50 protein-coding genes (1 of these 50 running past the window's edge) are annotated in these 57,671 nt (G+C 66.6%); 18 read left to right on the forward strand and 32 right to left on the reverse strand.

Features of this window, described 5'->3' with window-relative positions:
- The first annotated feature begins 218 nt into the window (after positions 1–218).
- The 3 genes from arfB to NGR01S_RS21350 all read left to right on the forward strand — a co-directional run bounded on the left by arfB (position 219) and on the right by NGR01S_RS21350 (position 2,370).
- A complete protein-coding gene (gene arfB / locus NGR01S_RS21340) occupies positions 219–647 on the forward strand; it encodes an alternative ribosome rescue aminoacyl-tRNA hydrolase ArfB (protein ID WP_063039563.1) in 429 nt (142 codons plus the stop codon).
- Positions 648–1,088: 441 nt separating this feature from the next.
- Positions 1,089–1,595 (forward strand): hypothetical protein, encoded by a 507-nt coding sequence (locus NGR01S_RS21345; protein ID WP_157107371.1) that lies wholly within the window; start codon positions 1,089–1,091, stop codon positions 1,593–1,595.
- A gap of 409 nt (positions 1,596–2,004) precedes the next feature.
- The gene (locus NGR01S_RS21350; RefSeq protein WP_063039567.1) at positions 2,005–2,370 is read left to right on the forward strand and encodes a hypothetical protein; all 366 of its coding nucleotides are present in this window, start codon (positions 2,005–2,007) and stop codon (positions 2,368–2,370) included.
- A 200-nt stretch (positions 2,371–2,570) separates the two neighbouring features.
- On the opposite strand, the gene NGR01S_RS21355 is transcribed toward NGR01S_RS21350, so the two are convergent.
- The 7 genes from NGR01S_RS21355 to NGR01S_RS21385 all read right to left on the reverse strand — a co-directional run bounded on the left by NGR01S_RS21355 (position 2,571) and on the right by NGR01S_RS21385 (position 10,029).
- Positions 2,571–2,891, reverse strand: a complete 321-nt coding sequence (locus NGR01S_RS21355) for a hypothetical protein (RefSeq protein WP_157107372.1) — start codon at positions 2,889–2,891, stop codon at positions 2,571–2,573.
- Positions 2,881–4,035, reverse strand: a complete 1,155-nt coding sequence (locus tag NGR01S_RS32010) for a DUF6973 domain-containing protein (protein WP_218020808.1) — start codon at positions 4,033–4,035, stop codon at positions 2,881–2,883. Before NGR01S_RS32010 ends, NGR01S_RS21355 begins: the two co-directional genes overlap by 11 nt.
- A gap of 155 nt (positions 4,036–4,190) precedes the next feature.
- Positions 4,191–6,518: an N-6 DNA methylase gene (locus tag NGR01S_RS21365; protein WP_063039572.1), complete on the reverse strand. Its 2,328-nt coding sequence runs from the start codon at positions 6,516–6,518 to the stop codon at positions 4,191–4,193.
- Positions 6,519–7,340: 822 nt separating this feature from the next.
- On the reverse strand, positions 7,341–8,462 hold the full coding sequence (locus tag NGR01S_RS21375; RefSeq protein WP_063039576.1) for an XRE family transcriptional regulator: 1,122 nt from the start codon (positions 8,460–8,462) through the stop codon (positions 7,341–7,343).
- A complete protein-coding gene (locus NGR01S_RS21380) occupies positions 8,455–9,144 on the reverse strand; it encodes a hypothetical protein (protein ID WP_063039578.1) in 690 nt (229 codons plus the stop codon). The genes NGR01S_RS21375 and NGR01S_RS21380 overlap by 8 nt, the downstream gene beginning before the upstream one ends.
- A gap of 286 nt (positions 9,145–9,430) precedes the next feature.
- Positions 9,431–9,637 carry a hypothetical protein gene (locus NGR01S_RS31125; protein WP_157107373.1) on the reverse strand — a complete coding sequence of 69 codons (207 nt, stop codon included), beginning with the start codon at positions 9,635–9,637 and terminating at the stop codon, positions 9,431–9,433.
- Positions 9,634–10,029, reverse strand: coding sequence for a DNA-directed RNA polymerase subunit beta (locus tag NGR01S_RS21385; protein ID WP_174551730.1), 396 nt, complete (start codon positions 10,027–10,029; stop codon positions 9,634–9,636). Before NGR01S_RS21385 ends, NGR01S_RS31125 begins: the two co-directional genes overlap by 4 nt.
- A 127-nt stretch (positions 10,030–10,156) precedes the next feature.
- On the opposite strand from NGR01S_RS21385, the gene NGR01S_RS21390 reads away from it, so the two are divergent.
- Positions 10,157–10,615 carry a helix-turn-helix domain-containing protein gene (locus tag NGR01S_RS21390; protein WP_218020809.1) on the forward strand — a complete coding sequence of 153 codons (459 nt, stop codon included), beginning with the start codon at positions 10,157–10,159 and terminating at the stop codon, positions 10,613–10,615.
- Between the two features lie 63 nt (positions 10,616–10,678).
- A complete protein-coding gene (locus NGR01S_RS32015; protein ID WP_063039582.1) occupies positions 10,679–11,692 on the forward strand; it encodes a DUF3039 domain-containing protein in 1,014 nt (337 codons plus the stop codon).
- Positions 11,693–11,791: 99 nt separating this feature from the next.
- Here the strand turns inward: NGR01S_RS32015 and NGR01S_RS31130 are convergent, their stop codons facing one another.
- The 4 genes from NGR01S_RS31130 to pglZ form a co-directional block, all read right to left on the reverse strand.
- The gene (locus NGR01S_RS31130; protein WP_157107374.1) at positions 11,792–12,385 is read right to left on the reverse strand and encodes a hypothetical protein; all 594 of its coding nucleotides are present in this window, start codon (positions 12,383–12,385) and stop codon (positions 11,792–11,794) included.
- A gap of 539 nt (positions 12,386–12,924) precedes the next feature.
- Positions 12,925–15,024: a DEAD/DEAH box helicase gene (locus tag NGR01S_RS21400; RefSeq protein ID WP_063039584.1), complete on the reverse strand. Its 2,100-nt coding sequence runs from the start codon at positions 15,022–15,024 to the stop codon at positions 12,925–12,927.
- Positions 15,025–16,320, reverse strand: coding sequence for a BREX system ATP-binding protein BrxD (brxD, locus tag NGR01S_RS21405; RefSeq protein WP_063039586.1), 1,296 nt, complete (start codon positions 16,318–16,320; stop codon positions 15,025–15,027). It lies immediately after the preceding gene.
- The gene (gene pglZ / locus NGR01S_RS21410) at positions 16,317–19,106 is read right to left on the reverse strand and encodes a BREX-2 system phosphatase PglZ (protein WP_063039588.1); all 2,790 of its coding nucleotides are present in this window, start codon (positions 19,104–19,106) and stop codon (positions 16,317–16,319) included. The genes brxD and pglZ overlap by 4 nt, the downstream gene beginning before the upstream one ends.
- Between pglZ and NGR01S_RS21415 the strand changes: the two genes are divergently transcribed.
- A complete protein-coding gene (locus NGR01S_RS21415) occupies positions 19,054–19,857 on the forward strand; it encodes an aminoglycoside phosphotransferase family protein (RefSeq protein ID WP_169811944.1) in 804 nt (267 codons plus the stop codon). The genes pglZ and NGR01S_RS21415 overlap by 53 nt on opposite strands.
- 378 nt (positions 19,858–20,235) lie before the next feature.
- On the forward strand, positions 20,236–21,708 hold the full coding sequence (locus NGR01S_RS21420; RefSeq protein WP_063039592.1) for an AAA family ATPase: 1,473 nt from the start codon (positions 20,236–20,238) through the stop codon (positions 21,706–21,708).
- Between the two features lie 10 nt (positions 21,709–21,718).
- Here the strand turns inward: NGR01S_RS21420 and NGR01S_RS21425 are convergent, their stop codons facing one another.
- From NGR01S_RS21425 to NGR01S_RS21460, 8 genes are all read right to left on the reverse strand, one after another.
- The gene (locus NGR01S_RS21425; RefSeq protein ID WP_157107375.1) at positions 21,719–23,221 is read right to left on the reverse strand and encodes a plasmid pRiA4b ORF-3 family protein; all 1,503 of its coding nucleotides are present in this window, start codon (positions 23,219–23,221) and stop codon (positions 21,719–21,721) included.
- A 146-nt stretch (positions 23,222–23,367) separates the two neighbouring features.
- Positions 23,368–23,904, reverse strand: coding sequence for a Fic/DOC family protein (locus NGR01S_RS21430; protein WP_218020810.1), 537 nt, complete (start codon positions 23,902–23,904; stop codon positions 23,368–23,370).
- Positions 23,905–23,939: 35 nt separating this feature from the next.
- Entirely contained in the window at positions 23,940–24,257 is a 318-nt protein-coding gene (locus NGR01S_RS21435; RefSeq protein WP_084481550.1) for an antitoxin VbhA family protein, read from the reverse strand.
- A 102-nt stretch (positions 24,258–24,359) separates the two neighbouring features.
- Complete coding sequence (locus NGR01S_RS21440; protein WP_063039600.1) at positions 24,360–26,042, reverse strand: class I adenylate-forming enzyme family protein; 1,683 nt, start codon at positions 26,040–26,042, stop codon at positions 24,360–24,362.
- Positions 26,039–27,334, reverse strand: coding sequence for an MFS transporter (locus NGR01S_RS21445; RefSeq protein WP_063039902.1), 1,296 nt, complete (start codon positions 27,332–27,334; stop codon positions 26,039–26,041). The genes NGR01S_RS21440 and NGR01S_RS21445 overlap by 4 nt, the downstream gene beginning before the upstream one ends.
- A gap of 50 nt (positions 27,335–27,384) precedes the next feature.
- The gene (locus NGR01S_RS21450) at positions 27,385–27,918 is read right to left on the reverse strand and encodes a 3-isopropylmalate dehydratase small subunit (protein ID WP_063039602.1); all 534 of its coding nucleotides are present in this window, start codon (positions 27,916–27,918) and stop codon (positions 27,385–27,387) included.
- Complete coding sequence (locus NGR01S_RS21455) at positions 27,915–29,159, reverse strand: 3-isopropylmalate dehydratase large subunit (RefSeq protein ID WP_063039604.1); 1,245 nt, start codon at positions 29,157–29,159, stop codon at positions 27,915–27,917. Before NGR01S_RS21455 ends, NGR01S_RS21450 begins: the two co-directional genes overlap by 4 nt.
- 17 nt (positions 29,160–29,176) lie before the next feature.
- Complete coding sequence (locus NGR01S_RS21460) at positions 29,177–30,043, reverse strand: isocitrate lyase/PEP mutase family protein (protein ID WP_063039606.1); 867 nt, start codon at positions 30,041–30,043, stop codon at positions 29,177–29,179.
- A 148-nt stretch (positions 30,044–30,191) separates the two neighbouring features.
- Here NGR01S_RS21460 and NGR01S_RS21465 point away from each other — a divergent pair, with 148 nt between their 5' ends.
- The 8 genes from NGR01S_RS21465 to NGR01S_RS21500 all read left to right on the forward strand — a co-directional run bounded on the left by NGR01S_RS21465 (position 30,192) and on the right by NGR01S_RS21500 (position 38,870).
- Positions 30,192–30,992 carry an IclR family transcriptional regulator gene (locus NGR01S_RS21465; RefSeq protein WP_245664703.1) on the forward strand — a complete coding sequence of 267 codons (801 nt, stop codon included), beginning with the start codon at positions 30,192–30,194 and terminating at the stop codon, positions 30,990–30,992.
- A gap of 190 nt (positions 30,993–31,182) precedes the next feature.
- The gene (gene kdgD, locus NGR01S_RS21470) at positions 31,183–32,112 is read left to right on the forward strand and encodes a 5-dehydro-4-deoxyglucarate dehydratase (protein WP_063039904.1); all 930 of its coding nucleotides are present in this window, start codon (positions 31,183–31,185) and stop codon (positions 32,110–32,112) included.
- 256 nt (positions 32,113–32,368) lie between these two features.
- Entirely contained in the window at positions 32,369–33,217 is an 849-nt protein-coding gene (locus NGR01S_RS21475) for an ABC transporter permease (protein ID WP_063039610.1), read from the forward strand.
- 20 nt (positions 33,218–33,237) lie between these two features.
- Positions 33,238–34,263 carry an ABC transporter substrate-binding protein gene (locus NGR01S_RS21480; RefSeq protein ID WP_063039612.1) on the forward strand — a complete coding sequence of 342 codons (1,026 nt, stop codon included), beginning with the start codon at positions 33,238–33,240 and terminating at the stop codon, positions 34,261–34,263.
- 19 nt (positions 34,264–34,282) lie between these two features.
- The gene (locus NGR01S_RS21485) at positions 34,283–35,062 is read left to right on the forward strand and encodes an ABC transporter ATP-binding protein (protein WP_063039614.1); all 780 of its coding nucleotides are present in this window, start codon (positions 34,283–34,285) and stop codon (positions 35,060–35,062) included.
- 48 nt (positions 35,063–35,110) lie between these two features.
- Positions 35,111–36,760 (forward strand): aminopeptidase P family N-terminal domain-containing protein, encoded by a 1,650-nt coding sequence (locus NGR01S_RS21490; protein WP_063039616.1) that lies wholly within the window; start codon positions 35,111–35,113, stop codon positions 36,758–36,760.
- A gap of 108 nt (positions 36,761–36,868) precedes the next feature.
- Positions 36,869–37,345: a RidA family protein gene (locus NGR01S_RS21495; RefSeq protein ID WP_063039618.1), complete on the forward strand. Its 477-nt coding sequence runs from the start codon at positions 36,869–36,871 to the stop codon at positions 37,343–37,345.
- A 547-nt stretch (positions 37,346–37,892) separates the two neighbouring features.
- Positions 37,893–38,870, forward strand: coding sequence for an alpha/beta hydrolase (locus tag NGR01S_RS21500; protein WP_063039619.1), 978 nt, complete (start codon positions 37,893–37,895; stop codon positions 38,868–38,870).
- 152 nt (positions 38,871–39,022) lie between these two features.
- Here NGR01S_RS21500 and NGR01S_RS21505 read toward each other — a convergent pair whose 3' ends face one another.
- The 8 genes from NGR01S_RS21505 to argS form a co-directional block, all read right to left on the reverse strand.
- A complete protein-coding gene (locus tag NGR01S_RS21505; protein ID WP_063039621.1) occupies positions 39,023–40,390 on the reverse strand; it encodes an FAD-dependent oxidoreductase in 1,368 nt (455 codons plus the stop codon).
- Positions 40,387–41,103, reverse strand: coding sequence for an isochorismatase family protein (locus NGR01S_RS21510; RefSeq protein WP_063039623.1), 717 nt, complete (start codon positions 41,101–41,103; stop codon positions 40,387–40,389). Before NGR01S_RS21510 ends, NGR01S_RS21505 begins: the two co-directional genes overlap by 4 nt.
- Positions 41,100–42,539: a dihydroorotase gene (locus tag NGR01S_RS21515; protein ID WP_063039625.1), complete on the reverse strand. Its 1,440-nt coding sequence runs from the start codon at positions 42,537–42,539 to the stop codon at positions 41,100–41,102. The genes NGR01S_RS21510 and NGR01S_RS21515 overlap by 4 nt, the downstream gene beginning before the upstream one ends.
- The gene (locus tag NGR01S_RS21520; protein ID WP_063039627.1) at positions 42,539–43,420 is read right to left on the reverse strand and encodes an isocitrate lyase/PEP mutase family protein; all 882 of its coding nucleotides are present in this window, start codon (positions 43,418–43,420) and stop codon (positions 42,539–42,541) included. The genes NGR01S_RS21515 and NGR01S_RS21520 overlap by 1 nt, the downstream gene beginning before the upstream one ends.
- Positions 43,417–44,121 (reverse strand): GntR family transcriptional regulator, encoded by a 705-nt coding sequence (locus NGR01S_RS21525; RefSeq protein WP_063039629.1) that lies wholly within the window; start codon positions 44,119–44,121, stop codon positions 43,417–43,419. The genes NGR01S_RS21520 and NGR01S_RS21525 overlap by 4 nt, the downstream gene beginning before the upstream one ends.
- Positions 44,122–44,124: 3 nt before the next feature.
- Entirely contained in the window at positions 44,125–45,441 is a 1,317-nt protein-coding gene (locus NGR01S_RS21530) for an MFS transporter (RefSeq protein ID WP_084481552.1), read from the reverse strand.
- A gap of 450 nt (positions 45,442–45,891) precedes the next feature.
- A complete protein-coding gene (locus NGR01S_RS21535; protein ID WP_063039631.1) occupies positions 45,892–47,838 on the reverse strand; it encodes an acyl-CoA dehydrogenase family protein in 1,947 nt (648 codons plus the stop codon).
- 139 nt (positions 47,839–47,977) lie between these two features.
- Positions 47,978–49,702, reverse strand: a complete 1,725-nt coding sequence (argS, locus tag NGR01S_RS21540) for an arginine--tRNA ligase (RefSeq protein ID WP_063039633.1) — start codon at positions 49,700–49,702, stop codon at positions 47,978–47,980.
- 38 nt (positions 49,703–49,740) lie between these two features.
- On the opposite strand from argS, the gene NGR01S_RS21545 reads away from it, so the two are divergent.
- Positions 49,741–50,175 carry a hypothetical protein gene (locus NGR01S_RS21545; RefSeq protein ID WP_063039635.1) on the forward strand — a complete coding sequence of 145 codons (435 nt, stop codon included), beginning with the start codon at positions 49,741–49,743 and terminating at the stop codon, positions 50,173–50,175.
- A gap of 74 nt (positions 50,176–50,249) precedes the next feature.
- Here NGR01S_RS21545 and NGR01S_RS21550 read toward each other — a convergent pair whose 3' ends face one another.
- On the reverse strand, positions 50,250–50,933 hold the full coding sequence (locus NGR01S_RS21550; RefSeq protein ID WP_063039637.1) for a TetR/AcrR family transcriptional regulator: 684 nt from the start codon (positions 50,931–50,933) through the stop codon (positions 50,250–50,252).
- A gap of 131 nt (positions 50,934–51,064) precedes the next feature.
- Here NGR01S_RS21550 and NGR01S_RS21555 point away from each other — a divergent pair, with 131 nt between their 5' ends.
- A complete protein-coding gene (locus NGR01S_RS21555) occupies positions 51,065–52,561 on the forward strand; it encodes an MFS transporter (RefSeq protein ID WP_063039639.1) in 1,497 nt (498 codons plus the stop codon).
- A 71-nt stretch (positions 52,562–52,632) separates the two neighbouring features.
- On the opposite strand, the gene NGR01S_RS21560 is transcribed toward NGR01S_RS21555, so the two are convergent.
- The 4 genes from NGR01S_RS21560 to NGR01S_RS21575 form a co-directional block, all read right to left on the reverse strand.
- Entirely contained in the window at positions 52,633–53,682 is a 1,050-nt protein-coding gene (locus NGR01S_RS21560; RefSeq protein WP_063039908.1) for a glycerophosphodiester phosphodiesterase, read from the reverse strand.
- Positions 53,683–53,964: 282 nt separating this feature from the next.
- On the reverse strand, positions 53,965–55,617 hold the full coding sequence (locus tag NGR01S_RS21565) for a DEAD/DEAH box helicase (RefSeq protein WP_063039641.1): 1,653 nt from the start codon (positions 55,615–55,617) through the stop codon (positions 53,965–53,967).
- 166 nt (positions 55,618–55,783) lie between these two features.
- The gene (locus NGR01S_RS21570) at positions 55,784–56,437 is read right to left on the reverse strand and encodes a TetR/AcrR family transcriptional regulator (protein ID WP_084481553.1); all 654 of its coding nucleotides are present in this window, start codon (positions 56,435–56,437) and stop codon (positions 55,784–55,786) included.
- Positions 56,437–56,778: a VOC family protein gene (locus NGR01S_RS21575; protein ID WP_245664704.1), complete on the reverse strand. Its 342-nt coding sequence runs from the start codon at positions 56,776–56,778 to the stop codon at positions 56,437–56,439. The genes NGR01S_RS21570 and NGR01S_RS21575 overlap by 1 nt, the downstream gene beginning before the upstream one ends.
- A gap of 365 nt (positions 56,779–57,143) precedes the next feature.
- Here NGR01S_RS21575 and NGR01S_RS21580 point away from each other — a divergent pair, with 365 nt between their 5' ends.
- On the forward strand, positions 57,144–57,671 hold the 5' portion of the coding sequence (locus tag NGR01S_RS21580; RefSeq protein ID WP_063039645.1) for an NPCBM/NEW2 domain-containing protein. The gene runs 144 nt beyond the window's last position; the window shows 528 of its 672 coding nt (coding positions 1–528); its start codon is at positions 57,144–57,146; the stop codon falls past the right edge of the window.

Here is a 57,671-nt window from a genome sequence, read left to right on the forward strand (position 1 = left end):
TCGAGGGGGACACCGTACTGTCCGCTCGCCCTTCGGTCAGGCCCGCGAGGCGAGGCTTCGCGAGGCGTGCGAGTCCGGCGTCGGCGACATCGGTGAGAACGCGACGACCGCGTGCTGCCTGTTACCCGTACCCAAGGTCGTCACTATCGTGAACGAGAGAGTCACCATTCAGCCACTCGGGATAGTGGCCTCGCGAATCGGAAAGACGGCATCGGATCATGGCAGAAGACCTGACCGTGACTCGGACGCTGGTGATACCCGCCGCCGAGTTACGCGAGCGGTTCTCACGCTCGTCCGGCCCGGGCGGGCAGCACGTCAACACCACCGACAGCCGGGTCGAGCTGTTATTCGACCTCGCCAACTCGCCCTCCGTGCCGGAGTCGCTGCGTACCCGGATGCTCGATCGCCTGGCGACCCGCCTGGTCGACGGGGTGCTCACGATCGCCGCTTCGGAGCACCGCGCACAACTGCAGAACCGCGCAGCCGCCCGCGAACGCCTGGCCGCGTTACTGCGCGACGCCGCTGCCCCTCCGCCGCCCGTTCGCCGCGCCACCAAGCCCTCGCGCGGCGCGAAGGAACGTCGCATCGCCGCGAAGAAACGACGCGGCATCACCAAGCGAAAGCGCCGTGCCTTTCCCGACGACTAGCCAGATCGGTGTGAGTGCCCAGTACACATTGACAATGGAAGCCGCGCAGATGGTCTCTCCGCGGGCGATCATGTCTACCGCCTCGTCGAGTGGCAACCATCGGGCCCTCGACGACCGTTTCGGCAGCACCCACCATACTGGGATGGGCAGACATGGACGGCGGATCGGCGAGGGTTTCCTGGACGCAGGCTCGGTGATAATTTGCGCGAGTACGCCTTTGCGCGTGTCCATTCCTTCCTCGGCTTACGCTGTGCTACCCATGCTTGCCGAACCTGCCCCGCGCGTGGATGACTCCTCCCCGGGGGGATCTCTGCCGGTGTAGAACCGCTGACCGAACCGGAGGGGGCAGGGGGTAGGAGCGCGCCCGCCGGAAATCCGGCGGTAGGCACCTCGTCGCGGACCAGGCGTCGCGGTGACACCAGCCGTGCGAAGCTGGGCGGCGTGACTTCCGACATGCTGCCGGTCGGCGATCGCCTTGACCGCATCCGCGCTTTGCTGTCCGGCTTGAACGGACCGCTCGGCAATGGGGAGATGCACGCGTGGGCGAATCTCGGCGAGCCGGCGCGGATGCCCCGTGAGGTGTTCGACCTGATCGAAGGCCTCGGTGTTCTCGAGCGCTGGTACCCCAAGGTGCCGGTAGACGTTCCGGAATCCTCTGCGGAACTGGCTGACCGCCTCACCGAGATCGATGTGGACGGTGCTGTGCACCGGCTGATCGGCCTTGCCTCGACCACGCTCGCCTACGGCTCGCGCGGACGCTATGACCAGGCCAAGGCAGCTGAGGTGTTCGGTTCGCTGGTCCGCCTCCTCGGGCATGGAAGCCGCTGGTGGAGTAACACCGACGGCGCCGGCGGGTGGAACCCCGTGACACGGCACGTGTTCGACGCGGTGGTGATCGGTGTAGGCAGCGGGATCGTCGTCACGATTCTCGTTTTCGACGAAGACTGATCCGATCGCGGAACCGTCATCACGCCAGGGCGAGTCACAGTCTCCGGCAGATAGTGGGTCACTATCTGCCATAAATCGCTACCGCCGGATTTCTGGCGGATGAGCCTCTACCCCGGTCAGGTCAAGGGCATTCTGGCAGACTCGACCCGACGCTACGCGGTGGCGGCGGTCGATTCGAGAGTCGGACGGCAACTCCTTCGAGCCGACGATATGGGGGAGGACGGAAAGCGGGTCTACCTGCGCAGGAGGGGCAGGCGAGGAAGGCCGGATCATCGGCGAGCGCGGTTTGTGGCTTGCTCCGACCGATACCCGAAAGCGAGCATTACACCGGCCGATACGACATTATGGTCGCGGATCTGACTACTCAGGTCACACACTCGTCGTCGACTGATCAGGAATCTGCGCGCATATGTTGAAGAAATCGACCCGCACCGTGCTCGGCAGCGTCATTGCCGCGCAACTCATTGTCGGTTCAGTGGGCGTCGCGGCGGCCGAGCCCGCCCCGGCGCCCGCGCCGGTCGCGCCGGTGCAAGCACCCGATGCCGCGGGGTCCGGGGCGGTGACGCCCATCGCGGCGTGCATGGCGCCCGGCGACTCCATCGAACTCCGGGCCGGCCTGGGCGCCCTGCTCGGGACCGGGAGCGGCGCGATCGCAGGGCTGCCCCTCGCCATTGTTGGGGCCATCCCGCTCGGGATCATCGGCGGCGTGATCGGCGCCATGGTCGGCTCGACCACCTACGCCCAGGACGCCTGGCGGGCTCCGAAGGGCTGCTGATCGGACGGGGCCGCGGGGTCAGCCCTTGACGGGGCAGGTGGCGTCGAGCCAATCGGTGAACGAAGGTCCGCCGATTCGGGCGTGCGCCCGGCCACCGACCCGCGGTCCTCCGGCAGCGCCCGATACACACCAGCTACGGTCGCGGCGCCGACGATCTCGCCGCGGTCGATCATCCGCTTCGTCGAGCGGAACCCACCGGATCATTTCGGCCTCGTTGATATTCGGCCGTGGAAGACGAGGATATTTCCCTGTTGCATGAACGTCTCGTCCATGTCGATCTTGCCCCCGACCTGGCGCTCGACGTAGTCGCGGGAGACCGGCTGATGCGACACATAAACGGAGTCCCAATCGCCGCCGGTCAGCTCGTGGAGGCTGACCGACCCACCATTCTGGCGGAGGTCGGCCAGTTGGGTCGACAGTGTCCGATCTTCTTCCAAGGCAACCCCTTCATCATCGGAACACGCAGTCAGCGTCAGCGCAGCGCATACGAACAACGTGAGCAGTACCGTCTTAGCTGTCATACGTGCCGTAACTTTCGCCGTCGCTTCCCGGGTTGTACCCGCCCGAGGTGAACTCCGTGTCGGTGGGCGGAGGTTTGGTGCCGCCTGTCGCCGGTGGCCCTTCGACACGGCCCGTCTCACCGAGGGCGACCTGGTCGCTCGGCGTCAGCATACCGTCCGGTCCGACGACTACCATGTCCCCACGGAGAACAGCTTCTTTGACGTATGTGGCCAATTCTTCGGGGCTTGCGTCGGGATGTTCGGCGGCGATTCTGCGCCCCACCGCATTGTTGTGAAGGTCCATCGCTTCGGCGGACGCCGCATTGGTGTTCACTCCCTCGTGGGCGTTGGTGTACTCCTGTGCGAACTCTGGTCCGAACCGGTTGACCAGCATCGCGTTCCAGTAGGCGTGCCGGAACGCGTCCGAGTGTCCATCGGTGATTCCCGCGCTGTCGAACACGTTCTCCGACTCGTGAATCGCGGTCTTGTAGATGCCGTAGGCATCGCGAGCACCCATGAGCCCGAGATCGTCCAGTAGACGCGCTTCCTCGGCTGTCATCTTCTGGCTACCGAATGGCCAGCTGAGTGGTGGTTTCGGCCAGGTCGTCATGCCATCAGGGTCGACGGGGACGTTGAACCGAGCGAGGAGGTCGTCGTGGAACAGCTTGGCGAGTGTTTGTCGCCGATTGTTGGTCGATTGCTCGTCGATGAAGTTTCCTGATCCGAGCGGGTCACCTGCCGCGCGTATCAGACCCGCCTGGTGCAGGATGTCGATCTGAAGCCGGGAGACCTCTTGGACCAGCGCATCGTATGCGACCCGGATCGCATCCTGATGGGTCTTGACCTGTGTCTCGTCAATTCCGTGCACGGTCCAGTCGTCGTCGATGCGGAGACCCGCTTCTACTGCGTCGTCGACCTTGCCGCGGAGTACGCCGCGAAGAGAAGTCGGGTCGGTTGCCGCGTTCTTGATGATCCCAGGCACGTCGGAGATTTCGTAGTAGACGCGACGGGATTGGTCGTGGTCTTCGGATATGCGCTCGTACGCTGCGTTGTAGGCGGCTCCCTGCCAATGGGTTCCGGCGTCGGTGAAGTAGTTGCGGGTGCTGTCGATGGCCTGCATCGCCTGCTCGTTGATGGTGTTCAGAGCGTCGGCCCAGTCGTTCATGGCTGCGAGGTCCTAGCGCTCCAGCTGGGATTTCGAAATCTTCATCAGCTCTGCGCAGGCTTGAAGTCGAGTTCGTTCATTCTGGTCGCGAACCCTTCATCGGTCATACTCATGTCGTTCGCGCATGCTCGCGTCGCTCCGGCGACAGCCCGCATCTATTCGAACAGGTATAACTGTTCGAATGTACTCCGGCGGTCGACTTTGGCTGCGCCGGAGAGAAGCCCAGCGGCCACCGCGGTTCGGTAGGCCGCGCATTGTGTCGCTGCATCTTGGTACGCCTGTGCTCGATGGTCGCATTCTTGCAACACTGTGGCGATGGCTCGCTGCTGTTCGGTTGGCGGATATTCGATCTCGAAGCGGCCGAGGTCGCCGGTGCTGATCGACGGAACGGAGTTGACCGCGGCCCGGGACCGGATGCGCAGCCGAATATCGTCGGATAGGAGCCATTCCAAGAGGTACTCCGGGGCCAGTGCATCGTGATTCTTGATCCGCAGTCGGATTACGTTGGTGGCGAAGTAAGACCGGTGGTGCATGTCTGTCACGAGCGCCGCAGCGCCGACCTGACCCACGCGGACGAAGAGGATGTCGTTCTCGTGTACCTCGAAATCGGCGAGCCGATTCGCCATCTCCGGGGATATCCGACTGTCGTCGTTCTCGGGGACTTCTAGTCGGCGGGAATGGATATGCTTGGCTTTCAACACCTGAAATACTGAATCCGGTTCGTATTTGATGCCATAGGTATTGGAGGGGCCGGCCTTGATTTCGCAGAGGTCGGAAAGCCGCGCTCGGAACCATTTGTCCGCGACCGGTGACACATCCAGCGCTCGTGGATTGGACAGAGTACGAGAAATAGGCGGGTGAAAGGGTGCGCTGGTCGAGGAGTCGATCGCCTCGATCGCCCGCGCCATCGCGTTGGTGTACCGGCCGATCGTCTGCCAGCGGGCGTCAGCATCTGTGGGTGCCGACTGCAGGTAGTCATCGGGAACCAGTGAGTGCTTGGCTTCACGGATCGTCTCGATGGGAACCGAGATCGCACGTCCGCCGTGTTCGACGACAGCCGCAACGCCTTCCTTCAACCTTTCTGGGGTATTGACGAGTTCGGCGATCTGTGCCGTGTCGACCAGCCGCGGCAGAGAGCCGGGAGTGGCCTGCAGCATCGAACGAACGTCGGCGAAGACAACTGGGCGTGGCGTTTTCGACGGGGGACGCAGCACCCAGATAGCGGCGTCTACCGAGGAGGCCGGGAAGATCTGCGCCGGAAGCCGGATGACGGCGTGAACGGCGCCTTGTTCGAGCATCTCCTTCCTGTTCTCGCGCTCGTACCGATTGTTGGTGCCGCCTGCCGCCGCAGGCAGCAGGACTGCCGCTCTTCCTTTCGCGGCGAGGACCTTGACCGCCGTGTGAACCCAAGCGAGATTTCCGCTGTGTGGAGGAGTTGCGAACGGCCAAGTGGTGCCTGAGCTGTCCAGAAAGGTCTCGTTGAACGGCGGGTTGACCACGACGGCGTCGTAAGGTCCGCGGAGGCGATACTGCCAGGGCAGTTTGTCCTCGACTTGTATATCGGAAACACAGCCGTGCACGGCGAGGTTCAGGCCGGCACGGCGTGCGGCATCGGTTCGGCGGCCGATCGCCCGCAACTGTACCGGCGTTGCCCCTTTTCGCCCCAGAACTGCCAACGGTAGTTCGCCCAGGCGTGTGTAGGGGTCGAGGACGGTGTTCACCGAGTTCCCGGGCGGCGTAACGCACCTTGCCATGAGTCTCGCGACTTCCGCAGGCGTGCGATAGTCGTGGCTGGTGGCGGTTTGAGCCTTCGGGAGTTGATCGAGCAGCCTGTCGAATCCGGGCTTCCCGGCTCGGCTTGCGTTGTCGATCAGGGCGATAACGTCGGATGTCCGGGCTTTCCGCAATCTGCCGAAGACTTCCACGGCCCCGACCGGCAGTCCGTGCAAACGCAGTGCGGCATCAACGGCTTCCGCGACGACGCCCAGCAGCACGGTCGGACGATCCGCGCTCGCGTGTGGCTGGATTTCGTCGGTGAGGCGCTGCCAATGCTGTTCGGAGCAGATCCAGGTGAACACGAGCAGTAGACCGGCATCGAGGTAGTCGATATCGCTTATACCGGCATCCCGGAAACGCCTGGGCAGCCCGGTGCGAAGAAACTGGCGCGCGGCTTGACTCGCTTGCCCGTCCCCGGCATCGCGGCAGGTTCGCGTGGGAACGCCTTCGCCGAGCGCACGTTGCAACCGGTCACCGTAGGTTGCGCCGTCGAGTTCCGCGGGAGTGCGGTAGGCCGCGGGTATCAGCCGTTTGCCGAGCCAGTCAATGACGGCGCCGGACGCGTAACTGCCGGATTCATCAGGGGTGGGAAAGTCCGGATGGCGCCTGCGCCAGTTACTGCAGGTCGCGGTACTTACGCCGATCTTCTCGGCAATCTCGGAAAGTCGCAGGTGGATTGTGGTGAAGTTCCAGGTCGGCGTTGTCATGAGTCCTCGTGCTCGGCGGTTGTTCGGGGAAGCCGGTGGGCATCGACTCCGGTGCGGTTATCGGAAGGGCCAGGACAGGAAATTGTGCGCGATCACCGCCATCCAGAGCAGACCGCTGATGAGGGCCAACAGCTGTAGGGTTTTCTTCCATCCCCAGTGCTCGCTGCTGAACCTCGTGAAGAAGCGGTCTACGACGTCGATCCAGGTATCGGGTTTATCGGTGATCCGGACATGCGCGAGACATGTGGCGGTCCGGCATCGGGGACAGGGCTCGGTATCGCTGTGCGACGCCTCAGACCCTCCGGTCGGCGCCGACGTTGCCGGGAGGTTGGTCGCCGGATCTGGTTCTACGGACATAACGCCTCACTGGGTGGGGTCTCGGATTCGATGCCGCCGACTCTATAGCAACGCATCAACTCAGTCTTAATGTCAGTTGTCAATATTCGCACTAGACCTGTTTGTGAAATCTGGACCAAATCACCCCGAAAGCTGACTATAACTGCAGGTAATGAGCCCTTTTGGTAGCTTGTGTGGAAGGTCTTCGTACCCGCGTCGGTGGCATGCGCAGTGATACTGCTCGACTAGCCCGATTGGCGGTCGACGCTACCCGAGACTGCAGGAAATCGGCCGGTTGGTCGTCGCGCGGGAGTACGGTAAGCCATTCGTACGCTGACCCGAAGCGGACTCCGAAGCTCAGGGTTCCCCGGCCTGTGCCCGGCGCTCGAGTGCGGGCTGGACTCGGCTGTGGTCAGGGATTCCCAGTCCGGACGGGCACTTCGATATCTTCGGTTTCCCGCTATCCGAAGGCATCCGGGCCGACCGCTATTCGCTACCGACGAGGCGCAGGACTGGCCGCTGATCGGCCTCGCCGAGTAGGTCGCGGACTTGGCCCGGGCTGATTCTGAGGGCTTCGGCGAGGGCGGGGATACCAGCGCCGTGGTCTCCTGCGAGCTCCGCGGCCTTCTTCAGAAGCGTCGGTACCTCTCCCGGGTACGCGCTCGATGGGTCGGCATGCGGGTCGTTGACCATTGTGAGGCGCTGGTAGGCCCGCCGGGCCGACGACTCGGTGGTGCGCCCGCGCTCGACCATCCTGCGAACCAGTGAATGCGGCGAGACACCCCACGTCCTGCCCAGCCGATCGAGGGCAGCCAAGTCGAGGCGCTGTGGGAGGGCAGCATCCATCGAGGCCGCCGGGGTGAGGAAAGCAGCGGCGAACTCGTCGGCCTCCTTCTCGATGGTCGCGCCGTGCTCACCGGGGCCGGGGTGCAGCAGGAGATGGCCGATTTCATGCGCGATCGAGAACCGATGCTTGAACACGTTCTCGGTCCGCCGTGGCGTTGTCACGATGATGGGCCGGTCCACGAGCAGGGCCGAGAAGGCGTCCACCGCGTCGATCTCACCGAGTGGGCGCACCGCCACGACGATGCCGCGGGACTCGGCCGTAGCAACCAAGTGCTTGACCGGGCCATCTGGCAGACTCCAGTGTCGGCGAAGGAGCTCAGCGGCCTCCGCCGGTGCAGTGCCGGGCCGGACCACGGGAAGGTCCGCTGCGGGGAGCTTGACGTGCCGCTCCAACGCGAACGTCAGTTCCCACACGAGCGTCGCCGTGGCCAGTGCTTTCTGGCGGTCGCTCACGCGCGCCGACCGCAAGCTTCGGAAGTGCGCGTTCACGGTGTCGATGCGGACCAGAGGGCGTCCGATAGAGAAAAAGCTCGGACGAACCTCCAGTACCTTCGCCAGGAGTTCGAGCACGTCGGGACGGGGCGCGTTGACTCCGGCCTCGTACTGGCCGATCGCGGCGGCCGATACGCCTACCTGGCCGGCCAAGTCCGACTTGGTTATCGAGCGGAAGACACGGGCCTGGGTCAGCCGCGCGGGCTCGAAGCGGCCGTGCATCTGCCCTGAGCCGGCCGGGGCGAACAGGCTCGGGGTGTCGTCACCCATTCGGATCCGTTTCCTCCTGTTCGCGCGGTTCGACGACGGGGCTGACCGGAGTGCCGCTATCGAACGATTCGACGTCGAATGCCACATCGGCACTGACGAGCTCCGGTTCCCAGATGCACTCCTGGCCGCTCAGCTGGACGTTATCAGCGTCGTCCAGCACGGCGACTGCCCACTCGATCGACTGCAAGTGACGGGGAGTCGACCAGACCATGACGAGTACGACCGGCATCGTATCGTGAACGGTCTCGTATATGGCCTCTGTCTCGCTCGTCGCGGGACTGTCCTCAGCCGACTCGACCGCGTCAGCGAAACGGGGCTCGAACAGCATCGGTGGAGGCGGCTCGGCAGCGAAGCCGGCCTTGCGTGTCGGACTCGCGGCGAACTTGCTCACCGCATTCGGGTTGTCCGGGACGCGCCAGACGTAAACCAGGCAGCCGTTGATAACCGGGATCTTGTGACCCCCCGGAGTCAGCTTGTACGACTGGAAGCCGATTTTCGTCGCCGCTTCGTGGAAGTCCTCCAACAGGTCTCGCCACTGAGTACTGAATCCGAGCGTGTACCGCGACCCTGAGATCTGGTGCCCCTCGGCAAACCGATCGTGCCTGGACCGCACGACTTCGACGAGCAGGGAACGGACGCCGGGAGCGTGGGGCCCGAGAGCGTCGACTGGTGAGGAAACCATCGTGGACCTCCTGAATCCGCGTCCGAAGCCACGGATTCGGCCTGGACGCGACTTCATTATTTCACGCCAATCGCGCGCATCTGCTTCAGTTATCTGATCCGGGGTACGTTGCCCTTGCGTGACCAGGCGGGTCCGGTCGACGGCAATCCTTGCTGGACTATGGATGTCGTGGACGTCCTCGATATGCCGACCCTCCGAACGCAGGGCCGCGGCTATGGCTGGGTCTCAATGTCGTACTGCTTCGCGAAAGGCTCACCGGTACGAGCGGCAAACCGAACCTTTCGGCTCAGCGGTGTAGATAAAGGCGTTCGTTGGGGAGGCGGGGTAGACCTGCGGGCGGGCCGGGGACGATGGCGGCGGCGTCGGGGTGGTGGGTGCGCCATTCGTGGGCGAAGTGGTGGGCTGCGGTGTGGCAGGCGGCGTAGTCGAGGCGGAGGTCGTGGAGGTGGATGCTGAGGTGGAGGTCGGGCTCCTCGGGGCGGGGTGAGGTCATGGGCGTGGTCCGTGGGTGGGGGTGGCCAGCCAGCCGGTGCGGGCGGTGCAGGCGCGGACGGCGTCGAGGACCGTGTGACCGGAGGGCCGGAACGGGTTGCGGGGCAGGTGTATCCATCGGCGGAATTGTTCGTCGATATCGGCGGGGGAGGGGAGGGCGATAGTGGCGCCGGGGCGGGTGAGGCAGATGTCGTGGCGGAACATCTCGGCGAACAGGGCGGTGTCGTCGGGGAGGTCGGGGCGGATGAGGAAGGCCCAGCGGCCGGTGCGCGGATGAGTGAGGGCGGGTGCGGTGCATCCGATGGCGCCGCGGCGGTGGCTGTGCTGGATGTCGGTGTGGACGGCGCGGCCGTACAGCAGCCCCTGGGCCGGCTCCGGACGGTTCAGGTTCATCGCCATCGCTCCTGGATGTCGGCGAGTGCCGGTGTTCGAGTTCACCGCGGCAGGGTTGTTGCTGATCATTTTGCGTTGACGCTGTACTCCGAGCCGCGTAGTGTCATTTGTGACATCTGTATCGTCTGTGACATCAGATCAGGCCGAACTGAAGGATGAGGAGGTCGCCGTGGCTGCCGGGATACGCGAGGTTAGCGCGACGGGTGCCCCGGCTGAACAGCTGGCCGCCCTGCAATCGTTGATCGATACCCTCGGTCCCTCTGAACTGCGAGAAGCGCTTCGTATGGTTACCGACAGTGTCGCGTCGGGCGATGGGGTGAACGTCGCAGTGTTCGGTGACACTGCAACCTGCACGCCCGCCGACGCGGCGACGCGGCTCGGCATGAGTCGCACCCACCTCTACAAGCTGCTCGACAAAGGAGTCCTGCCCTATCACAACGTCGGCCGCGACCGCCGCCTCTACGTGAAGGACGTCTTCGATTTCGCGGCTGCTCGCGATCGTGACCGCCACGAGCTCGCCGAACGTTTTGCACGTATGGACCAGGACAACAATGCCGCGCTCGAAGAACTGATGGATGAACTGTAGAACGCACAAAGGTTGCGGGGCACTGGGTTTACGCGGTGCCCCGCAGCTGTGCAAAATGGCGTGATGGAACACAACCGGCGAGCGCGACCCACCGTCCGATTGCTGGCCGAAGACCTGCACGCCAACTGGGAAGACCCTCATTACACGCGTGCGATCGCCGACGGCCGATGGGACACGATCCAGCCTCTCGGCGAGCTACCGCACCCGCTACTGCGGAAAGCTGCAGCGATGTACGGCCCCGATCCCCGGCAGGATCCGGCGCCCCGTCTGATCGGTTGTTCGGGTGATCTCCGACTCCAGGAACTCCGTAATGCCCAATGGCGAGCAGGTATCTGGACCGATCCCGCAACCGGCGTCCGCTGGGTGGTGACCGCCGGACTGGCCAAGGGCGACCACCAGGATGACGACGACTTCTACAAACTCCTCGGGCGGCAGGTCGCAAGGCCGGATCGGGGGTCGTCCTTGCTGCCCACTTCACAGGATTTCACCCTGCTGAAGCGAGAGACTGCTGCCTGGGCACTCACGAGGTGGCACCTCGATATCCAGAATCGTATTGCCGCGGCATTGCGCGGCATTCGGTCGACACGGACAGTGGTAGTCGAACTCCCTCAGACTCCGTCCAGACAACCCTCCAGGATCGGACGGGTCGAGATCGAGTTCGACGATATTCCCGACGCTGGAACTCCGCGTGAGGAATTTACGCTCACCTTCGAACTGGAGCCGGCGCACGAGGCGAGCAGGTGGGGTTGGCTCGCGATGGAGCGTGTTCTGATTTGCGTCGCACCACCCGTACAGGATTGGGATCGATATCGGAACCACGCCTGGGTTATCTGCGAGGTCGGCCACCTCGATCGACAAGGCTGGTGCATCGACGCCGCGGATAGTCGGTCGGAGCTTCTGTCCGCCGAACAAGGCGCGGTGGGGCACTACACGCATTCGGCCCATATCGCCGAGGCCAGCGTGAACGGTACAGCAATCCGGGCGATGTGCGGGGTCGTTTTTGTTCCGATGCGCGATCCCGACCAGCTGCCGGTATGCCCGCGCTGTGCGGAGCAATTCGCGACTCTTCCGAGTTGATCTCGACGGAGCGGAGACCGCGGCGGTAGTCGGACATTTTCGGCGCGGCAGCATCGGGAAACCGGTCGCGAACTGGCGTGAGCCCGATGGGCCGGCCACCTATAAGCCGATTTGAATAGTCCCTGGACCGTTCACCAAGGTTTCCAATTGACTGAGGGCTTGGCCTGCCAGGAAGGAAATGATCAGGAATCCCCCGAACCGTGATAGCGTCTGATTGCACGCCAGCTTCCACCATGAGGGTCCGGTCGCCGGCACCTCGCCGGCAGCGACACGGCATATTCCCCACCGTGCGACCATCCAGGCCGCGATGAAAGCAAATGTCGCTGCGAAGTTCAGCAGGGAATGAGCGTGTTGGCCGCGCCATACGGCAGCGCCCACCAGAACCAGTCCGGAAAGGGCCAGCGCCAGGACCAACCTGGTCGCCTGAATGGCCTGTGCCAACTGCTCATTGACTGCTGTGCGGGCCGATGGGCCGGCCGGCACCCGCCAGATCGCACGTAGATCGAGGGCGCCGGCCGCCTGGAGTTGATCGCGCAGCTTCCTGAGATCACCTCGGCGAAATGACCACCAGTCGCGCCAGAATTTCGCGACAGCCCGGGGCGGACGGGCGAATCCTCGATGGTACAGCAAAGACCTGGTTTGCGATTCGTCACGAACGAAGCCCTTCCCGCGAATGTCATCTCGCTCGACCAACGAGCCATTTCGCTTCGTTTGCCAACGCAACCGGCCGTCTACGGCCTCCCCTCCGCTGCGCTGCTGCCCAGGTCTGTGCTGGTAGCAGCGTCGCCATTCGCCCCGTACCGAACGCCGGCAGGGGACCCCGTCGCGGGTGCCGGTGTAGTCGCATGTCACCCGCCACACCCGACCTCGCGACCACCACACCATAGTGGCGAGTACCGCCATGAAGACAGGGAAAATGCAGGCGATCGTAATCGGCCAGGGAACCCCCATGGGCTCACTTTGTCGAGGAAGTTGGCGAGCAGTTCGAGCAGTCGTACCAGGTGATTGAAGACCTCGCCCATGCATCGAGGCTACCGAGCGCGTGATCGACGCCGCATCGCTTTCGTCCGGTTGCTAGTGGCCAAATGCCTATGCACACAATGAGTTTCGACCGACTGATGCTGGCTGAGGGTTTGCTCCACCGCGGTATATGACTGATTTGGCGGCGGCCGTCGGTCAATACCGTGCGGCCTGAACCGGTTCTCGGGGCGACAGCTGTTCAGGCCGACAGATCATTTGGTACTCGCTACCTTTGTTCGCTCTGCGAGGGCGGATCGTGCACGGGACGTGTCGGACATGCGGGCGGTGAGGGTGGCGTGGGCGAGACCTTTGGGAAGGGCGGCCGAGAACTTCAAACCCTGAAGCGCATTGCTGTCGACCTCGGGCTGCGGGCCGCCGCCGACGGACCGCAGCCTGGACAGGCCCGCCCGGATATCCGCGACCGTTAGGTCAGGGTGGAGACGTAGCGATTCGGCGCCGATCCGCTGCCGGGTCGGTACCAGGTCGGTTGCCCAGGCTGCCAGCGTGCGATTCACTTTGCTGCCGGCCCAGGTCCACCAGTGCCAATCCTCCCGCCGATTGCGGACGATCAGGAATGCCCCGTCCGCGACGTGTTCGGCGCGGACCAGCCGCTGGTCGGCGAGGGTCGCCGCGGCCCGTTTCGTCAGGGTGACGCCGGTGGGGAGGGCGCCGAGTAGAACGTCTCTGACACCGCGGGTGATCGCGAACGAGGCGCCGTCCGGGACCGAACTCCATTTTGCGCGGCCCGGGATGTCGGTGGTTTCGACGTAGACCTGGCGGCGTTTCCAGTCGATATGGGTGACTTGCCAGGATCGGCCGGCGAGCAGCAGGATTCGTGGGTCTTCGATGGGGTCGGTGAGGACGGCGGTGCCGACGGTGCCGATTTCCTGGCGTCCGGCGAATACCGTGAACTCCGGGGCGGCGGTGAAGACGGCGAGTAGATCCATGAAATGGCGCCGTCCGAAGTGTTTCTCGGCTTCGGGTCCGATGAAGGCGCTGCCGGCGTCGTATTCCAGGAACCCTTCGGTGAGCAGGTGGTCGAAGATTTCCTGTCCGTCGGTGCCGAACAGTGGCAGTGCTCCCCACGCGCTCTGCCACCCGCTCAGGGGTACGCGGCGGGTTTGTAACGCTGCGGCGAGTATCTGCTGTGCGGCGATATGCCGGGGTTCCGGGGTCGGCACAACGGGCTCGACCCAGCCCGAGGACCAGCACTGGAGCATTCCGAGTATGTCGAGGACGGCTTGATCGGTGATTCCGAGGAAGAGGCAATTACGGGTCGTTTCGGGCCGGCGTCCGGTGCGGCCGAGGCGTTGCAAGAACGAGGAGACGGTTCGTGGAGCGTTGATTTGGATGACGCGGTCCAAATCGCCGACGTCGATGCCCAGCTCGAGAGTGGAGGTGGCGACGATGACGCAGTCGCGTGTCTCGGCGAACGCCTGTTCCGATTCTCTGCGCTCGGCGGCGGACAGCGACGAGTGCGAGACGAACGTGGTGATCGCGCGTTGTCGGAGCTGGGCGCCGAGTTCTTCGGCGAGACGGCGGGAGTCGACGAAGACCAGGCGCTTTTCGCCTGCGTGCAGAGCGGCGATGACCTTGGCGGCGTTTTCCACGCTACCGACGGAATCGACGGTGATATCAGGGGTGACGGCGCTGCCGGGTACCGCGGGGGACACGACCCGGCCGGGTCCGGTAGCACCGCCCTGCAGCCAGCCGAGCAGTTCGTCCGGGTTGCCGACCGTGGCGGACATACCGACCCGCTGCAGCCGCCTGCCCAGCAGTGTTTCCAGCCGGGCGAGGACCGCGAGCAGGTGCCAGCCGCGGTCGTCTCCGGCGAAGGCGTGTACTTCGTCGACCACCACCGCGTGGAGCCCGTTGAGCAGTTCCCCGGCGTCGACGCTTTCGGAGACGAGCATCGATTCCAGCGACTCGGGGGTGGTGAGCAGGATATCGGGCCGGTCGCGCTTGATCCGCCCACGCACCGACTGGCTTACGTCGCCGTGCCAGGTCATCGCCGAGCGGCCGAGCCATTCGGCGTACTCGGCGAGGCGTGGCTGCAGGTTGTTGAGCAGTGCCTTGAGCGGGCAGATGTAGAGCACCGATATGCCGGTCCAGCGTTCCGACTGCATGCGGGTGAGCAGCGGGAACATCGCGGCTTCGGTTTTGCCGCCGGCGGTGGGCGCGAGCAGGATCGCGTCCGATCCGTTGAGGACAGGGGTGACCGCTTCGTCCTGGAGCGTGCGCAGGCCGGGCCAGCCCAGCGTGTTGACGATGTGGTGCTGGAGGCCGGGATCGAGCTTGTCGAATCCCGTCACCTAGAGCTCCACATCGTCGGCGTCGACCGCGGCGCGCTCGGTATCGGTGAGTTCTGTTTTCGTGACGGTGAGCGCGTAATGCTGTCGCGGATCGAAATCGGGGAATTGGTCTACCCGGTCGAGAACGTCCAGAATGAGCTTCTTCAGGAAGAGTCTCGGTGAGATGCCCACTTGCCCACCGAGTTTCCCGGCGACGGCCGATGCGAGGTCGCGCAGGTAGGCGTCGTCGACGTGAGCGCGGATTCGATCGGGCGCAGCCGCGCCGTCTGCGTAGACCGTCCGGACACGCATACCGACCTCGACCAGCCGGTCGAGGTCGAAGCCGGCGAGCCGGATCTGCGGTGCGCGGGGATTGTCGAACCGGGCGTCGGTGGTGAAATCGGTGTGCAGCCGCTGCGCGAGTGGGGGGAGCGACTGGATGCCGAGCCGGCCGTCGAAGAACGCCGGTGTGCCGGTGATGAGCAAGTACAGCCCGGGATAGCGCCCGGAGTCCAGTTCGTCGATCCATTGGCGGAGCGCATTGAGGGCTTTGGCGCGACTGTCCGAGCGCATGCGCTGCAGGGTTTCGACTTCATCGATCACCAGCAGCAGGCCGGGGTGCCGCGCACCCGCCAGAACCGCGAGCAGTCCCTGCAGGAAACCCATTGCCAGGAAATGATCGACGTCTTGGCGCACACCGGCCGCTCGTTTCGCGGCAGCCCCGACATGCGGCTGCCCGCCGAGCCATGCGACCAGCGCATCGGCTGTGGCGGCATCCCCTTCGGCGAGCGCGGCACGATAGGCACGCAGCACCATCGGATACACCGGTGTTGCGGCGGCGACAGTGGTGAGCCGCTGTTCGAGCAATGCATCGACCTGCTCGGCCGTCGCCTCCTCGGCGCCGGCCGCGGTGGCGGCATCCTCCTCTACTCCGAACAGCCAGGCGTCGAGCACGTTACGGAAGGCCGACGGGGGGAATGCCGCAGTCCGCAGTGATTCGGTGGTGCGCCGATATACGGTTTCGAGTTTGTGTAGCGGTGTTTCGAGTTCGCTGATCTGCACCTCGGCGACCGCCAGCCCGCGGCGCATCGCCCGCTGCTGCATCCATCGGGCGAAGAATGTCTTGCCGGACCCGTAGTCACCGCGTACGGCCTTGAACATGGACGCACCGGCGGCGACGGCATCGAGGTCTTCGTCGACGGTGGCGGCGAACCGGTCGATCCCGACCGCGAGGACGTCGAGGCTGCCGGACGGGACGGTGCCTTGCCGGAGTGCCTGCAGGATCTCGCGCCGACGGACAGGTGACAGCGTCGTCACGCCATCACCCCGTACTGTTCGAACATCAACGCGGCTTCGAGTTCGACTTCGGATCCGTTGTCGGAGAGCACCACGACGCCGTCGGTGTTGAGCACCTGGGCGAGGACGGCGACGGCGGCGCGGGCGCGGGTCGGTTTGACTTCGAGGAGCTCCGCGGCCCGGCCGAACGGCAGGCGCCCGTTGTTATCGATCAATTCCTGCAACAGTCGGCCGATCACCGGTTTCTGGAACTTCGGTTTGAACAGCTGGTATTGCTGTTTGAAGAGATCACCGGCCAGCAGTGCGCCGATACGGTCCTGGATGACGGGGACCGGTTTCGCCGGTTCGGCCGGACCTCCCAGGTCGAACAATGCGTCGGCGGGCACGGCCGGTTTCGCCGGGGCGGCCGGCTTCGGTCGAGGGGCGGGTTTGCGTTCGGTCCGAACCGGCACCGGCTCGGGAGCCGGCCGGGCCGGATGCCACCACACGGGCTGTGGGGGTGGTACGACTTCCAGCTCGAGATGCTGCGGTAGCGCACCGTTGACGAGGATCGTCACGGGAATCACCGCTTCGGCCGGTGCGGCGCCGCCATGGTAACCGGCGCGGAGGCCGGTGTAACGCACTTGTTCGTCCACGGCGAGGATCGCGTGCTGGTTGCCGGCGAGCACCCGCTCGCCGGTGACGAACACTTCGTCGTCGTGTGCGTCTTCCGCGTTGGTCCGGTAGCGGGCGGAGATCTGTTGCCCACGCTGGACACCCGGTTGCTCACGTCGTTCGACCACATGTCCGTGGTCGCTCACCAGGACGACGGTCCGGCCGACGGCCGCGGCGGCGGTGAGCAGTGGGTCGAGGTGTTTGAAACTCGAAGTGCGCCAAATCGTTCCGATCGGGTCGGAGCGGTCCAGGGCGTCGTCGATATCGTTGAGCACGCAGGCCACGACCGGCCTGCGCTCGATATCACCGACCGCGTCCCGGACCCCATCGGCGAGCGAGTTGGTCCGGGTGACCAGGTCCATCTCGGCCTTGTGGAACAACACGGGACCCGCGGCTTTGAAGCCGTTGCGCCGCAACCAGTTCGCGAAACCGGCCCGCTCCTTGTCCTGACCGCCTTCGGCGAGCGCCCCGGTTAGCAGCGAGCACCGGGAGAACCGGGTGACGGTCGGTAGCGCCGCGAGCGCGGCGTGGAGTCCGTCGGTACCGGCGATCCGGCATTCCTGCCATTGCGGCCGATGCCGCCGGAGGGCATCCGCGACCACTTCGTTGGACACCGCCGCGCTCATACCGTCCGCGATCACGAGCAGAACGGGCGAGGCTTTCGGACCTCCGGAGAAACCGCCGACCAAGCCGGCGGTCGGGCCGGGGGGCGGCGCGGTGAGCGGTTTGACGATGCGATCCAGAACATCCTCGACACAGAGCAGATCGCCCGACACCGGGCGGTGGACGCCTTCGGCACGCAGCTGTTCCGCGAACGCACGGTCGATCTTCCCTCGCGCGGCGCGCACCGCGGTGACGATCCGGTGCGCGGCCTCGGCGAGGCGGCCGTCATCGGCGCCCACGAAGGCATCGTTCACCGCATCATCCACCCACGACAGATCCTGCCGGTAGTAGGTGAGCCAGTCGGTGAGCCCGCCGGGCGCAACCCAGTCGAGACCTCGCCGGCGCAACAACCGGAGCGCGGCAGCACCTACCCGGACATCGCGCGGGGCGTCCGGACTTCCGTCGTGGGCGGCGCGATGCGCGACCACATCCGCCCACGCGTTCTCGGCCGCGGCGAGGTTGCCGGAATCGACGGCCTCGGAGAGCGCCGCGGCGAAATGCGCAATCCGCGGCGCCAAAGCCATGGGCAGCACATCTGAGCGTGCTACCAGCGGTTCGGCACGCAACCGGCGGACGGCATCCTCGGCCCGGCGCAGTACCCCGTCGGGCACATCGGTGCCGGTCACTGCGAGCGCGGCGGCGTTACCCCACTGCGTGAGTTGCTGTTCGGTGAGGGTGTGTCCACTGAGCTCCACCTCGAGCAGCGTGCGGACCTTGATCATGGTGTCGCGCGGAGCGGGGAACGACGCATCGGTGTCGCCGAGCAGCGCGGCGACCAGGCCCAGCGGTACGAGGTCGGCTGGGCCGCCTGCCCGCCAAACCGTCACGAATGTCGGCCCGAGGGTGCCCAGCCGGTTGGCGATCCAGGTGTAGAACTGTTCGAGCAGCGCGGGATCGGTGTCCTGCCGCCATACTTCGAACCGCGCGGTCGCCGCCGCGTCCATCGACCACAGCGCGATGTGGTGCGGGGTGTATTCGGCGGGTTGCAGGCCGAACTTCTGCCGTGACAGTTCCGCGAAGAGGTGATCGTTGGTGAGTACGCCGCGGGGCGCGGGCTTGTCCACCTCGTCCAGATCGCGCAGTGCCGCCCGGGCGGCGCCGTTGTTGAGCGAGAGCAGATGGAACTCCTGCCGCGACGCTCGGAACAGTTCCCGCAGCGCCGGCCAGGGATCCAGATTCGACAATCGTCCGGCGACGAGGTGCTCTAGAACCCCGACAGGCAGTTCGGCGGCTTCGCGATCGGTGAGGATCACGACCCAGTCGACGCCGTCCCGATGCCGTTCGGTGAGTGCATCGCGGACAGCGAGCACGCTCGGCGCCGTGCGCACCCGCACCGTCTGCCCGTCGTGTTCGAACGCTTCGGGGCCGGACCAGGCCGGCACCGCCGCGATCGCCACCACACCGCGCGGATAGTTCTTACTGCGGAGCTCGGCGATTTTGCTCCGCACCGCCGAGAGATCCGCTTCGGGCAGGGCCGCTGCCGCGGTCACGGCTCGTTCCTGTCGATCGGTACTGAAAATTCCCGTCGACCAGGAATCCGGGGCCACCGAGACGGCGATGCTCAATCGCTGGTCGGCCTCGGGTGCGACACCGGGAATTCTGCACTTCGATCAAGACTCGGGCGTCTTCCTGATGTCCCGCATCGTGCCGGGTGAGATTGCCTGGCCCGTGCACGGCGCCGGTGATTCGGCGCAGTTCGGTGAGCTGCTGAGCAGGCTCAACGCTCCGGGACTGCCCGAACCGCCGGAGCTCAAGGACCTAGCCGATATAGCGTGGATGCGGATCGGTTGGGCGCGCGAACGTTTCGCGGACAAGCGCTATGCCGACGCTATGGAACGTTTCGGTGCTGCAACTCGTCTCGCAAGGGCAGAGAAGCTGCTGGAGGTACTGCTCAGCACTACTACCGAGCGTCATGTGCTACATGCGAACCTGCAGGCGAAGAACATCCTCCAAGGCCCGGGGAGGTGGTACACGATCGACCCACTCGGCGCGGTCGGGGATATCAATGCCGAGGCGGGCTTATGGGTTGCGCTCCAAGACGGGCCGGAGTCGATTCCGGAGCGGCTGAGCGAGCTTTGCGCGCATCCCATGCTCGATGAAAACAGGCTCTACGCCTGGACATATGTGTTGGCTGTCGCCGAGTATCGCTCCTACCTCCCGGCGTCTGGCGATCGGATCGTGGCATTCGTCCAGGCGGTGGATCCCGCGGAGCTGACAAATCGTGTGCAGCCGGCTCGGTGAAGCCCGCGGTTTCGGTGCCGGCGAGCCGACTCACCTATGTGAATTCTGATCGACTGGTGGTCTTGGGTTCGTCGAGGAATCGTTTCAGATCGCGGATCGCTTCGTGGAAGGTCTCGCGGCTACCCGCAGTTCAGTTCAGGCCGCGATTGCTGCAGTGTGCGATGCTGCGGCCGGGGAAAGCGCAGCGCCGAACGCCCCACAGTGCTGATCGACTAGGTGCGGGCCGCAGTGGAGAAGCAGATTCGATCCCGGCGCCGCCGAGACAATCAGCAGGTGGTGTGAATCGGGGTGAGATCCTGCCGCAGCGACGCGAGCTGATCCACGACAGTCCGGACTATTATAACTCCACCTATAATAGATCGAGTTATAATAGATCTCATGCTGAAGCCCGAGACCATGTTCGATCGCGAGCACGAGTGGTCGGAGCTGACCCGATTTGCCACCTACCCTGGGCCGCAGCCAGCGCTGGGGATCGTTTCGGGTCGTCGCCGGCAAGGAAAGACCTTCCTCCTCGACGCGGTATGCGAGGCAACCGGCGGGTTCTACTTCGCGGCCACCGAGGCCACCGAACCCGAGTCGCTGCACCAGCTCGGTAGCGCTCTGGCGCGGTATCTCGGCGAGCCGGTGCCGCGCCGGTTCGCCGGGTGGCCGGAGGCAATCGAGACAATCATGACCCTGGGCGCTGGTGACCGGCCCCTGACAGTGGTCCTCGACGAGTTTCCTTACCTGGCCAAGGCGTCACCCGAGCTGCCGTCGTTGATCCAGCGCGCATTCGATCCGGCCGGTCGGCGCCACGCCGGCGCCATCCGCCTGTTGCTGTGCGGTTCGGCCCAGTCGTTCATGAGCAAGTTGCTCGTCGGGAGCGCCCCGTTGCGGGGACGCGCAAGCCTGGAGCTTGTCGTGCCGACCCTCGACTACCGGCTGGCGCGGGAGTTCTGGGAGATCGACGACCTGTCGCTGGCGTTCCTGGTGAACGCCGTGGTGGGGGGTACGCCGGCTTACCGGCGCGAATACACGCTCGGTGACACTCCCGCCGACCGCGAGGATTTCGGCCCGTGGGTGGTCCGCAATGTGCTGAACTCATCGAGGCCGCTGTTCCGGGAATCGCGGTTCCTGCTGGCGGAAGAGCCCGAACTGCGGGAAAGTGCGCTCTATCACGGTGTTCTCGCGGCGATTGCCGAGGGCAACAACACCCGGGGCGGGATTGCGAGCTTCCTCGCCCGCAAGTCCACCGATCTCGGGCACCCGCTTACCGTCCTGGAAGGCGTCGGCTTGATCGCGCGCGAACAGGATGCCTTCCACGCCCGCCGGTCCACTTACCGGATCACCGAGCCGCTGCTGACCTTCTATTACGCGATCATGCGCTCGGAATGGAGCGACCTCGAACGCCCGGGGCACGCGACAGAGGTGTGGGAGCGCTCCGGGCCCACCTTCACAAGTCAAGTACTCGGTCCACATTTCGAGCAGTTGTCGCGTACGTGGTGCCGGTGGTATGCGGCCCCGAACACCGTGGGAGGCCGGCGCACCCATGTGCTTTCCGGAGTTCTGCCCGACCCCGCGGGTAAGACCGGCCATCAGTTGGACGTCGTAGTGTTCGGGCGGGACGCCGGTGGTGCGGAACGGATCCTCGCGATCGGTGAGGCGAAGAACCATGCGGTCGTCGGGGAGAAGCAGGTCAACCGGCTCGACCGGATCCGGGATCTGCTGGTTCAGCGCGATCCCCGCGCGTCGCGGCAGACCAAACTGCTGCTCTTCACCAGATACGACTTCACCGCCGAACTGCGCGCCTTGGCCGATTCCCGCGACGATGTGGAACTGGTCGACCTCGAGCGGTTGTATCGGGGCGACTGACCCCTGACGACTACAGCAATCGGGCCAGAACCGCCCGGGCGAACGGTTCGGTGGCCAGGCTCGCGTCGGGGGAGCGCAGGCCGGTCGGTTCCAGGACATATCTGATACCGCGGAGGAGTTCGATCACCGAATGCGCCGTCACCGGGGAACCGTCGCTGTGGCACCAGCCCATATTGTCGAGGATCTCGGCGACGGCGGACTCGGCGTCGCCGGCCGCGAGCGCCAGGAAGTAGAGAATGCCGGTGTCGTGGCGGGCCTTTCCCTTCAGCATCGCCGGGACCCGTTCCGCGAGAAACATCCACAGCTGGATCGGGTCGCCATCGATCGCGCGCGCTTTGGCTGTCAGGTTGAGCCGCCCGCGATACTTGCGCAGCAAGCCGACCTGTTGCGCCGCCTGCCGCAGGTTCGCGATCGGCGGGGTGAGATCCTCGCGATTCCCTTTCCCGATCCACCGTTCGCCCAGGTCGAGGTCGGTAAAGACCGCGGCCACCGTGGTGGGTGGCAGATAGCCGGCCGACGTGAGGGCGACGCCGTCGGGCCCGATCTGGTCCAGCAGGCATGCGTAAGGCCGGACGGCTCGAGCTGCAGTGCCGGCATCGACGGTGGCGGGCCGGTCCAGCGCGGCGTCGGTGATCAGCGCCCGCAGCTGCCGTTTGCCGCGGACCGTGCCGGTCGCCCGGAGTATCTCGGCGAGTGCGGGCGGGATCGCCTGCGCGTCATCGGCACCGGCGCTGCCGGTGCGCGAGCCGGTGCCGAGTTCTGCCAGCGCCGCATTGATCTCATCGAGATCGAATGGCACCGGGGCATAGGAGTCGAGGTCGAAATGCTCGCCGTACCACTCACGCACTTCGGCCAGGGCCTGCTGGTGTCGGCGATGGCCGGGATCGCAGGCCGCAGTGAACAACTCGTATCCCGGAATTCCGCCGCAGTCCTCCGCCGGGGAAGGCTGCCGGCCGGCCGTGCAGCGGGCCCGCGGCGCATCATCCGCCCGCGGCAGCACCGCCTCCAGCTTCAGCACGTGCATCCAGTCGTCGCCGAAGTCGTACCAGTACGACATCGCGTCACCGGCATAGACGAGCACCTCGTCGAGCCGCACCTGCTCCTCCGGTACGCCGGGATCGCCCTCTTCCACCTGGTATGGGCACAGATACAGTTCGGCGTCGTCCGCGAAATGATCGCCGGAACTCGCAAACTGATGCAGGTGGCAGTCGTACCAATGGAAGCTTGCCTGGATCACCTCGTGCAACTCGTCGAGGAACATATCCGAGGCCACTTCCACCCGCCGCCACGCGGGCGGCTTCGCATGCAGCAGGTCGATACGAATCCGGTAGGTCACCGGCGTCGAGCGCCGAAGCCGCCGTGCACTCGGCACGTCGCGGGGTGCCGCCGGTCCCGGCGCTCCGAGTTGCCCGGCGATATCGGCGACCAGTTCACCGAACAACCTGTTGACCGCCGCCGGTGGCATCGCGGCCGAGATCTCGTCGAGGTCGGGTGCGGGGTCGTTGTCGGTCATGGCCGACACCGTACGGAATTCCCGCGAAGCAGGCGCATCGGAGATCGGTATCCGGCATGTTGACAAGGCGCGGAACCGGAGCAGTGAAGTAGCTCCGTCACCGGCTGACGAGCGCCGAGACAGCAACGAATGACGTGCGTATCGGGCTACTCCGGCTGGACCAGTCGGTCGAGTAGGCCGCGCAGCGGCCTGTTGTCGCCGACCAGCGAGAGTCTCGACGCTGTGGCGTTCTCCACCGGATCGAGTAGGGACCAATCGATCGGGTGGCCGGCTTGGCGGGCGAGTTGGCCGAAGAATGCACGCTGAGCGCGGCCGTTGCCTTCGCGGAACGGGTGGATCGCGTTGACTTCGGCCAGGAAATGGGTGAGGCGGTCGACGAATACTTGTCGGGTTGCTCCGCGGAGAAAATTCTCGGTCGCAAGCTGTCCGAACACCTGCGCGGCATAGGAGTCGATATGGGACGGCAGGCAGAAGGGTTCTGTGCGTGCGATGCCGATGGTTCGGACTTCTCCCGCCCAGGGGTAGATATCGCCGAAGATCTCGAGGTGGGATGCGCACAGGTGTCGTAGATCGTAGCCGCCCGGAAGTATGCGGATTCGCAGGTCGGCCAGCGCCGCGTAGGTGAGGTCGGCCTCGGCGCGGCGTAGCTTCTCTTCGTCGGTGATGCCGAGGCGGTTTCTCAATACACCTGATTCGGTATCGATATAGGGGTCTGTTGTCACGTCTCGCCGTGCAGTTCGCGAACCATTTGACGCATCTGCTCGGTGCTGATCTCGCCCCGCGACCATCGGGCCGTGATGTCGTCGGCTTCAGGACTGGGGGCCAGACCTTCGGCGCGGACCGACGCTCTGGCCTCCGCGGTCGCGCGAGTACGCTCGGCGGTCAACTCCTCGAAGACTTCGACAGGGATCATCACGGCTTCGGTCTTGCGGCGTGAACCCACCCCGACCGGTGTCCGGTCGCCGTGGCGGAATCGGTCGAGCATTCGTGGTAGCCGCTCGCGAGCTTCCCGTACTGACCATGTCTCGATCAACATGACTTAAGTGTACCCGAATGTGTACACATTAGACGCGGTCGAGCTGCTCATGCTGTTCAAGTACGCAGGTCATGATGTCGTCATCGACCGATCAACCGGAGTTCATCGTGTTGTTCGAACGTCATCCCGTTGCTCGCGCAGCGCTCGTCGGCGGATCTTGCCGGTTTGTGTTTTGGGTAGGTCGGCGAGTATTCCCACGGACCTGGGCCGTTTGTAGGGCGCGAGGCGTTCCCGGGCGAACGCGATCAGCGCGTCGGCGTCGGCGGTGTGGCCGTCTTTCAGGGAGACGTAGGCGGCTACCGACTCGCCTCGGTATTCGTCGGCAACGCCCACGACAGCAGCTTCGAGTACGGCCGGGTGTTCATAGAGAACGTCCTCGACCTCGCGCGGCCATACCTTGTACCCGGAGACGTTGATCTGGTCTTTGATGCGGTCGACCAGGTAGACCCACCCGTGTTCGTCCACGATCGCGCTATCCCCGGTTCGGAGGCGACCTTCGGGTAGAGCGGCCTCGGATTCTTCTGGCTTACGCCAGTATCCGCCGATGACCTGGCGCCCGGTGACGACAAGTTCGCCCTGACTGCCGGGCGGGAGGGGGTGGCCTTCAGGGGCGACCACCTGGACCTTCACCCCCGGCAGCGGCAGTCCGATGGACAGCGTCCCGCTGTCCGGATCGACCGGCGCACTCACCCCCGGCGGCACTGCCGTGACCGCCGACGACGTCTCGGTCATCCCATACGCGTTGTGGATGTAATGCCCGAACCTCTCCCGAAACCGCTCGACCGTACTCGGCGGAACCGGCGCACCCCCGCTGTACAGCGTCTTGATCGACGTGAAGTGTTCCGCGGAAGCGTATTCCGAGTTCATCATCGCGTTGAAGGCGGTGATGGAGCCGATGGTGTAGGTGACCCCGTGCTCGCGGATCGCGTCGACGGCGACCTCGGTGTGGAACCGGCCCGTGAAGACCAGGGCCGTGCGTTCGGTGAGAGCGAGGGAGCCGATGACCACGGCGCCCGTGATGTGGAAGAGCGGGGCGAGGGCGTAGACGACGTCGCCGGTGTTGATGCCGGCCAGTTCGGCGAAGCTGGTAGTTACCGCGAGGACGTTGGTGTGCGAGTTCATCGCGCCCTTGGGCGGGCCGGTGGTGCCGGAGGTGTAGGCGAGGAAGGCCAGGTCTTCGCCGTGGACCTGGGTTTTCGGGGGGTGTTTGCCGAGGTAGCGGTGTGCCAAGCCGAGTAGGTCGGGTTCGGCGGGGGCCGCGGGGGCAGGTTCGCCGTTGAAGATGCGGCGGTCGTTGCGGCACTGGAGTTCTGATTCGGCGGTGCCGAGGACCCAGCGGACCGTGCTGTCGGCGACGTCTTCCCGGACCTGCGGGACATTGCTGTCGGTGGTGATGATTCCGACCGGTTCGGCGTCGTTGATCAATACCCGGAGTTCGCGGCCGCGGTACATAGGGTTGAGCAGTAGGGCGGTGGCGCCGAGTTTCCAGAGGGCCAGCAGGACGAGGGCGTATTGCGGGATGTTCTGGAGGTGGATGCCGACCCGGTCGCCGTGGCCTACGCCGCGTTCGGCGAGTGCGGCCGCGAGTGCGGTTGCGAGGTCGTCCGTCTGCCGCACGGTGAGGGTGGTGTCGAAGTAGACGACGGCGGGAGCGTCGGGTTCGTGGGTGACCCGGTCGTTCCAGGCCGCTACGAGCGTGTCGAAGTGGGGGCGTGGGGAAACCCCGCCCGCCGCACCCTCATCAAGTGCGGCGGACGGAGTCGACCCGGTGTTACCGGTGGTCATGCCGGGAGTTCCTTGCGGCTGGTTTCGCGGATGGTGGCGACGGTGAGGAGGCCGATGGCACAGACGCCCATCACCCAGTAGGCGGGGGACATCGCATTGCCGGTCGATTCGACGAGCTGGGCGGCGACATAAGGGGCGGTGCCGCCGGCGGCGATGGTGCCGATATTGAAGCCCAGCGAGACTCCGGTGTAGCGAACTGTCCGCGGGAAGAGTTCCGTGAACAGCGGGAACGCCGGAACCTGCACAACCCCGTTGAGCACCATGTAGAGGAAGTAGACGATGCCGATTACGAGGATGCTCTCGGTCGCACCCATGATCATGAACGCCGGAAGCGCAATCACGACGTAGGCGAGATACCCGCCCACGAGTACCGGTTTACGGCCGAACCTGTCCGTGAGCATGCCGCTGAGCGGGAAGGTGGCGCAGGCCAGGGCGATGGCGATGGCCGAGGTCCAGTAGACGGCGTCCTTGGAGAAGCCGAGGTTCTTGATCAGGTAGACGCTGAAGTAGGTCAGGCCGATATAGCCGGAGCCGTTCATCGCGATGGCAACGCCGACGACGCGGAGGACGGACCACGGGTTCTTGGTGACGGTGTCCAGCAGCGGGCTCTTGGTGACCTGCTGCTTCTCGGCCATCTCCTCGAATTCGGGGGTGTCCTCGAGCTTCATCCGGACGCGCAGGCAGACATAGGCGAGGGGGAGGGCGAGCAGGAACGGGATACGCCAGCCCCACGACTCCATCTGCTCGTCCGTGGTCATCAGGGCGACCACTCCGACGACGGCGGCGGCCACGGCGAAGCCGAGGGTGGAGCCGACGGGGGTGAAGGAGCCGAAGAAGCCGCGTTTGCGGGGCGGGGCGGATTCGGCGATATAGGTCGCGGCGCCGCCGACTTCGCCGCCGGCGGAGAAGCCCTGGGCGAGGCGGACGAGGACCAGCAGGATGGGGGCGAGGACGCCGACGGTCGAATGGGTGGGGAGCAGGCCGAGGATGCCGCAGGCGATACCCATGCTGACCACGGTGATCACCAGGGAGTGGCGGCGGCCGCGGCGGTCGCCGAGGCGGCCGAAGAAGATGCCGCCGAGGGGGCGGGCGACGTAGGCGACGCCGAAAACGGCGAGGGTCGACAGGATCGACACGCCGGAATTGTCCGAGGGGAAGAACAGGGGGGCGATGGTGACGGCGAGGAAGCCGTAGACCGCGAAGTCGTAGTACTCGATGAGGGTGCCGACGCCGCCGGCGATGGCGGCGCGGCGGGCCACGGAGTTCGACTTCTTCGGTGCGGTCACCGGCAGCTGCCCGGCGGGCCGGCTGTCAGGGTTCTCGACGCGATGATCGACATTGGTCACTGCGGTTGTCCTTGGCGTGCGTGCTCGGCGAGCAGGAGTTCATACGAACCACCGGCCTCGATGACCTGAACGGTCCGCGGGTTCGGTGGGGTTCCGACCAGGTCGGTTCCCTCGGGCCGGCGCAGGGTGGCGGTGCGCCAGTCGAGGGCCACGGCGTCGTCGACCCGGACTGCGGTCGAGACGCCGGGGATCGTGATCAACGGCATGCCGTTGAAGGTCTCGCCGCGCCAGAAGCCGGGCGAGAAGGATTCCGCGACGATGGCCGCGATACCCGCGTTGCGGAGGGCGACCATCGGTGGATAGTGCGGATGACCGTAGCCGAAGTTACGGCCGCCGACGATGATATCGCCGGGGCGGACGCGGTCGGTGAAGGTGGGGTCGTAGGCCTGCATACACACCGAGCGCAGATGGTCGGGGTCGTAGGACTTGATATTGGCGACGCCGACGACGAGGTCGATATCGAAATCGTCGCCGAAGATCCAGGCGACCTTGCCTTCGATGATGTCCGGGGGTGGGGGATAGGCGCTCACTGGACCGACTCCTGGATGGTGCCGGCCAGGGCGCTGGCGGCGACGGTGTAGGGGGAGCCCATGTAGATGTTGGCGTCGGGGCTGCCCATGCGACCGGAGATGTTCAGGACGCCGGTGGAGATACAGTTCTCACCCGCTTGCAGGGGTTTCTGGTAGCCGAAGCAGAAATCGCAGCTCGATATATTGATATGCGCACCTGCGGCGCGAAGCACATCGAGGATGCCCTCCCGCTCGGCCTGCTCGTACACCTTCTGTGAGGTGGGGACGACATTGAGTTCGACGCCGGGGGCGACCTTGCGGCCGTCGAGGACGAGGGCGGCCGCGCGTAGATCTTCGATGCGGCCGCTGGCGCAGGAGCCGATGAACGCCTTGGTGATGGGTGTGCCGGCGAGTTCCTGGGCGGTTTTGGTGTTGACCGCGCGGGCCGAGCCGGGGAGTACCACCCGGGGAGTCAGGGTGGAGAGGTTGATGGTGTGGCGGGCCGCGTAGGTGGCGTCGGGGTCGGGGTAGACCGAGTCGAAGTCGCGACGGGCGACATTCTTCGCGTAGGCGAGGGACGTCTCGTCCGGTTCGAAAAGAGCGGAGACCGCGCCGGTGAACATGGCCATTCCGCACAGGCCCTGGCGGTGGTCGATGGTCATGGCGCGGGCGCCGGGGCCGCCGAATTCCATCACCTGATGGGCGCAGCCGTCGGCGCCGACCATATCGATGATGGTGTGCACGAGGTCGCGGCTGTCGACGCCGGGCGGGAATTCGCCGACGAGGTCGAAACGGGTGGTGGCGGGGATATCGACGAAGACGCGGCCGGTGACCCAGGCTTCGATGAGGTCGCGGCGGATGCCCCAGCCGAGGGCGCCGAACGCGCCGATACCGCTGATATGGCCGTCGAAATGGACCAGGAACTCGCCGGGGATCGCCAAGCCCAGCTCGGCGGTGAGTTGGTGGCCGATACCGCGGCCCTCGTGCAGCTCGATGCCGTAGAACTCGCACCAGTCGCGGGTGACCTGGTGGACTTCGGTTTCCTTGTCGTTGCCCTTGGTGAGCATGTGGTCGATGAAGACGATGTAGCGGCTGGGGTCCGCGAGTTCGGTGATGCCGAAGTCCTCGCGCATCTGCCGGAACATCACATCGGTGTAGCCGGGGAAGTCGTAGGCGATCATCCGGGCCGGGTGCACGGCGTGGTTCTCGCCGGCGCGGACCGTGTCCTGATCCGAGGCGCGGCCCAGGATCTTCTCCGTCATCGTGTAACCCACGGCGGTCACTGCTCCTTCGCGGGTAGGTACTTGTTCTGCATGGCCTCGACCTCGGGGAACCCGATCAGTTCCACGAACTCGTGGTGCTGGAGCGCATCGGCGCTGACCTGGGCGGGGGCCTCGCCCGCGGCCAGCCGCTTCAGGGTCTCCCGGGCCGCTCCGGCCACCGCCATCAGTACCTGGGTGGGCAGCAGGGCGAGCCGCACGCCGATCTGATCCAGGATCTCCGGGGTGAAATCGCGTTCGGTCCAGGTCGAGGCGGTGAGGGTGGCCATGAGCGGGACGCCGACCTCTTCGTGGCAGCGCTGCCACTGTTCGACGGTCTCGAAGGTCTTGGTGACCGGCATGATCATGTCGGCGCCGGCCTCGACGTAGGCCTGGGCGCGGCGGATGGCGTCGTCGCCGCGGGCATCGGTGCGGGCGATCAGCAGGACGTCGTCGGGGATGGAGTCGCGGACGGCGCGGATCTTGCCGGTGGCCTCGGCGACGGTGATCAGGTCGACGGGGTCGCCCACGCAGATGGGGCAGGACTTGGGGGAGACCTGGTCCTCCATGAACATCCCGCCCACGCCCGCGTCGGCGAACTTGGTGGCGGTGCGGGCGGCATTGACGGCATTGCCGTAGCCGGTGTCGATATCGGCGACCAGCGGCAGCTTGGAGGACTCCCGGATCGTGCGGACCGCCTGGAGGTTCTCGGTCTGGGTGTAGAGCTCGGCGTCGGGGAGGCCCAGCGCCGCCGAGACGGCGAAGCCCGAGGCGCACAGGGCGCTGAAACCGGCCTGTTCGGCGAGGCGGGCGGTGAGGCCGTCCCATACGCCGGGGGCATAGACGAGTCCGTTCGACGTGAGGTCTTTCAAGGTCGGGCTGCGCACCAGTCCACTCTCCGTTTCGCAATGCGGAATGCGTTTCGTATATCGATATGAGACGGTAAGGTGGTGCGGGTCACAAAGTCAACCCCGACCGGTGGATGTCTGTTCGTATGGTGACGAGACCGATCGCACGTCGAATGAAAGCGAGTGAGTGGCAGTGGTTGTGCCCGTGGAGTCCGAGGCGCCGGGGGGGCGCGATGTCGTGGGTGCTGTCCTCAAAGCGTGCACGCTGCTCGGTCATTTCAGTGCGGACCGGCCCGCCTGGACCCTGAACGACCTCACCACGGCGAGCGGGATGAACAAGACGACGGTGTTCCGCCTGATGGCCACGCTGATCCAGGCGGGGTGGGTGGATCGCACCGAGGAGGGCGCCTACCGGGTGGCGATGCCGGTCTTCGAGATCGGGGCGGCCGCGCTGTCGAAACTCGATATCCGCTCGGCGGCAAAACCTTTCATGACCGAACTGGCGACCGCGTTCGGCAACACGGCCTATCTCATGGTGCCCGCCGAACAGGGCGCGGTCTGCATCGATCTGCTCGAGGGGCGGAATTCGCTCGTCGTCGCCGGGATCACGGTCGGGTCGGTGATGCCCTACCATGCCGCGGCGGGGCCGACGGTTATGCTCGCGCACTCCGAAGCCTTACGCAGCAAATGGATTACGGGCGAGCTGCCCGCGATCACCGAGCGGACCATTACCGACGAGCGCCGGATGGTGGAACACCTCGACGAGATCAGGGAAGCCGGCTACTCGGTGAGCAACTCCGACTATCTGCCGGGGGTGGCCGCCGTGGCGGCGCCGATCCTGGGACGCGATGGTTCGGTGGTGGCATCCATCAGTGTCGGCGGGCGGGCCGAGGAATTCGAAGGCGACGACCTCGCCGCGAAGATCGAGCGGGTATGCGAGGCCGGCGCGCGGATCACGCGGATCGTGCAGGCGTTACCGCGGGGCTGAAAACATCCGGTGGGGGTTCCGGCGGTGGCGCCGGGGCGGTTCGGCGGGTGAAAGCTCTTGCCGCTGTTCGGCAGCAGATCAATCCAAGATAGGTATTGATAGATGCCGAAACAGTGTTGGACATGTATCACAGCGGTTTTTTACTGTGGTCTCGTTCACTAAGAAGAGCTGTTATCAGCAGGAGGAAACGTTGCCCCCCGCTTTCACACCGACCGAACTCGCCGAAAAGCTCGGCTCCGGGTTGTTGTCGTTTCCGGTCACCCATTTCACCGACGACCTGGCATTCGACGAACCCGCCTATCGGGAGAATATCGTTCGTCTCGGTAAATACGACGTCGCCGGTCTGTTCGCCGCCGGCGGGACGGGGGAATTCTTCTCGCTGACCCCGGCGGAGGTCGGCCGGGTGGTCCGGGCGGCCGCCGAGAGCGCGCCGACGGGCACCCCGATTCTCGCCCCCGCCGGGTACGGCACCGCGCAAGCGGTCGAAATGGCCCGCGATGCCGAGGCGGCCGGAGCCGACGGCCTGCTGCTGTTCCCGCCCTACCTCACCGAATCGTCCGCCGAGGGCCTCAAAGGCCATGTTCGTGCGGTCTGCGAAGCGACCTCGCTGGCCATCGTTGTCTACGGCCGGGCCAATGCGGTGTACACGCCGGAAATCCTCGCCGAACTGGCCGACGCCCACCCCAACCTGGTCGGCTACAAAGACGGTGTCGGTGACCTGGAGGCGATCACCCGCATCCATTCGCGGCTGGGCGACCGCCTGATGTACATAGGCGGCCTGCCGACTGCGGAAACGTTCGCGCTACCGTATCTCGAACTCGGGGTCACCACCTACAGTTCGGCGCTGTTCAACTTCCTGCCCGAATTCGCCCTCACCTTCTACCGGGCGGTGCGGGCGGAGGACAGGCCGACCGTGCGCCGGCTGCTCGACGAGGTGGTGCTGCCCTATACCGCGATCCGTGACCGGAAAGCCGGATACGCAGTCAGCGTGGTCAAGGCCGGGATGATCCTGGTGGGACATCCGGCGGGCCCGGTACGGCCACCGCTGACCGACCTGGAAGATGTCGAGAGGGACTTGCTGATGGACATCGTAGAGAAATCCCGCTCGATCACCCTTTGAGAACAGTGTGCCACCGGCCGATCACCGGCGGCCGGCTCGCCGCGCCGGATCCGGCCGTCTCGTCAGCCCCGGCCGCGGACCTTCCAATGTTGTGAGGAACCCATGATATTTCGACCAGTCCCTTCGTCGCCGTCGCCCGGCCGGGCGACGCCTGCCACCGCGGGAGACCGCGGGTGTCCGGGCCTGCCGGCGGGCGCCGGCATCCACCACGTCGCGGTCTCCGCGCTCAGCGGGTCCGTTGAAGGGAGCCGTTGTCATGGCCGTTCCTGAGGTCGACCCGGGCGCCGCGCGCTCGTACACCGAACCGGCAGCCCGGCGCGCTGCCGTTTCCTTCCCGAAGATGCCCGCGCGCGATTCGATCGCGACCGGGATGAAGGCGGTCGCGGGTATCGTCGGGCTCTTCGTGGTCTGGCAGCTGCTGGTGGTCGTTTTCGATCCGCCGGAATTCCTGCTCGTCGGCCCTGTCTCCGCTTTCCAGGAGTTGATCGAGCGGCCGGAGTACTTCGCGACCAACACCTTCGTCACTCTGCAGGAAGCGCTGGCCGGGTTCGCCCTCGGCACGGCCCTCGGTGTGCTGTGCGGGGCGACACTGCACTACTCGCCGACAATACGGAGTTTTCTCTACCCCGCACTCGTCGCGATCGACACCATTCCCAAGGTCGCGCTCGCGCCGCTGTTCATCGTGTGGTTCGGATTCGGTTTCGAATCGAAGGCATTCGTCGCGATGGCCATCGCATTCTTCCCGCTGGTCATCAATACCTATGACGGTTTGAGTTCGGTACCCAACGAGCTGCAGGAACTCGCCCGGATCAATCGGGCCTCGCAGTGGAAGAAGATGACGAAGATCGAATTGTTCTACGCGCTGCCGTCGATTTTCTCCGGCGCGAAGATCTCGATCTCCCTCGCGGTGGGTGGCGCGGTGGTCGGTGAATTCATCGCCGGCTCGAAAGGGCTGGGTTATGTCATCCTGCTCGCGAACAGTCAGGTCGATCTGCCGTCGATGTTCGCGGCGTTCATCGTGCTCGCCGCCATCGCGCTGGCACTGTTCTTCCTCGTCGATTTCGCGGGACGGAAGCTGGTCCCGTGGAAGAACCACGCGAAGTGACCAGGGGAGCGGAGACTCGAATGCGCAACTCGAGGCGAAAGATCGCCGCGCTCGTCGGGGCGGTCCTGCTCGCCGCGCTACCGGCCTGTGCGAGCGGCGGCGGAGCGAACTCGATGACCATCATGATGGACGTGGGATACCTGCCCAAGCACGCGCCGTTCTTCGCGGCGGCCGCACGCGGTTTCTTCGCGGCCGAGGGGCTCGACCTCACCATCATGCCCGGATCGGGTTCGACCAATACGGTCACCTCCGTGGAGACCGGGAAGGTCGACGTGGGCTTCGCGGATTTCGGTGCCACGATCATCAGCCAGGGCCGGGGCGCCGAGGTGAAACAGGTCAACCTCCTGCAGGCCAGGTCCGCCTACGCGGTGGTGGGCCTCGCCGGGACCGGTATCGAGGACTGGGACGATCTCCGGGGCAAAACTCTGGCCACCGAGGGAGCCGGCGCGATGACCGCGATGTGGCCGTTCGCGCTGAGCAAACTGGGGCTCACGGAGCGGGATGTGCACGTCGTGCACGCCTCGAGCGGGTCGAAGATCCCCGGCCTGCTGGCGGGCCAGTGGGACGCCAACCTCGCGCTGTACGTCTCCGACCAACCCGCCATCGACGCGCTGGGCCGGGAGGCCGTGGTGCTGAAGTGGGCCGATATCGGTATCGACCTCTACGGCAACGGAATCGTCATGTCCGACGAGAAACTGCGGAACAACCCCGACCAGGTGCGCCGATTCAACCGGGCGATGCAGAAAGGCTTCCTGTGGTCGTGCGAGCACCCGGAGGAGGCGGCCCAGGACTTCCGCAAGGAGGTGAGTGGTTTCGAAACCGAAACCGTCACCCTGGCGATACGTGAACAGTGCTCCCTGAACTGGTCGGCGGACGAATCGGTGGATCGATACGGCGTCATGGACGACGCGGGAGTGCAGAAAATGCTCGATATCTCCCGACAATTCCTCGGTCTCCGGGCGGACAGCGAGCTGACCCCGGACGACATCTACACCAATGAGTTCCTCGCGCCGGTGCGGCGCGGCGAAACCATCCAAGCCCCGTGAGAGCCGGACAGAGGGCCCTATGAACAACGAACACGCCATCTCGGTCAACAACGTCGGAATGACCTATCGGTCCCGCGACGGTCATGACAACACGGTCCTGGAAGGGGTGGACTTCCATGTGAATCCCGGACAGTTCGTGTCGATCGTCGGACAGTCGGGCAGTGGTAAGACCACGCTGCTCAAGACGATCTCGGGACTCCAGCAGCCCACCGCGGGCGAGATCCTGGTCAAGGGCAGGCCCATCAGCGACGGTATCGAGGATATCGCCATGGTGTTCCAGAGCCCGGTCCTGCTGCCGTGGCGCAACAATCTCGACAATGTGCTGTTGCCGCTGGAGTTCCGCGGCGCCCGCACCGATGAAGCGCGCCGCTACGCCCGGGAACTGCTGGAAATGGTCGGCCTCGGCGACCGGGCCACGCGCTACTCCTACGAGCTCAGCGGTGGTATGCAGCAGCGGGTCGCCATCTGCCGGGCGCTGGTGTCGCATCCGGAGTTGCTGCTGATGGACGAGCCCTTCGGTGCGCTCGACGCCATGACGCGCGATTCGATGAACTTCGAGATCCAGCGCATCTGGCAGGCCGCCGGATGCAGTGTCCTGTTCGTCACGCACAGCGTTTCCGAGGCGGTGTGGCTCGGCGACCGTGTGGTCGTCGTCGGTGGCCGCCCGGGCAAGATCGTCGCCGATATCACGATCGATCTGCCCCGGCCGCGCGGCAAGGAACACCGGTACTCCACGGAATTCTCCGAGTACGTGACGGAAATCGAATCCCATATCGGGGTCACCACCGGGATCAGCTGACCCCGCCCACCCGACTCCCATCCAGAATCTCGACACCGAGGGAAGAAAATGCTCAGTATCACCGCAGATCCGGCGCAGGTAGCACGCACCTACGGGCTCGATGCGCGCAAAAGTCTCCTCTTCTCCGCGATCCGTCTCGATTCGCACCCGTTCGTCGCGCCGCTGATCGCCCGTACCGGCGACGAGGAGTACCTGCTCGTGCGTCAGCAGGAACAGGGCAACGCACTGTCGGCCGGGGTTCCGAAAGAGCGGATGAAGTTCTACGCGCCCTGGGTGACGATCGACCCGCGGGTCGTCGCCGATACCCCCGCCGCGGAATCCCTGGTGAGTCTGGTTCGTGAGCTCGCGCAGGACGGACCGGTGCACCTCGCCGCGGATGTGGTGTACACGCACTACCGCGCGTTGTCCGGGGCGGTGGATCTCGTCGCCGCCGACCGGGACCCCGTGCCGGTGACCGCCTATGAGCTGGACCGGTCGGAGGTTCTCGCGCGGTTCGCGCAGTGGCGCCGGACCGGGGTCGATACCGCGCGGCGGTTGATCGAGGGTGTGCCGCATCTCGCGGGTCTGGAAGCGGAGTTCAGCAGCAGCGAGGACAGCAGGTTCGCGGCGCTGGAGGCGCTGGTGGCCGATCGTGGTCTCGACGCGCTGCTGCTCGCCGCGCCGCCGAACTTCACCGAGGTCACCGGGTTCGCGCAGCCGGACGGGGCGGTCGCGCTGTGGCTCGCCGGTTCCGGGAAACTGCTCGTGCTGGCCGGTGACGAGGCCACCGGAATTCCGGGTGTGGCCATCGGCCGGTACCCGTCGGTGGGCGCTGCCGTCCGGGAACTGGCCGGCGGTCCGCGCACCGGGGTCGAGGAGGAGTTTGTCGGCGTCGGCCTGGCCCGCGAGCTCGAGCAGGCCGGCGCCGAACTCGTCGGCATCTCGCACGACCTCGGGCACTGGCGCGATATCCGTGATCACGAGGATCTCGCATTCCAGGTGGTCGCGGCACGCGCGAGTGTGTTCGCCATCGAGGAAGCGCTGGCCTGGGCGGAGGCAGGCCTCGACACCGGTCGTTCGTTCACCGAACTCGATATCAATGCCGTCTACCTCGACAAGATCGTCGAATTCCGGACGGCGAACGAGATCCCGTTCGGCATCGAGCCCTACTTCACCAATCTGCATTCCTCCAATCGGATGCTCTTCCCCGGCCCGCCCGTCGATTTCCCGATCGACGCCGAGACGACATGCATCCAACTCGACGCCGGCGTGCGCATCGTGATCGACGGAGTCATCGTCGCGACCTCCGATATGGCCCGCTCACTGCCGCGCACCCCGGCGGCGAAAGAGGCCTACGCCTTCTTCTTCGATGTGGTGCGCGAGGGCATCATCGGTCAGCTCCGGCCTGGCGTGATCTGTGAGGACGTGCACGAGGGCACCCTGCGTTACCTGGCGCCGCACCTCGACCGGATGGTCGAGATCGGCATGCTGGGAACGGAGGTGGATTTCAACACCGAGTACCGCAAACGCAATGTCGGGCACCTCATGGGTAAGCAGGAATCCTTCGCGAACGAACTCCGTCCCGGGTACAAGCATGTCCTGGATATCGGTTCCTACGGCGCGGCGGAGATCCCGTGGCGTTACGACAACGCGGCGATCGGCACCGAAGACCTGTGGTACATCGGGCGCGACCGCACCTACATCGTCAGCAAGCGATGACCTCGGCCGACACCGCCGATCCCACCCGGATGCGCCGGGGCGGGTTCCCGTACGCCCCGGCCGGAACCCGCCCCGGGGCGCGCACCCGGCCGTCGAATGGAAAACGCCATGTCTGAGGTACAGCGGCGACTCGCCGAACTGGCCATCGAACTCCCCACGCTCGGCGCACCCCGCTACGCCTACGAGGCGACGGTGCGGTGGGGGGACCTGCTGTGGATCTCCGGTCAGATCTCCCGGACCGCGTCGGGCGAGATCCGCGGGGGCCGGGTGGGGGACACCGCCACCGTCGACGACGGTATCGCCGCGGCCGAGACGTCGGCGCTCAACCTTTTGGCGCGCATCGACGCCGCGGTGGGTCTCGACAATGTGGAGCGGGTGCTCAAACTCGATATCTGGGTCGCCAGTTCCCCCGATTTCGTGAATCAGCCGACGGTGGCCGACGGCGCCTCACAATTGCTGCGCACCGTCCTGGGCGACGCGGGCCGGCATGCGCGGACCGCGCTGCCGACCCAGGTGCTGCCGCAGGGCGCGCTGGTGGAACTCGATGCCACGGTGGCCGTCCGGGCCGGATCGGGCGATAGATAGGCGTGGCGGTGCCGGGCCTGCCCGGCGCTCCGGCACCGCCACGCACTGATAGCGGAGCCGTCCGCCGATGAGGGGCGCGTCGGAATTCCGATTCAGTGCGACGAGCTGCCGGCCGGGCCCGCGCGTGGCCGGCAGCTCTGTCCCGGGGCGGGGATCGCGGTCGCGGTGGTGTGGGCGGCCGGGCCGAGGAGTTCGAGGGCGACGCCTTGGTTGCGAAGCCCGAGCCCGGCGGCCGCGGGCCGGGCCGCCGCGCGGAAGCCGGGTGTCACACACCGGGCCGCGTCCGTCGCCGAGGTGTGAGGCCTGGGCACGCATCGCGCGGGCGCTACCGCGGGGGCGATGACTCCACTGCTCGACGAAGCCGCCTGCGGTGCACGTTGCCGGCGCGGTTCGCTCATACCGTCGGTAGTGAACGAATCGTCACGGGACGCTTCGGCCCCCGTATCTTCCGATCCTTGGGAAGCCCGATGGGGGGCGCAGTACGGATCTCGCCGGTAGCGTTGCTCAGCGGCACGGATGGAGACCGACGACAAGGTACGGGGTGGCAGTGGAGAAGCGGTGGGTCGCGCGGGGGCGGCTGCGGAAACTCGGTGTGGTCATTGCGGCGCTGGTGTTGACCACCGGTGCCGGTGGGGCGGTGGCGGCCGCGGCGCCGCTCGGTGCGCCGGCACTACGGGCCCCGGCCGGGGGGAACCAGGAACTCGTGGTGCCGTCCGATATGGGTCCGATCAAGGTCCAGGTGCAGTGGGCGGCGCGTGGTGGGCGGGCGGCGCTCTATGTGCTCGACGGCCTGCGGGCACCCCATGACCACAATCAGTGGACCAGCGATACCGACATCCTGCGGCGGTTCGCCGGAGACGATGTGACGCTGGTCTTCCCGGTCGGCGGGCATTCCAGTTTCTATGCCGACTGGTACCGGCCGAGCAGTACGAACGGCCAGGCCACGACGTACAAATGGGAAACCTTCCTCACCGAGGAATTGCCGGCCTTCCTCACGAGATACGGTGTCTCGCGCAGCAATAACGCCATCGTGGGTGCTTCCATGGGCGGTGGGGCGGCGCTGGCCCTCGCCGCGCATCACCGCGACCAGTTCACATTCGCCGGGTCGTTCTCCGGATTCCTGAATCCGACTTTTCCGATGTGGAACGAGGCGGTCCGCGCCGCGCTGTGGGACGAGGGCCGGTTCAATGTGGACGATATGTGGGGTCCGGCCGGTGACCCGGCCTGGCACCGCAACGATCCCACCGTGCAGGCCGAACGGCTGCGCGGTCTGCCGATGTACATCTGGGCCGGCAACGGCGTGCCCGGGGCGCCCGACCTGCCGAACGGCGTCGGTAACACCGTGAACGCGATGGGTCTGGAGGCCTTGTCGACAGTGGCCGCGCAGATTTTCCGCGATCGGCTCGCCGCGCTGGGGATCCAGGCCCGCGTCGACCTCGTCAACGGCACCCACACCTGGCCCTACTGGGAGCAGGCGATCACCACCGCCCGCCCGATGATCCTGGACGCACTCGGCGCGAGCTGACGACGGGCACTACCGCGAAGTCGCGGGTCCGCGGTCGGCTGCGCGCATCAGGAGGATCGCGGAAGCGCTACCGTGCGGCCGAGATATCCGCGGCCGAAGGGGACATCGCCGACGATGTCCCTTCGGCGCCGGTCGGATAGGTCGGCCGGCGTTCACGGACGTTGCCCCGCGGCGGATCGGCCGGCGATTCGGCCGAGTCCGACGGCGGTGAGCAGTCCGTTGCCGGAGCAGTATCCCCGGGCGCCCCGGGCGCCCGAGACCCCGGTGGCCACACCGCCTCCGGCGTAGAGCCCGGGTACGACGCTGCCGTCGGCGCGGAGCACCCGGGCCTCGTCGTCGATGGTGACGCCACCCTGGGTATGGAACAGTGCCGGGACCGAGCGCACCACACAGTAGGGCGGCCGTAACGGGGCAAGTCCGAAATCGGTGCGGCCGAACGGATCCGGCTTTTCGCCGGCGACGGCGGCCGCGTATCCGGCCAGTGCCCTGCGTATCGGCTCGGGGTCGCAACCGATCGCCTCGGCGATACCTTCCGGTGTGGCGGCTTCGGCGACACCCCCGATATCGATCAGCTCCGCGAACTCGGGTTCGTTCGCGCGCACATAGTCGCGGATCGCGGTATCGAAGACCACATAGCTCTCCGGGGCATGTGCGCTGACCACCGTCGCGAAACCCGAATACCCGAGGCTTTCGTCGCCCATTCGGTCGCCCTCCGGGGAGAGCAGGATCCCGCCTTTTTCCACAGTGGTCCAGGAGACTATCGAACCGTGCGGATAGGCGACGGCCGCGTAGCCCTGATAGGCGCCCATATTGCTCGTCCCCGCGCCCAGCTCGAGCGCCCAGGAGATGGCTTCGCCGGTGGAGCCTTCGGCGCCGAAGTACTGGGCACCCAGGATCTCGGGTGCCCAGCGCTGCAGCATTTCCCGGCTGTTACCGAAGCCGTTGGCCGCGAGTACTACCGCGTGCGCGCGGATATCGTAGGAACCCGATCGCGGTCCGTCGATATGCACACCGACCACGCGTCCGTCTTCGACCAACAGCCGGCCCACCGGATTCCCGGTGACCACATCGACACCGAGTCGTTTCGTTTCGGCGAGCAGATCGCGCATCAGTGACGCCCCGCGGCGGTCCGGCGGTGCGTGGAGGCGCTCGACCGAATGGCCGACATGTTTGTAGTCGGTGATCAGCCGGAGATCGATATTGTGCTCCTCGACCAGCCATTCGACCAGCGCGGCCGATTCCGCGGCCAGCTGCCGGACCAGATCCTCGGCCTCGTGCGGGCCGCTCTGTCGAAGGAGATCAGTGGCCATCCGCTCGGGGCCGTCATCGATACCGGCCTCCCGCTGGTAGCGGGTGCCGGCGCCCGGGATCGAACCGGTGCTCACGCCCGTATTCCCGATCGGGCGGTCCAGCTTCTCCAGAACTACTACGCGAGCGCCCTGCTCGGCGGCAGAGATCGCTGCGGTGAGTCCGCAACCTCCGGCGCCCACGACCACCACATCGACGTCGACTTCGCTCATCGGGACACCGCCTCGGTGGTGCCCAGCGTGCGGAGCCGGTCGACCAGTTCCGGCGTGGTGGTGACGTCGGCGTACTTCTGGGCCATATCGAACAGATTCACCTCGTGCACCAGCGGGCTGCGGTCATAGACCGCGTCGGCCGGGACGGTCACCTTGAAGTTGTAGGCGAACGCGTCGACGACACTCGAGCGCACGCACCCGGAGGTGCTGCACCCGGTGATCACCAGCGAATCGACTGCACGATCAATGAGATAGCTGGTGAGCGGCGTGCCGAAGAATGCGCTCGGATGCCGTTTGGGCAGCAGCACATCGCCGTCGGCCGGTGCGATCGACTCGACGAAGTCGTAGCCGCGGGCGGGGATGGACATGATCGCGGGGACTTTGGCGCCGAGGGCGCCGGTGTCGTAGCTCTGTTTGGGCGCCACATGTGGGTAGAGCACCGGCCAGCCGTTGGACCGGAACACCGCGAGTAAATCGGCGATCTTGTCCACTGCGTCCCACGCGACCTCGCCCACCGCGGTGGGGAACTCCGCGACGGCCTGCTCGAACGGCACCCGCGCGGTGCCGACGGTCCGGTACTGCACATCGATGATGAGCAGCGCGGGACGTTCGCCGAGGCCGACCGGCTTGCCGAAACCGGCCAGCTCATAGCGTTTCAGGGTTTCCGCGTCGACGGCTCCGGCGCCGCCCGCGGACCAGGGCTGCTCACTCACAGCCGGTCCTCCTTCGTCGAGGGGTTCGGGGTGTCGTTTCCGGCGATGGCGGCCAGTGCCGCGGCACCACTCTTCGGCCGGGACAGGTAGTTACCGGTAGGAGCGTCGGCGAGGACACCGTCGCGGACCGCGAAGTGGCCGCCGACGATGGTGTGCCGCACGGAGAGTGGAACCTCGCGACCCTCCCACGGTGTGTACTCGGCGGCCGAGTGCTGGGTGGCCGCGGTGATGGTGGCGGCCTTCTCGGTATCGATGACCACCAGGTCGGCGTCGGAGCCGACGGCGATGGTGCCCTTGCGGGGATACATTCCGAAGAGCTTCGCCGAGCGGGTGCTGGTGGCATCGACCAGACGTTCCAGGGGGACTCCGCGGGCGAGGCCCTCGGACAGGGTGAGCGGCAGCATCGCACCGAGACCCGGGAACCCGGCCGACGCCGACCAGATATCCTTCTCCTTGTTGATGCGATGGCGCGCGTTGTGGTCCGAGCCGACGGTATCGACCTCGCCGGCCGCCAGCCCGGCCCACAGGGCCTCGATATCGGCGGGCGGCCGCAACGGCGGGTTGACCTTGCCGTAGGTTCCGCAGCTCGACTCGGTGCTCAGCGTCAGGTATTGCGTGCAGGTCTCCACGAACAGGTTCGGATAGCCGGCCCGGTGCATCCGGGTCGCGGCCAGGGCGGCCGCGCTGCTGGTGTGCACGGCGTACATGGAGGCGCCGGTGACGCTGGCCAGATATGAAACACGCTGCTGGGCCTCGGCTTCGACATAGACGGGGCGCGAGTTGTGCCAAGCCCACAGCGGACCCTTGGTCTCGTCGCGCGGCTGTTCGCGCAATCGCCACACCAGTTCGACGTTCTCCGGGTGCGGGTTCACCATCGCGCCGTGATCCGCGGTGAGACCGAGGATGTCGTACATGAACGCATCGTCGTTGCCCGGCATGCCGAGGTATTTGCCCTCGTCGCCACGGAAATTCATGAAGAACTTGAAGCTGGAGACGCCCAGCTCCGTGACATAGCTCGGCAGCGCCCTCAGATGTTCGGGGGTGCCGAGTACGAAATGGAAGCCGAAGTCGGTGCGTGAATGGGCCGCCATCACGTCGCGGGCGGCGGTGAACACGTCCTCGTACGGTTCCGAGCTCATCAGATAGGCGAGCATGGTGGTGACGCCACCGGCCACGGCCGAGGCCGTCTCGAGGTCGGCGTCGTCGGGGTCGCGCGGGACGCGAATATCCTTGCCCAGATGCACATGCGGGTCGATGGCGCCCGGCAGCACTGTGGCACCGCGCAGATCGACCACCTCACGTGCGGGCTCAGGGGCGTCCGGGGCGACGATACCGGCAATCCGTCCGGCACGGATGAGGACATCGACATCGCTGAGACCTTCACCGTGCAGGAAGACCCGACCACCGTGCAGTCGTAGATCGTATTCTGCGGTCATCACTTCTCCTCGGGCGCGGCGTAGCGGGCGTCGAGCTCGTCGAACAACGGCTTGGAAACCAGGCTCTGGCGCTCCTGCCAGCTGATCATCTTGTCGGCGGCGTCGATAGTGTCGCCGTGCTCGAGCAGGTGCTCCAGCACCGTGCGCATCCCCAGAACGGCGCCGCGCATCGCGGCATTGGCGTAGAGGGCCACGGAGAAGCCCAGCTCACCGAGTTCGGCACGGCCGAGGATCGGAGTCAGGCCGCCCTCGACCATATTGGCCACGTGGATCGCCGGGACGTTCGCGGTGATCTTGCGCATTTCCTCGGCGCTGCGTGGCGCCTCGACGAACAACACATCGGCACCGGCCGCGAGGTATCGCGCGGCCCGGTCGCACGCCTCGTCCAGACCGGAGGTCGCGCGGGCATCGGTGCGGGCGATGATCACCGTATCGTCATCGGCACGGGCATCGACCGCGGCACGGATCTTGCCGACCATCTCCGCGGCCGAGATGACGTCCTTACCGGCGAAGTGGCCGCACTTCTTGGGCGCGACCTGGTCTTCCAGCTGGATCGCGGCCGCACCGGCCCGCTCCAGCCGGCGGACGGTGCGCTGGACGTTCAGGGCGTTCCCGAAGCCGGTATCGGCATCGACCACCAGGGGCAACGAGACGGCGTCGGCCATCGCGGCCACATGGTCGGCCACTTCGATCATGGTGAGCAATCCCAGATCAGGCATCCCGAGGTAGGAGTTGGTCACGCCGGCTCCGGAGACGTACACCGCGCCGAAGCCGGTCTCCTCGACCACCCGGGCCGCGAGCGCGTTCGGCGCTCCGGCCAGTAGTAGGGGGCCGTCGGCCTGATCGGCCAGGCGCTCCCTCAGGATTCTTGCCGGGGTCATTCGTCGTTTTCCCTTTCCTTGTGAGGCAGCCCCAGAGCCGCCAGTGCGCTTTCCATCGAATGGCGCAGGTGTTCCTCCATGCACCGGACCGCGCGGTCCGGGTCGCGCTCCTTGAGCGCCGCGACCAGTTCTTCGTGCTCCGCAACCGCTTCGCGGGCACGCGTCGGCCGGTTCGCCGACATCGTGCGGGCCAGGGAGACCAGCCGCTGGGCCTCCAGCGCCGCCGAAAGCAGAGCCTGGTTGTTCGTGAGAACCACGATCTGCAGGTGGAAATCGAGTTCGGCCGGATAGGCGGTATCGGCCGTCGCGGTGACATGTTCTTGTGCGGCCGTCAGCAGTGCCTCGAGATCTGCCAGGTCGTCGTCGCCCGCGTGGCGGCAGAGCAGCCGCACCGCGTGCAATTCCAGAGCCGCGCGCAGTTCGTAGAGGTCGACGACCTCCTGGCGTGTGAAGGTGCGGACGAAGGCGCCACGGTGACTGATCACCGTCAGCAAACCCTCGCTCACCAACCGCTGGATGGCCTCGCGCAGCGGCCCGCGGCTGATACCGAGTTCCGCGGCGAGTGCGACCTCGTTGAGCCGTTCCCCCGGTTTCAGGGTGCCGTCGAGCACCATATCGCGGAGTACGGATTCGGTGCGGTGCGCGAAAGTGGCGGCGGTGCGGTCGAGGCGGCGATCGGCGGCCGGCGGTGACGTCGTCATGGCTCAAGCATCCTTCAGCGCGCTGCCGACCGTTTCCCGCATCGGTACCGCCGCCGCCAAGGTGATCAGCGCGGTGGCCATGAGGAAGTACGCCGGCGAGAGCGAATTGCCGGTCTGCTTTACCAGCCAAGTGCAGATATAGGGCGAGAAGCCACCGGCCAGCGCGGCACCGAGGTTGAATCCCAGAGCGATACCGGTGTAGCGGACCCGGGTCGGGAACATCTCGGTGAAGGCCGAGAAGGCGACACCCATCAGCGCCGAGTCGATGAGGCCGAGCACGACCATCGACACCAGGGTGATCGCGCCACCCTGCTCGAAAAGCATGAAGGCGGGGATCGGAATGACGAGCGCGGCGAGCGTGGCGCCGAGGAAGACCGGTCTGCGGCCGACCTTGTCCGAGAGCAGGCCGAAGAACGGCATACAGATGGTGGCCACCGCCAGGGTGATGGAGTTGAACCAGAACGTGGTGGTCGACGACATGCCCACGACGGTCTGCAGGTGCAACGCGACGTATACGTAGGCGACGTAGTAGGCCGAGAACAGCAGGATCGACAGGCCGAGGCAGATCGCGAGCGCCTGACGGTGGCTGCGGAACAGCTCCTTCATCGGGTTGGCGACGGCGTGTTCCTTCGGCGCCACGAACCGCGGGGTCTCCTGCAGCTGAGAACGGATCCACAGCCCGAACAGGCCCAGCGGGATGGCGGCCAGGAAGGGAATACGCCAGCCCCAGTCGCGCATGGCGTCCTCACCGAGAACGGTATTGAGCAGCGTGATGACCAGTGAAGCCAGCAGAGCGCCGCCGAGGGCGCCGGTCTGGATCGTCGAGCACAGGAACCCGCGCCGGTGGTTCGGGGAGAACTCGGCGACGAAGGCCGCGGCCCCGCTCACCTCGCCACTGGCCGCGAGCCCCTGCGCGCAACGGGCCAGGACGAGCAGCGTGGTCGCACCGACGCCGATCGCGGCATAGGTGGGCAGCACGCCGATCAGCCCGCTGGCGACGGCCATCATGAAGATGGTGAACGCGAGGACCTTCTTACGACCGTATTTGTCCCCGAAGTATCCGAAGATCACGCCGCCGATCGGGCGTAGCAGGAAGGCCGCGGCGAAAGTGAGCAGCGTGGACAACAGCGCCGAGGTGGGGTCCTCGGAGACGAAGAAGTGGCCGGCGATGATGACGGCCAGATAACCGTAGGCCCCGAAGTCGAAGTACTCGAGAAGCGAACCGATGAAACCGGCGGCAACGACCCGCGGCTTGATCTCGGTGGGCTGTTGTGGAAGAGCGGTATCGGCGGGGGATGCCGAAGCAGCGAACTCGGTCATGAATTCCTCGTGTTCTTGCGCCGGGGCGCTGAGATGCGAACGTCTCGTGAGTGGACTCGAGGTGAACCTTGCATCGCCAATCAGTCAACTGTCAACAGTTTGCAATGTTAAAGGTGCGTGTCCCCGCGCGGTCGGCGGGGTGGGCCGACCGTCCATTCGCGGATTCCCCCGACTTGGACCGTGGCCGATCGGACGGCACCACCTGCGGTTTGTCATAGGTGGACGGAGCGGCGACCGCTTGCCGTGGACAGCTACGGACACCGGACAGGCCGGTTCGACATCTCCGAATCTGCCCGGTCGCCCCGGCCCGTCGACCGCTCGTCGACATGACCGACGCTTCGCTCGGCGCGCCCGACGCTTACGCGGCGCGGGCCGGAGCGCGCCTTCACCCATCGGCATGCCATATGCCGATCCGTGGCGGAGTCGCCGGTAACCAGGTGAGGGCGTCGGTCAGCGCAGCGCGCCCACCCGGAGCCACGGTCGTAGCAGGTTCTCCTCGGTGGACGGGCCCATCTGCCATTCCGCGATCCACGGCCCGGTACCTTCGCTCGGGTCGAGTGCGCCCTCCTCCACCGACCGGTAGCGGCCGTCGAACAGGTTGCGGGCCAAGCGCATATCTTCGTCGTCGGTGTTCTCCCACAGCGAGTCGAACAGTTGCCGCACCCGGATCCGGGTCTGCCGGCAGAACACGTCGGCCAGTTCCGTGGCGGCTTCGCCCTCCGCCGTGCCGTCGGCGCGCTCGGCCTGGGCGCGTACACAGGCCGCCGACATGGCGAACAGTTCCGCGCCGATATCGACGAGGCGACCCAGGAACACCTGCCGGTACTCGAGCTTGGCCTGCCAGCGCGCCATCCCGTACATCAGCGCGCGGGCCTGTTTCCGCGACATCCGCTCGACGAAACGCATATGCCGGGCCAGCAGGCCGAAGTCGGCGAACCCGGCCGGTGCCGTGCCCGGTCCGAAGGCCAGCTGCGGGAACCATTTGGCGTAGAAGCCGCCGGCGCCCGCCGCCGCCTTGGCCTTCTCCTTGAACTCCGCGTTCTTGTCGACCAGTGCGCCGGCGGCGGCCATATGCGCGTCGGCCATCTCGCGGGCGACGAGCAGACGCATTATCTCGCTGGAGCCTTCGAAGATGCGGTTGATCCGCAGATCGCGGACCAGCTGTTCGGCGCCGACCGCCCGCTCGCCCCGGGCCCGCAACGACGCCGCCGTCTCGTAACCGCGGCCGCCCCGGATCTGCACGAGTTCGTCGGCGATCCGGCAGCCCATCTCCGAGGCCCACAGCTTCGCCAGCGCCGCCTCGATCCGGATGTCGTTGCGGTTCTCGTCGGCCATGGTCGCCGAGAGATCGAGTACCGCCTCCAGGGCGTAGGCCGTCGCGGCGATGAAGGACACCTTGGCGCCCACCGCGGCGTGCTCGCCGACCGGCCGTCCCCACTGCACGCGGGCGGTGCTCCATTCGCGGGCGATCTTCACCGACCACTTGGCCGCCGCGGTGCACAGCGCCGGAATCGCGAGCCGTCCCGCATTGAGCGTGGTGAGCGCGATCTTCAACCCGTCGCCTTCGCGGCCGATCAGATTCTCCCGGGGCACCCGCACGTTGTACATGCGGGTGACGCCGTTCTCGAGGCCGCGCAGACCCATGAAAGAGTTGCGCCGTTCCACGGTGATGCCCGCGCTGTCGGCTTCGACGACGAAGGCGGAGATACCACCGCGGTGCCCGTCGCCCTTGGGCACCCGCGCCATCACCACCAGCAGTTCCGCGACCACACCGTTGGTGGTCCACAGCTTGACGCCGTTCAGTTCGTAGGCTTCGCCGTCGGCTGTGGGGGTCGCGGTGCTGGCGATCCGGGCCGGGTCGGAGCCGACATCGGGCTCGGTGAGCAGGAAGGCGCTGATCGCGCCCCGCGCGCACCGCGGCAGGAACCGTTGCTTCTGCTCCGGGGTTCCCGCCAGTTTCAAGGGTTCGGGGACGCCGATCGACTGATGCGCGGACAGCAGCGCGCCCAGACTGGCGTGTACCGAGCCGACCAGCATCAAGGCCTTGTTGTAGCCGACCTGGGACAGGCCCTGCCCGCCGTACTCCTCGGGGATCTTCAGACCGAAACAGCCGAGTTCGGCGAGGCCGCGCACGAAATGCTCGGGGATCCGGCCCCGCTCCTCGATCACGCTGCCGTCGAGGGTCTCGCAGTAGGCCCGCAGCCGCGTCAGATACGCGTCGGTGCGGGCGGTGTCCTCCGGGCTGGGCTTCGGGAACGGATGGATGAGATCCACCCGGTAGCGGCCGAGGAACATTTCCTTGGCGAAGGATGGTTTGGTCCAGGTGACCTCGCGCGATTCCTCGACCAGGCGCCGGGCCTGCTCCTCGGTGGCGTCGACTTTCGCGGCAGTGGACATGGCCTGTCCTCCTCGGAAGTGATGGCGGTCACAGACGAGTGTAGGAGCCTTTGTTACTCGCGGGTAGCCCTTGGTTGGTGAAGGGTTTGTGTCGGCGGAGGTCCGCGGAAGCCGGCCGTTGTCACCGGCCCGCAACGCACTACATTTCGTCGGGGGCGGTGATACCGAGTAGGCCCAGTCCGGTGGCGAGGGTGCGGGCGGTGAGGTCGCACAGGGCCAGGCGGCTGCTCCGGCTCGGTTCCTCGGCCTTCAGCACCGGACAGTGCTCGTAGAACGTGGTGAACGCGGTGGCCAGGGTGAAGAGATAGTTCGCGAGCCGATGGAATTCCATGGTCTCCGATACCGCGGCCGCGATATCGGGGAAGGCGAGGAGTTCGAGCGCCAGCGCGCGTTCGGCCGGTTCCTCGATCTGTACGGGGGTACCGTCGCGGCCGGGGGTGACGCCGCCGCGCCGGAAGATCGACCGGATACGGGCGTGCGCGTATTGCAGGTAGGGGGCGGTATTGCCCTCGAAGGAGAGCATGCGGTCGAAGTCGAAGGTGTAGTCGCGGAGCCGGTCGGTGGAGAGGTCGGCGTATTTGATCGCGCCGATCCCCACCGCGCGGGCGACCTCGGTGCGGGACCCGGGGTCGAGGTCGGGGTTCTTCTCCGCGATCGCGCGGGTCGCCCGGTCCACTGCCTCGTCCAGCAGGTCGACGAGTTTGATAGTGCCGCCGGCCCGGCTGCGCAGTACTTTGCCGTCGGCGCCGAGTACGGAACCGAACCCGATATGCGTGGCGCGTGCCGGTGCGGCGAGCCAGCCGGCCTCCCGGGCGGTGGCGAACACCATCGCGAAATGCTGCTGCTGCGGTGTCCCCACCACATAGAGCAGCCGGGTGGCACCCAGGGTGATGAGCCGGTCGCGGATCGCGGCGAGATCGGTGGTGGCGTAACCGTATCCGCCGTCGCTCTTGCGGACGATCAGGGGTAGCGGTGCGCCGTCGCGGCCGGTGAACCCGGCGGGGAATACACAGTCGGCGCCGTCGCTGGTGCGCAGCAGTCCGAGCCGGTCCAATTCCGTGATCACCGAGGCGAGTTCGTCGTTGTAGGCGCTCTCGCCCACGAAATCCGCTTCGACCAGCCGGACGTCGAGGCTGTCGTACACCTTCATGAAGTACTGCTTCGATTCGGCGACCAGCAGCCGCCACAGCCGGAGGGTGGCCTCGTCGCCACTCTGGAGCAGTACGACCCGCCGCCGCGACCGTTCCTTGAACTCGTCCGAGCCGTCGAATTTGCGGCGGGCCGCGGTGTAGAAGCCGTTCAGGTCGCCTACGGAGAGTTCGGCGGCCGCCTCGGTCTCGCCGATATCGAGCAGATGCTCGATGAGCATGCCGAACGGAGTACCCCAGTCGCCCAGATGGTTTCGTTTGATCACCCGGTGCCCGAGCCATTCGGTGATCCGTACCGCGGCATCACCGATGATCGTGCTGCGGAGGTGCCCGACGTGCATCTCCTTGGCGGTGTTCGGGGCCGAATAGTCGACCACCACGGTCTCCGGCTCCGCGACCGGCGGGACACCCAGACGGTCGTCGGCGCCGACCGTGCCGACCAGTTCGCCGAGCACCCGTGCTCGCAGTGTCACGTTGATGAATCCCGGCCCCGAGATCTCGGTGTGCTCCGTCAGATCGTCGAGGTCGGCGGCCGCCAGCACCGCGGCGGCCACGTCGCGGGGTTCGCGGCCCAGGCGCTTGGCCGATCCCAGGGCCGCGTTCGACTGGTAGTCGGCGAACTGCGACCGTTGGACCAGCGGGTCGACACGTTCACCGACTACGGCCTCGAAGGCGTGCGCGAGGCGATCGGACAGTATTTGCTCGGGGGTGCCCACGGAGGAAAACCCTAGCGAACGCGGTGCTGTCCGAACCGATGGAACCGCCCGAGGGCGATCGTGCGGGACGCGGGATCGCCTGTCCCGTGGTATTTCCCCGCGGCCGCGTGGGGCTCGTCGGTGTCGGTACTCCGAGTCCGAGTGCACTGCACCGGGTCGCTGCCGACCCCGGACTCGAATGCGTCCGCGCGCAAGGGGAGACCGGTCTGAAGCGCACCGTCGAAGCCACCGGCCGTACGGAATTCGCGTTCTACCCGTTGCCGGCGCATCCGGGGGCTGAAACCGGCAGTTACGAGGTGCGGGCCTGCTACGACAGGGATCGCGTGAAGTTCGCGCAGGTCCGCTGGATCGACCGGCCGAAGGACTACGGAATGGTGGACCTCACCGCCACTCGGGTGAAGCCGAGCATCATGACGGGAAAGGTCGAGGCCAACGGCTGCACGACCTTCCGGGTGGAACTACAGCGCGGCTGACGTTCGGAAACCGTGCGGCCGCCGGGTCCGCGGCCGAGAGGTAACCGGCGAGTTCGCCGCGACCGGGCCGCGGGTCAGCGGCGCCGGCCGGGGCAGGGTGCGGCCTTGGCGGACTTCGCCTGATCGACCTCGTCGTCGGTGAGCGCGCGGACCGGGAGTTCCTGGCGGGCGACATTGTCGGCACGAATCCCGTTGAGCGTGATGGCCATATAGCGGCGCCAGATGTCGGGGTTGATCGGTTTGGCGAATTCGGCCAGGCCGTCGACCATATGGATTATCGCGAAGAGGTCCGACGGTTCGATATCGGGCTGGAGCACACCCGCTTCGCGGGCGCGGGCGACGATCGCGGCCACGGCGGGTTTGATGCGGTCGCGCAGGCCGTGGAAACGTTCGGTGTCGAGGTCGAGTTCGAGGATGACCTCGCTGAATCCGCGGTTTGCGGCCAAGTGCCGGCAGGCGTATTCGACGAACTGGACCAGGCCGAGCCAGGGGTCGGGATCGCGCAGGGCGCCCTCGGCGTGGTCGGCGAAGGCGCCGAGGCTGTGCTCGAAGACCTCGGCGATGAGCTCCTTCTTGTTGGCGAAGCGGCGGTAGACCGTGCCCACGCCCACGCCCGCCCGCTCGGCGACATCGTCGAGGGTGATCTCCAACCCGCGATCGGCGAACAGTTCACGGGCCGCCTCGACGATGCGTTGCTGATTGCGTGCGGCGTCGGCGCGCAGACGCCGGGGTGCGCGCAGGGTCGTGGCGTGTTTCACACCGGCATTCTATCAACGCAGGATTAAGCGGAGGTCGAATCTCCGTTATTGTGTTAGCGTTCATATAAGCGGAGGTACCTCCTCCGATTTCCTGATCTTCTCATGAATCCAACCTTCTCCCAAGGGGCGAGATGACTACCACGATCGATCGCGGTCCATCCGCGCAGGAAACACCGTCGGGAAGGCGAGGTTCGCACGCGCTGCGGTGGTGGGTTCTCGCCGTGCTCGGCGTCGCCCAGCTCATGGTCGTGCTCGATGCGACCGTGGTGAACATCGCGCTGCCCGAAGCCCAGCGTGACCTGGGGTTCGACGATGCGAGCAGGCAGTGGGTGATCACCGGCTACGCCCTGGCGTTCGGCAGCCTGCTGCTGCTCGGTGGCCGGCTCAGTGACCTGTTCGGCCGGCGCAACACCTTTATCGTCGGCCTGATCGGCTTCTCGGTCGCCTCCGCCGTGGGCGGCGCGGCCACCAACTTCGAGATGCTGGTGGCGGCCCGGGTCGGCCAAGGCGTGTTCGGCGCGCTGCTCGCACCGGCGGCGCTCTCGTTGCTCACCGTCACCTTCACCGAGCCGTCGGAACGGGCCAAGGCCTTCGGCATCTTCGGCGCTGTCGCCGGGACCGGCGGCGCTATCGGCCTGCTGCTCGGCGGGGCGCTCACCGAATGGGCCTCGTGGCGCTGGGTCATGTTCGTGAACCTGGCGTTCGCCGCCGTCGCGCTGGTCGGCGCGGTCCTGCTGCTGGCCCGCCATGCCGGTGGGTCGCGACCCAAGCTCGATATCCCGGGTACCGCCGTGGTCACCGCCGCGTTGTTCAGCGTCGTCTACGGGTTCTCCCACGCCGAGAGCGACGGCTGGACGAACTCGATCACCCTGGCGTTCCTCCTCGGCGGCGCGGCGCTGCTGGCCTTGTTCGTCTGGCTGGAGACCCGGGTTGCCCATCCGCTGCTGCCGCTGCGCATCGTGCTGGACCGCACCCGCGGCGGGGCCTACCTCGCGGTGTTCGTCATGGGTATCGGGATGTTCGCGATTTTCCTGTTCTTGACCTACTACATGCAGTTGACGCTGGGCTATTCGCCGATCATGACCGGGGTGGCGTTCCTGCCGATGGTCGCCGCCATGGTCGCCTCCTCCACCACCACACCGTCGCTGCTGCTGCCCAAACTCGGACCGAAGGTCGTCGTCAGCGGCGGGTTCGCGATCGCCGCGCTCGGTATGGCCTGGCTGACCCGCATCGGTCTGGACACCGGGTACACCACCCATATCCTGCCGGGCCTCGTCTTGCTCGGACTGGGTCTCGGTGGTGCGATGTCGACCGCGTTCCAGAGCGCGACCTCGGGTGTGCGCCACGACGATGCCGGAGTCGCGTCCGCGATGATCAACACCAGCCAGCAGGTCGGCGGGTCGATCGGTACGGCGCTGCTGAGCACCATCGCGGCCTCGGCCGCCGGTGATTATCTGGCTGCCCGGACCCCGGACCGGCTCACCGTCGCGCAATCGGCCATCGAGAGCTACACCACCAGCTTCACCTGGGCCGCGGGCGTGTTCGTCCTCGGCGCGGTGGTGCTCGCGGTGCTGATGCCGAGTGCGCTCCCGGCACCCGCCGAAGGCGAACCGGTACTCGCGCACTGAAACCCCGCGCCCGAACCGCCCGCCTCCGCGATATGCGGAGGCGGGCGGTGGCGTATCGGTTGCCGGGCGGGTCAGGGCCGGGAGAATGCCGGCGGCAGGGGATAGCCGCGGTCGGCCAGCACGGTGCGCAGCACATCCGGGCGGTCGGTGATCAGGCCGTCGACACCCAGGTCCAGCAGGGCGTTCATGGTCGCGGGATCGTCGACCGTCCACGGCAGCACCCGCATACCCCGCCGATGCGCCGCGTCGACCAGTGCGGTGGTGGTGAACGGGCGGTAGCCGGGATCGCCGACCACACTGTCCTGTGGGCTCCCGTGTACCGGAGAAACGATATCGGCGCCGAGCACAGCGGCCGCCGCCACGTATCTCTCCGGCAGGGACCCCGGGAAATCGTCGATATCCAGACCACCCAGCCACGGTGAGCGGCCGGGCTGTCCCTCCTCCAGGAACTGCTCGCCGTTCGTCAAGGCGGAGATCGGAAGCTCCGGTGCCCGCGCGCGTACCGCGGTCAGCGCCGCCCAATCGAAGCTCTGGATCGTGACCCGATCGCTCGCCCCGGCGCGCTCGACCTCCGCCACGACGATGCGGGCGAAAACATCCCGCGGCGCGGTCTGTTCGGGAGCGGCGGCCTCCACCTTCGTCTCGATGTTCAACCGCACCGGATCGGCACCGTAGTCGCGCAACAGATCGAAGACCTCCGACAGCAGCGGCATCCGTGACCCCGGCGCGGTGCGCTGTCCGGGAAAGCCGGCGAGCCGCTGGGAGCCGCAGTCGATCGTGCGCACCTGCGCGAGCGTGAGTTCCCGGATCACGGTCGCTCCGGGAACGTAGGGGAACGCGGGGTCGCCGGGGAACGCGGGCCCGGTATCGCGGCATTCGGCCGGATTCGGATCACGGTCGTGGGTCACCACGGCCTGATCGTCCCGGGTGATCTGCACATCCAGCTCCAGTGTGGTCACCCCGAGCTCGAGGGCATTGGCGAAGGCGGCCAGGGTGTTCTCCGAGACCGGCCCAAGCCCGCCACGATGCGCTTGCAGGTCGAAGAGCGGCGGGCGGTCGGGTCCGCCCCAGGTACAGCCGGACACGAGGACGAGCAACAGCACCGCGCACACCCACCGCATATCCCCATCGTGGGCGTCGACGACCCGGTCCGTCGAGCCTGCTCGGACGCTGTGCATCAGGAGGCGGGAGCGCGGAAGCGTGTGGTTTACCGACCGGTCACGCCGCGTATCGCAGCGATCGTTCCGGCCGCTTCGCGCGCGAGACCGGCCGCTTCGCGCCCGAGAGGTGGGCCGGGGCCGCCGTGCGAGGAAGCCCCGTGCGGCACCGCGACGCCGCACGGGCTACAGGCCGTCCGTCAGTTCGCCGGCCACACGCTGTGTGACCGGCGAGGCCGGCCGTGATCAGCCGGCCGGACGGGTCGCCCGGCGGGGCCGGCGCCGGGCGGGATCGCTGTGCGGGGTGCGTGCGCCGCTCGTCCGAGCCGAACCGCCGGATTGCCCGGCGCCCTGCGCCGGCTGCCGGCGCGTCGGCGCGGCGGACTGCCGGGTGCTGTGCCCTGCCGTGGTGGCCCGGGCGCCGGACCGTCCCGCGGTATTTCCCCGCCGGCCGGCGGAACCGCGCGCGCCCGCGTGCTCGGCGGCACCGGACCGTTCACCCTGCCGCGAGCGTTTCGTGGTGTTCTCCGCGCGGCCCCGCTCCCCGCTCCGCGCGGTCGTCGTCTCGCGCGCATCGGACCGCATCGCTTCGCCGTGCCCGCCGGCTCCGCCGCGGCGGCCGCGCGAGCCCCGCCGGCCGTTGCGGGAACCGCCGGTGGCCGCGCGCGGGGCACCCGGCTCGGCCGCGGTGGGTGCCGGGTGAACGGCGACGGGTTCGATGAGACCCGAGCCGTCCGAGAGGTCGGCGATGATCGAGGAATCAACGGTCACCGGGCGGGGGCGCGCCTCGATACCGGCCTTGCGCAACAGCGCCGCCACATCCTTGCGCTGCTCGGGCAACACCAGCGTCACCACCGTGCCCTCGGTGCCCGCGCGGGCGGTGCGACCGGACCGGTGCAGGTATGCCTTGTGCTCGGCGGGCGGATCGACGTGCACCACCAGTTCGAGATCGTCGACGTGGATACCGCGCGCGGCGATATCCGTCGCGACCATGACCTTGGCGGTACCCGCGGCGAAAGCGGCGAGGTTGCGGTCGCGCGCGGGCTGGGAGAGGTTGCCGTGCAGATCCACCGCGGCGATACCCGCGCGGGTGAGTTCCCCGGCGAGCCGGCGGGCGTGATGTTTGGTGCGCATGAACAGGATGCGGCGACCACTGCCCGCGGCGAGCGCGCGCACGAGTTCCTTCTTCGCCGCGGCACCCTCGACCTCGAAGATGTGATGGGTCATCTTCGGCGGCGGCGCGGCGGCCTCGTCGACCGAATGCGAGATCGGCGCGTGCATGAAACGGTCGACCAGTTTCCCGACACCGTTGTCCAAGGTCGCCGAGAACAGCAGGCGCTGGCCGTCGCGCGGGGTGGCGGTGAGGATCCGGATCACGCCCGGCAGGAAGCCGAGATCGGCCATATGGTCGGCTTCGTCGAGCACCGTGATCCGCACCGCGTCCAGCGACAGCGCCCGCTGCTGCATCAGATCCTCGAGCCGGCCGGGGCAGGCGACGACGATATCGACACCCTGCTTCAGGGCTTTGATCTGGCGGTTCACCGGTACGCCACCGAAAACGGTGGTCACCCGCAGACCACACACCTCCGCCAGCGGAGCGACGGTCGCGGCGATCTGGGTCGCGAGTTCCCGGGTGGGTGCCAGGATCAGCCCGGCGGGCCGGCCCGGTGTGCGCGGTGCGCCGGCGAGCAGGGCGACCACCGGGATCCCGAACGCCAGGGTCTTACCGCTGCCGGTCTTCCCACGGCCGAGGACATCGCGACCGGCGAGGGTATCGGGCAAGGAGGCGTTCTGGATGGGGAAGGGTTCGGTGATACCGCCGGCAGCGAGTTTCGCGACGATATCGGCCGGGACGCCGAGGTCGGTGAACGTCTGCGCGGCAGCAGTGTTGGCAGGCATGAAGGTATGAGCGCCTTTCGGCATCGGAGGTGATACCGCGACGTCCGTTCGGACCGTTTGTCCGCGCCTACTCGAGGTGGCGGCGTCGCGGGTCCCGACGCGAAAGGCTGGTGATCCGCGACGGAGAGTACATGTGTGCGCCTCGGGCGCGGGTACTGAAGCGATCCTACCGTACCGCCCGTTTCGTCCCGGCCCGGTGATCAACGGCACGGTGTGACGCATCTCCACTCGGCGCGGCAGCCGAATATCGCCCGGCGCGGCGGATCGCCGCGAGAACCGTGTCCACGGAGTCGTCGGCCAGTTCTTCGGACAACGGGAGATGTCCGAACAGGGCCCGGAAATAGATCGGCGCGGCGACCGCGTCGAGGACGAAATCGATATCGGTGCCCGGGTCGATCTCCCCGCGGGCGATCGCCGCGCGCAGGGCGCGGGCGGTGGTCTCGCGGCGCGGGCCGAACACAGTGGACCACAGCTGTTCGCGCAGTTCCGGATCGGCGGCGAGGTCGGCGACCAGGGCGGGCAGCACCCGGCCCAGCGAGGTGTCGCGCAGAGCGGCCACCAGTTCCCGCATGGAGCGCGTCAGATCGGTGCGGAGATCGCCGGTGTCCGGGGTCGGCTCGAGCCCGAGTAGATCGGCCACCACCGCGGTCACCAGATGTCGTTTGGACGGCCAGCGCCGATAGATCGCGGGGCGATGGACACCGGCGCTCGCCGCGACCTGCCCGATGGTCAGGCCCGCGTAACCCTTGGCGTCGAGCAGGGTTCGCGCGGCCGCCAGGACAGCGGTGTCGATCCGTTCGTCTCGGGCGCGTCCCGGCATCAGAACACCGGGCGCGGGACGAGCACGACCTGTCGACCGTCCGGATCCGGGAAGGCCAGGTCCCCGTGGGTGGCCCAGTAGGGGGTCTCGGTGGGGACCGGTTCGGCACCGAATCCGCCGAGCCGCCGGACGGTCTCGAACATCCGGGCCTCCGATTCGAAGGACAGCATCAGCAGATTCTCGTTGCTCGGCGCGTCCCCGGGGCTGTCGTCGGCGTGGCTGCTGAATTCCAGATGGTAGCCGGTGCCGGGGAGGCCGAGCATCACCCCTTCGTAGCCGGCGTGGTTCGCGAACCGATAGAGCTCGCGCAGGCCGAGCCCGTCGACGTAGAAGCGGATCACCTCGTCGAGCCGGTCGGTGGGGCGGGCGAATCCGACCTGGGCGACCCCAGGTTGCCGGGCCAGGTGTTGTCGGCGGTCACCGGCGTAACGGTACAGTAAGTACCGTATCTTTTTGGATTCCGGGTGTTCGCCGGTTCCGGATGCGAGCGCGGGGTCGCGGGGTTCTCCGGGGCCGGACCGATGAAAAGTCCTAGCTCGCCGCTATTTTCGAAATCTCACCGTCGAGCACCGGAAATTCGAATCGCGTACGGGCGGGCGGAACAATCCGGCGCGGCGCTCCAATTCCATCACCCCGCCCGGCGTGGTATATCTCTGCTGCGGCGCCCGGCCGGGCCCGTCGAGTTACGTCGAAGAAGAGTGTGCGCGTGTCCAATCCAACCGAACCCACTCGCGGGCCGAACCCGCGCCCCCATTCGCCGGCGACCGGCACCGCGGCCCCCAAGAGCGCCCGGGACGCCGAGCGCGGGGTCATGCTCGTCTCGGGGGCGGGTATCGCGCTGGCCGTCGTCGGTTTGGTGGTCACCCTCCTCGTCGGATCCGGCTCCCCGGACGCGGAAGCCGATACCGCACAGGCGATTACGACAAGCGAAAGCGCCGCACCACCCGCGGCCCCGGCCCCCGCGCCGCAGCCCAAGCGGTACCTGGCCGATATGTCGCCCACCACCGGAACCGCGTATACCGGGACGATATCGGTCAACGGCGTCTCCTATCCACATTCGATCTATCAGCAGTTCAGCGGCTGCGATACCGAGGTGGGCCACACCTACAACCTGAATCGGGAATGGTCGCGGTTCAGCTCGACTATCGGTATCGCCGACGGTGGCAATTCCCAATCGGTGCTCCAGTTCGAGGTGGTCGCCGACGGAAAGTCGATCTATTCCTCCGGCAACGTT

The sequence above is a fragment of the Nocardia grenadensis NBRC 108939 genome (genome assembly GCF_001613445.1).
Taxonomy (GTDB): Bacteria; Actinomycetota; Actinomycetes; order Mycobacteriales; family Mycobacteriaceae; genus Nocardia; species Nocardia grenadensis.

Bases quoted from the DNA above. Each gene is read 5' to 3' on its own strand.
- NGR01S_RS21355 (WP_157107372.1), bottom strand. From the start codon at position 2,891: ATGACAGCTAAGACGGTACTGCTCACGTTGTTCGTATGCGCTGCGCTG.
- NGR01S_RS21495 (WP_063039618.1), top strand. From the start codon at position 36,869: ATGTCTGAGGTACAGCGGCGACTCGCCGAACTGGCCATCGAACTCCCC.
- NGR01S_RS21490 (WP_063039616.1), top strand. From the start codon at position 35,111: ATGCTCAGTATCACCGCAGATCCGGCGCAGGTAGCACGCACCTACGGG.
- NGR01S_RS21520 (WP_063039627.1), bottom strand. From the start codon at position 43,420: ATGACCCCGGCAAGAATCCTGAGGGAGCGCCTGGCCGATCAGGCCGAC.
- NGR01S_RS32010 (WP_218020808.1), bottom strand. From the start codon at position 4,035: ATGAACGACTGGGCCGACGCTCTGAACACCATCAACGAGCAGGCGATG.
- NGR01S_RS21570 (WP_084481553.1), bottom strand. From the start codon at position 56,437: ATGCCGGGACGCGCCCGAGACGAACGGATCGACACCGCTGTCCTGGCG.
- NGR01S_RS32015 (WP_063039582.1), top strand. From the start codon at position 10,679: ATGGAACACAACCGGCGAGCGCGACCCACCGTCCGATTGCTGGCCGAA.
- NGR01S_RS21560 (WP_063039908.1), bottom strand. From the start codon at position 53,682: ATGCGGTGGGTGTGCGCGGTGCTGTTGCTCGTCCTCGTGTCCGGCTGT.
- NGR01S_RS21350 (WP_063039567.1), top strand. From the start codon at position 2,005: ATGTTGAAGAAATCGACCCGCACCGTGCTCGGCAGCGTCATTGCCGCG.
- NGR01S_RS21375 (WP_063039576.1), bottom strand. From the start codon at position 8,462: ATGGGTGACGACACCCCGAGCCTGTTCGCCCCGGCCGGCTCAGGGCAG.
- NGR01S_RS21435 (WP_084481550.1), bottom strand. From the start codon at position 24,257: ATGTTGATCGAGACATGGTCAGTACGGGAAGCTCGCGAGCGGCTACCA.
- NGR01S_RS21385 (WP_174551730.1), bottom strand. From the start codon at position 10,029: ATGAACCTGAACCGTCCGGAGCCGGCCCAGGGGCTGCTGTACGGCCGC.
- NGR01S_RS21475 (WP_063039610.1), top strand. From the start codon at position 32,369: ATGGCCGTTCCTGAGGTCGACCCGGGCGCCGCGCGCTCGTACACCGAA.
- NGR01S_RS21565 (WP_063039641.1), bottom strand. From the start codon at position 55,617: ATGCCTGCCAACACTGCTGCCGCGCAGACGTTCACCGACCTCGGCGTC.
- arfB (WP_063039563.1), top strand. From the start codon at position 219: ATGGCAGAAGACCTGACCGTGACTCGGACGCTGGTGATACCCGCCGCC.
- NGR01S_RS21545 (WP_063039635.1), top strand. From the start codon at position 49,741: ATGGAACCGCCCGAGGGCGATCGTGCGGGACGCGGGATCGCCTGTCCC.
- NGR01S_RS31125 (WP_157107373.1), bottom strand. From the start codon at position 9,637: ATGACCTCACCCCGCCCCGAGGAGCCCGACCTCCACCTCAGCATCCAC.
- NGR01S_RS21365 (WP_063039572.1), bottom strand. From the start codon at position 6,518: ATGACAACGCCGACCTGGAACTTCACCACAATCCACCTGCGACTTTCC.
- NGR01S_RS21455 (WP_063039604.1), bottom strand. From the start codon at position 29,159: ATGACGGAGAAGATCCTGGGCCGCGCCTCGGATCAGGACACGGTCCGC.
- NGR01S_RS21535 (WP_063039631.1), bottom strand. From the start codon at position 47,838: ATGTCCACTGCCGCGAAAGTCGACGCCACCGAGGAGCAGGCCCGGCGC.
- NGR01S_RS21380 (WP_063039578.1), bottom strand. From the start codon at position 9,144: ATGGTTTCCTCACCAGTCGACGCTCTCGGGCCCCACGCTCCCGGCGTC.
- NGR01S_RS21425 (WP_157107375.1), bottom strand. From the start codon at position 23,221: ATGACCGACAACGACCCCGCACCCGACCTCGACGAGATCTCGGCCGCG.
- NGR01S_RS21530 (WP_084481552.1), bottom strand. From the start codon at position 45,441: ATGACCGAGTTCGCTGCTTCGGCATCCCCCGCCGATACCGCTCTTCCA.
- NGR01S_RS21420 (WP_063039592.1), top strand. From the start codon at position 20,236: ATGCTGAAGCCCGAGACCATGTTCGATCGCGAGCACGAGTGGTCGGAG.
- NGR01S_RS21525 (WP_063039629.1), bottom strand. From the start codon at position 44,121: ATGACGACGTCACCGCCGGCCGCCGATCGCCGCCTCGACCGCACCGCC.
- NGR01S_RS21515 (WP_063039625.1), bottom strand. From the start codon at position 42,539: ATGACCGCAGAATACGATCTACGACTGCACGGTGGTCGGGTCTTCCTG.
- NGR01S_RS21480 (WP_063039612.1), top strand. From the start codon at position 33,238: ATGCGCAACTCGAGGCGAAAGATCGCCGCGCTCGTCGGGGCGGTCCTG.
- NGR01S_RS21485 (WP_063039614.1), top strand. From the start codon at position 34,283: ATGAACAACGAACACGCCATCTCGGTCAACAACGTCGGAATGACCTAT.
- NGR01S_RS21555 (WP_063039639.1), top strand. From the start codon at position 51,065: ATGACTACCACGATCGATCGCGGTCCATCCGCGCAGGAAACACCGTCG.
- NGR01S_RS21440 (WP_063039600.1), bottom strand. From the start codon at position 26,042: ATGACCACCGGTAACACCGGGTCGACTCCGTCCGCCGCACTTGATGAG.
- NGR01S_RS21505 (WP_063039621.1), bottom strand. From the start codon at position 40,390: ATGAGCGAAGTCGACGTCGATGTGGTGGTCGTGGGCGCCGGAGGTTGC.